The sequence below is a fragment of the Staphylococcus nepalensis genome, assembly GCF_002442935.1.
GTDB classification, from domain to species: domain Bacteria; phylum Bacillota; class Bacilli; order Staphylococcales; family Staphylococcaceae; genus Staphylococcus; species Staphylococcus nepalensis.
Genome location: NZ_CP017466.1, coordinates 1,211,103 through 1,268,773 on the forward strand (window position 1 = coordinate 1,211,103; position 57,671 = coordinate 1,268,773).

Consider the following 57,671-nt stretch of genomic DNA (forward strand, 5'->3'; position numbering starts at 1 on the left):
TGTCTGAAATACCCCTCTTATCGATTCCAATTAGTCGATGAGAGGGGTATTTATGGTTATTATAGTTATTCGATAGTAGTGTCGTTATAATTAATAGTAAGATGTCATTTGGCATGCGAACTAATTGGCTACCATCTATACATACGAATAATTGAAAATATAGAAAATCATAAATGATAATATGGAAATTTAAAAATTTTCATAAGAATTCTTTTACAAGAAAGATGTCATAAACAGATTTTTAGTTAATGAGAAGTAAGTACGTTATATAATTCTGCAAACTTTTTACCATCTTTTCTTGGGACTTGATCAAATATCCACGGCTCGCCATCTGACTCCACAATCGTTAGCCTAAACGGTGTTAAAGATAAACCAAATTTAACATTTTGGATTTCTTCAAAGGAAAACAAGCTTTTGATTTCATGATTTTCTAGAATACCGTTAGCTTTAAAAGTGATCTTATCATTATATAATGTCAAAATTCCTGGAATTATTTGAGCTTGAATAAACTTCATTGACGCATATGTAGAAATCAGTTTTGTTGAAGATGGATTGTTCAAAATGATGCCTCCTCAAATCCTTTTTAAACAATATATCATTATACATAACAAGAGACAATTCTATTTAGATTTGTATGTTTTAGACGTTATAAAAAGCGCAGAGAACGAAATCAAAGTAATTAAGATGATTTTGTTCTCTACTGTTCAAATAGTATGTTTTTATATCATTATCATTTTGAGTAACTTTATATAGGTGTGTTAGTTTTGCAGTTAAATTTATATGTTTAGCATTATCCATGTGTTTGATATCTAATAAAACTAAATCAGTATACGCTAATAAATACGTCAAGATGTTTATTAAAAGCCACTGTATCATTTGCTGTACCAGCTGATGTATCGATACATGTATGAATATCTTGTTCTTTTAATAACTAGAATAAAGTGGTTAAGAATTTTTATTTGCAATAATGGTTCGCCACCACTAACTGTAACGCCGCCTCCATATGCATCAAAGTATGGTTTGAATGGCGTTATCTCATTAACCATTTCATCTACGGTGACTTCTCTAGTGAAATTTTTTATGTCCAAGTATCTGGATTATGACTGTATAAACATCTAAGTAAACACCCTTGCGTGAATAAAATATATCGCAGTCCCAGGCCATCAACCGTGCCTAGACTTTCAATTGAACGTAAATGTGCTTTAACCATACGAATGCAACCCTTTGGTGGCATTCGTATGGTTTCTCAGTTTGGACACCGACAATAGTCTCTAAACCTTTATTTAGATAGCCGGCATCATGAACGATAATTGTTGATGGTACTTTTGTATCTATACCCCACATTCCACCGCGTTCACGCACTTCTCTTGATAATTGCATGACTTGATCCCAGAGTTTCATTGTTGCTTCAGTAGGACCTTCTAAAAATTGGTCACCACCTGCATATAATGTCTAATTTAGTTAGATATATTCTGTAACATTCACTTGGCACTTGCAGCGACCTTGTTTATAATTATATCATGCAGTTGATTTTGTGTAGTTTTTTTAACATGCGACTATCTCCATATTATATGTTAAATACTTCACAATAATTATATCATTTAGTTTGTTGAAAAAATTACAATATTTTTGAATAATTTTAATCTGAAATTGAAAGCTTTAGGAATCTGTATTGAAAAATAATGCACATATGGTGTAATTTAACCCTGTTATATAACAGAGGCAAAGCAAATAATAAAAAGAGATACTGAATTTTTGGGATCCATCAATTTAGCATCTCTTTCTTGATTATGAAAGGCATTGATTTATATTGAAGCTAACAGCGTTAAATGATTAAGTGAAAACAACCGTCTTATGATTTGCTGTTACGATGACCTTGTGTAATACATGATATTCTACAGCTTGTGCTAATACGCTAGATTCAACATGACGGCCAATTTTTCTTAAATCTTGTACGTTATAGCGATGATTAATACGTATTACATCTTGGTCAATAATAGGGCCTTCATCTAAATCAGAAGTGACATAATGACTTGTTGCGCCTACAAGTTTAACACCGCGATGCCATGCTTGTTTATAAGGATTTGCGCCTATAAATGAAGGCAAGAAAGAATGGTGTATATTAATAATCTGATTTGGATAATGATTGACAAAATGATCGGATAGAATCTGCATATATTTTGCTAATACAATAAGTTCTACATGATTTTCAGAACAAATTTTTAATATCTTATTTTCTACAACCTCTTTGTCTTCAGTGTTTGGTACGTAATAAAAAGGTATATTTAATGTCTCTGCAAATTGTCTGTTATTTTCGTGATTACTAACCACACAAACAATTTCTGCTGGTAGCTCATTTCTATTGACCCTCAATAGTATTTCATTAAAGGCATGATCTTCCTTTGAAACGAAAAGGCCAATTTTTGTTTTATGTTGGTTATCAAATAAATTATAATTTATTTGATGTTTAGTTAAAGTGTTTTCTAAATCATCTTTTAATGATTCTATTTTTTCAAATTCTAATCTCAAATATAATTGACCTTCAGCATTCTGTGAATCATCATATTCTGTAAAGTGATCTAAATGCAAAATATTAGATTGGTGTTGAGCAATTACATCTGTAATTAATGCAGTAATGCCCACTTTATCTGAACAGGTTGCGAGTAGTATATATTTATCTGTCATCTTTAAGCACCTCGATTTTTTAAGTAACCCAGATTATAATGAAAATTCTGAATAATGTAAATGAATTTTGTTAAAGAAAATTTTTAAGACGAAGTATATGTTAAAAAGAGAAAAATAAGATATAATTGTAAATAGTGTTTTTATATCAAAAGGGTAATAAGTAAAAAATATAATCACATTTCCTACTTATTATGCGCTTACAACTAAAGTGATATAAGTGTTTAAATTTATTATAGGATATAAGATTGATTATTTTGATAATTGCGCAAATAACAAAAAACAATGAAAATATCATTTCACTCTTTTATTTTTTTGAGAATTGTATTAAGATGTAATTTGTGTTTCAAGAAGCGTGTATTATTGCAATTTCTTGTGTCCGGATAAAATATTCTTTTATGAAAGGTAGATTAAAGTAATGGATAGACAAAGTTTTACAGATTTAATTCAAACAAAATTTAAAATGGTGCGTATTGAAGCGGGTTACACGCAAGATACAATGGCACAGACAATCGGTCTTTCAAAAAAGACATTAGTACAAATTGAAAAAGAGAGAGTATTGCCAAACTGGACAACATGCGTGTCAATTTGTGCATTGTTTAGAGATTCAGATGTACTAAATAGTACTTTTGGATGCGATCCATTAGAAATGGTTCAAACAATTTCCCGTAATCATTGTGCATACCCTAACCATTCTACAACGAGTGATATTTACTGGAGTACAGTTGATACTCGTAACGGATATATTTTACAAAGTAATAAAGTAAGTGATATCTACCGTGTGCTAAACCAAGAAACTCAACCTATATTTGGAACTTCTAAATTAAGAGAAGCGGAGACATATTTCGGTAGAGTATCTAAAGAAGAATTAATGCACGTATAAGTGAATCTATTTTGTGATAGGAGAATCATTATTTATATAATTATGTAACATGGTTTAATTGTATATGAATGGTTTAGTCACTAAAATTGATAAAAACTGGTACATCAATTGATTTTAGAATTATTTATTATATTTACAGTAGGGAACTAGAGATATTACCCACTTATTTTAAGTTTTTATAAACGATGTCTTCGTTTATAAAGGCTGATATAGTGCTTATACAAGCGTTTTAACGTTTATATCCTTTTTATAGTCATTCATAATGAGATGAAATAAAAAATTTTCAAAGTGGTGCTTTGTCCCACTCGGGAAATCAACAACTGTTCACTAAATTGCTTCGTACCAAGTTTAAAAAATATACAGCAACGCCAGAGCGATAAATTGGGATCAATAAAATTTTTGATTTCTAAATCGCTCTTTTTTATTTTTAAATTTAATATAAACAAAATGGAACTATAACTTAGTGTTTTAATGAAATAAATGGTTATGGACAATAAAATTTCATTTGAGAAATTAACGCATATGCTACACATATGTACTATTTATGTTATACAATATAAAAATGACTGATATATAATTACCTTCAGTTTTTAAACTAATTGTATATGAAGGAGAATGAACTATGCACGCTTTTTTAATAATTATATTTATGATGATTATTGGCGCATTGATAGGTGGAGTTACCAATATGATTGCGGTAAGGATGCTATTCCATCCATTTAAAACGTATTATATATTTAATAAACGTGTACCTTTTACGCCTGGGTTAATACCCAAGAGAAGGGGAGAAATAGCTGATAAAATAGGTCAAGTTATTGAAGAACATTTATTAACTGAAACATTAATTAAGTCAAAATTAAACGCACCGAAATCAAGAGAAGCTATCGAAGAATTATTTTTAAAACAAATACACAAATTAAAATATGATGGCGTAACAATCCAATCATTAGCTAAGCATTTTGATATTGATGCAGCTCAATTAACGAATAGCCAGATGGACACAGTTATATCTAATCAATTAAATCAATACTATAATGACCATAAGGAAACACCAATTAAACAAATAATTCCCGATGATATCGAATTAAACATGGACCAAAAAATAGAACTTGTACCCGATTTACTATTTGAACGTGCACGCATTTACTTAAAATCTGAAAAAGGTGCTTCAGATATATCATCAATGCTAGATACTTTTTTTAATGAAAAGGGAAAAATTGTTGGATTATTACAAATGTTTATGACGAAAGAAAGCATCGCAGATCGTATACAACACGAGTTGATTAGGCTCACAAATCATCCTAAAGCAAAAGCAATTGCAAAGCAGATTATTGACAATGAATATGAAACTTTTAAAACAAAAAAGTTAACTGAAATAGTAAATGAAGAACAATTTAATTCATTTAAGTCAACAGTCGTTGACTTAGTGATTAGTTATGCAAACATAAATAATAAAGTGAACCAACCCCTTCATCATTTAATGCCTGATTTTATTGTATTTTTAGAGAAAAAAGTTTCACAAACGCTTACAGACCTTATTATTGAAAAAGGTTCTAAATATATTTCTCCAATTATGAAAAAAATTAATCTTAGACAAATGGTAGAAGAACAAATCAATTCATTTGATCTAGCTTACATCGAAAGGTTAATTATTGATATCGCTAACAAAGAATTAAAATTAATTATGCTATTAGGATTTTTATTAGGTGGTATTATCGGTTTACTTCAAGGGGTAATTGCAATTTTTGTATAACATATTAAATTATGTTATTGTAATATCGATGTGGTTATAACACATATACAAATAAAGGAGTGAAGCACAGTGGCAGTAAATTTATACGATCATGCAAACCAATTAGAGCAAGCATTAAGAGAAAGTGATGAATACCAAGCTATCCAAAATGCTTACGCAAAAGTTAAAGAAAATCAAGAATCAAAGGATTTATTTGATGAGTTCCGTGAAACACAATTAAATTTCCAACAAAAACAAATGCAAGGTGAAGAAATCGGTGAAGAAGAGCTACAAAAAGCACAAGAACAGGCTCAAAAAATCGAAAACGATTCTAATATTTCAGAATTAATGGCCGCTGAGCAAAATATGAGCCAAGTATTCCAAGAAATCAACCAAATTATTGTTAAACCTTTAGATGAAATCTACGCTGATTAATATTTTTTAATCAGAAAATTAATTTGGGCGTGGGACAGAAATCCTCATATTTTATAGATTTTGTTGTTCTGCTTCTGGCATTAACGATAGATAAGCATTGAAACAAGCTTGATTAAGTGTGATTTCAATTCAACTAACTTTTGCCAATAATATATTCAAGGCTGAGGCATATATTTGTGCCTCAGCCTCTTTCGTTTTATCGACTGTGCAATAGACTCTGTGGTAAAATATAAAGATACAAGATATTGGCATGCATAGATTTTTAATCATGAGTTTGTTATCTCAAAATTAATACATAGTCTTACATGCATTTTATAATAAAACCTTTAAATAAAGGAGAACTTTAATGTATGGTTAAATTTATTCATTGTGCAGATTTACATTTAGATAGTCCATTTAAATCAAGAAGCTATTTAAGTCAATCAATATTTGAAGATATGCAAAAAAGTGCTTACGAAAGTTTTAAAAAAATAGTGGATTTAGCATTAAACGAAGAAGTAGATTTTATAGTTATTGCTGGTGATTTGTTTGATCACCATAACAGAACGCTACGTGCAGAAGTATTCCTGAAAGAACAATTTAACCGGTTAGCTAAAGAGCAAATCTTTGTTTATGTATGTCATGGTAATCATGATCCACTTTCCTCATCCATAGGTACTGAATGGCCGGAGAATGTTTCGATATTTTCCGAAAATGTGGAAACTTATCAAACGATTACTAAAAATGGCGAAGAAATTTATTTACATGGGTTTAGCTATCAAAATGAAGCTAGTTATGAAAATAAATTAGATGCTTACCCTTCAAGTCAAGGTCAAAAAGGTATTCATATTGGAATATTACATGGCACATATAGTAAAACGAATACAAATAATCGTTATACTGAATTTAGATTAGAAGATTTAAACAATAAACTCTATCACTATTGGGCACTCGGCCATATACATGAACGCCAGCAATTAAGTGATATGCCTCCAATCCATTATCCTGGTAATATACAAGGCCGTCATTTTAAAGAAACTGGAGAAAAAGGTTGTCTTTTAGTGGAGGGAGACGATTTAAATCTCAATGCTCAATTTGTATCAACACAATTTATTCGTTTTGAAAAAGCTGAAATAGATACTGATATGACTACGAAGCAAGGTTTGTTTGATGCCATACAAGATTTTAAATCACAAGTTAGAACAAAAGGCAAAGCGATTTATCAATTAGTGGTAAATGTGAATTCAGATGAAATTATTTCAGATCAAGACAAATTACAAGTACAAGAAATGATTAGTGATTACGAAGAAAACGAACACCATTTTGTATTTATAGAAGATTTAAAGATAAAAAATAAAGATGATAATAAAACAACGCTTGTAAAGGAATTTTCACCTGATTTAATTGATGACCATGCTGTTTATGAAGCGGCTATGAATGATTTGTATCTCAATCCAAAAGCTTCAAAATACCTAGAAAATTATGATAACTTTGATCGCCGTGAATTAATAGCGCGCGCTGAACTGTTATTAAAGTCAGATATGAGGGGTGAATAATGTGAAGATTAAATCATTAGAGATTTATGGTTATGGTAGATTTATTCAAAGAACCATTGAATTTGATGAGTATTTTACTGAAATTTATGGAGAAAATGAATCAGGTAAATCTACTATTCAAGCATTTATACATTCCATCCTGTTTGGTTTTCCAACAAAAAAAGAAAATGAACCGAGATTAGAGCCGCGCTTAGGTAATCAATATGGTGGCAAGCTTACGTTAATTCAAGAGGATGGTTCATTAGTTGAGGTTGAACGTGTAAAAGGTACAGCGACTGGGGATGTAAAAGTTTATCTGCCAAATGGCGCTATCAAAGATGAACACTGGTTGAAAAAAGCATTGAATTTTATTTCTAAACGTACATACCAAGGTATATTTTCATTTGATGTATTAGGCCTTCAAGATATCCATAAAAATATGGATGAAAAACAATTACAAAATTACTTATTACAAGCTGGTGCTTTAGGGTCTACAGAATTTACCAGTATGCGTGAAATTTTGAGCGATAAAAAAGAATTGTTGTATAAGAAAAATGGTCGTAATCCGATTATTAATCAACAATTAGAAGAATTGAAATCTTTGGAGCGTCAAATTCGTGAAGAAGAAGAAAAATTATCAACATATAAACGTCTCGTAGATGATAAAGATAAAGCTGATAGACGCTTAGAAAATATAAAACAAAATTTAAACCAATTATCAAAGATGCATGACCGCAAACAAAAGGAATTAGCCTTACACGAGCAAACACAAGAGTGGAAGGCACTAGAGAAACAGTTGAATATTGAACCAATTGTGTTTCCTGAACAAGGTATTGATCGATATGAATCTGCTAAAATTCAAACACAAAATTTAAAAAGAGATATCGGTTTAAGAGAAGAAAGGTTAACACATTTAAAAGACGAAAATGAAAAAATTAATGTGCCTAAACAAAATGATTTGGATGCCTTTAATCATATATATCAGCAAGAAAATGAAATTAAGCAAAAAGAATATGAATTGAAATCTATTAAAAAAGAAATTCAAGATAAAGAACGCGAACAAACAGGTTTGAAATCTAATATTGGTTGGCAAGAGGTGCATCATGAAGTAGATAGTTCAGAAGCGATGAAAAGTCATGTTAGTAACCAAATTAAGCATAAACAAGAACAAACAGCATTCATTCAACAATTAGAGCGTAATATTGAAGAAAATAAAATCGATAAAGAAACAAACCAAGCAGAGATGGATGCTTTAGAAACAGATATAGTTTCTGATGAAAATTATGAAAAGAAAAAGCAATATAATAACCGTGTTTTCGAATTACAGGAGAAAAATAATCTTTATCAAAAAATGAAAGAAGCATTTGATAAAGAACAACAAGAAAATGAACAGAAACAAAATATGTTCCGTTTGGCATTAATTATGTTGACAGTTATTGGTATTGGATTAACCATATTTTCATTTATTTCAGCTAATCTCATTTTTGGTATTGTGTTTGCAGTATTATCCGTTGTGTTTATTACTGGTATATTCCTGGTTAAATCTAAAGAAATAGGGCACAGTGAAACGTTCTCAAATGAAATCGAAGATTTACAACATCAAATTAATGATTTAGAAGCAAAGTATGATTTGGATTTTGACCTAGATGATCAACATAGAATACGTGAACAATTTCATAGTTCAATTAAAACGAAAGAGGCTTTAGCCAAAAAATCGGACTATTTAACTGCTACTTTAGAACAAGCACAAAAACAATATTCAAACGCACAAAATGCAATCAATCAGGTTAAATCTGATTTATACCTCTCGGATAAAATCTCAGATGAACTTATCATTGATAGTATTGCAACGATGAATAAAATAAAAGATTACGCCAATCATATTGCAGAACTTATTGAACAAAAATACCAATTACAACAAGATTTAGATGCATTTTATGCGCATGCAAAAGAAGTGACTCAAAATCAATTTACTTATTTTAATGAATTATCTTTATTCCATGATATAAATCAATGGTTGAAAGAAGAAACTAATAATTTAGAGAAATGGAATAGAAATAAAGAGCAAATTGATTTACTAGAGAGCGAATTAACTCAGCTGAATCATCGCTTAAATGAAAATAATAAGGTTATCACACAATTATTTGATTTTGTAAATGCATATGATGAAGAATCTTATTATAATCATCATGCTCAATATCAAGCATATCATCAACGATTAAATCGTTTTAATGATTTGACGAAATATCTAGAAAACCAAAATTACAATTACGATGTAAGTTCTAGATTGAGCCAAAAAACATTTGCTCAATTATCTGATGAAGACGAAGTATTAGAAACTCAAGTCAATGATTATAATGACCAATATTTAGAAATGCAGGCGGAAGTTAGTGATTTAAATGCTAAAATTACGGATATGGAAACAGATAAAACATTAGCGGATTTACGTCATAAGTTCTATATTCTTAAAAATAAATTGAATGATGAAGCGAAAGATTGGGCAAGTCTTAGCTACTTACAATCTTTAGTGAATGGTCACATTAAACAAATTAAAGATAAACGTTTACCACAAGTAATAAATGAAGCGACAGAGATCTTTGCACATTTAACAAATAGAAATTATGTACAAGTCACATATGCGAATGAAAATTTAATGGTAAAACAGGTAAACGGTCAAATGTATGAACCAATCGAATTAAGTCAATCTACTAAAGAAATACTATATATCGCATTGCGTTTAAGTTTAATTAAAACCTTAAAACCTTATTATCCATTCCCAATAATTATAGATGATGCCTTTGTACATTTTGACAAATCTAGAAAAGAAACAATGATGAACTATTTAAGACAAATGCCAAAAAGTTATCAAATTTTATTCTTTACATGTGTGAAAGATACAAGTGTGCCTTCAAAACAAATTATTACATTGAATAAACTCGAGGAAGGCGGTAAATAATGAGAAATGTAGAAAAATTAAACCCTGGAGATTCAGTTGATCACTATTTCTTGATTCATAAGGCGACACAAGGCGTGACAGCCCAAGGAAAAGATTATATGACCATATATTTACAAGATAAAAGTGGGGATATTGAAGCAAAATTATGGACAGCAACTAAAGAAGATATGCGTGTTTTAGAACCAGAAAAAATTGTGCATGTTATTGGTGATGTCATAAATTATCGTGGACGCAAACAAATGAAAATAAATAAAATTAAGTTAGCTTCAGAAGAAGAGGACTTAAAAATACACGATTTTGTTGATGGTGCGCCATTAACGCCAGATGAGATTAAAGAAGAAATATCGCATTATATGTTAGAAATTGAAAATGCTAATTTACAACGTATAACGCGTCATTTGTTACGTAAATACCAAAGTGAATTCTTCACATTTCCAGCAGCAAGTTCACATCACCATAACTTTTCAAGTGGTTTAAGCTACCATGTATTAACTATGTTGCGTGTTGCAAAATCTATTTGTGACATATATCCTCTTCTAAATCGTAGCTTATTATATAGTTCAATTATTTTACATGATTTGGGTAAAGTTAAAGAATTGAGTGGGCCAGTAGCGACAACATATACAGTAGAAGGTAATTTACTTGGTCATATATCAATTGCTAGTGATGAAGTAGCAGACGCAGCTAGAGAGTTAGATATAAACGGCGAGGAAGTATTGTTACTGCGACATATGATATTAGCTCATCATGGTAAAATGGAATTTGGATCACCGAAGCTACCTCATATGAAAGAAGCTGAAATATTATTCTTTATTGATAACATTGATGCTAAAATGAATATGTTTGAAAAAGCTTATAAGAAAACACCTAAAGGGCAATTCACTGAGCGTATCTTTGGGCTAGAAGGTAGACAATTTTACAATCCAACTTCTTTGGATTAGAACACAAGAAACTTAATACAGTATATAAGTGTTTGTGAAATAAGTATCTCAGATATTTTATAAAACGTATGGTTTTATGTAAACAAAGTAAAATCATACGTTTTTCTATTAGAAAATAGCGATTGGGTAGAATCATATAAAATGGCTTCTAGTGTCAATTTGAATGACAAACTAACACCAGATATAAGCATTACTATCTCAATAAGTTGTGAAGTCATTTCTTAAAGAAATTGAACTTATGGCTTCAATATACAAATGTTTAAGAAGTTAGTATGAGAGAATCTATAAGACTAGACTATATACTTCTAGACAAGCATGCACGTTTAAAATTAAGAAGTTTAAATATAAAAATGCACTTTCATTTTTGAAATGAAAGTGCATTTTTATGTTGAGCGGAGACACTGATAGCATCAACGCCTTGTTTGTATATTTTATTGTCCAACGGACATGCCAGCGCCACCTTGTTGCATAGCTTGTTGTTGCTGCTGTTGTTGTTGCTGTTGCTTAATTTTTTCTGGATCTAGAATTGAATCTTCAATTGCTTTTTTAATATCTCTATCTTTATAGTCTACTTTATATTCATCTAATAATTCTTTATAAGCATCTGTTAAAAGTTTAGGATCTTTTTGTACTTTTTGTTGAATTAATTGTGATTTGAGTTTACCTTTTTCTTCATCAAAATCGTCTTCTTTATCTGCTTTGATAACATGATAACCGTAATCTGTTTTCACTACTTTAGAAACGTCGCCTTCTTTAAGTTTAAAGAGCGCTTTTTCAAATTTTTCTTCCATTTGTCCTTTGATTACATATCCTAAACTACCATCTTTTTTAGCAGAAGATTTGTCCATAGATTCTTTTTTAGCGATTTCTCCAAATTTATCAGGGTTTTCGGATACTTGTTTTTGAAGTTTTTCAGCTTTTGCTTTAGCATCTTTGTCTGATAACCCTTCTTTATCGTCTTTATTTTCTTTGACTTTAATTAAAATATGAGATCCTTTTTTAGTATCTTCTTTGATCTCTTTATCAGAAATATTCACTTTATCATTTAATAAAGCTTTTTGGTAAGCTTGTAATTTTTTTTGTTCTTTATAGTCACTTAGAGACATTTTTTGTTGTTTTAACATACTTTCAAATTGGTCTTTGCCACCATATTGTTTTTGTTCTTTTTCAACTTCTTTATCAATGTCTTTTGTATCGACTTTATCTTTATACTTATCTGCTAACAATTTATTAAGTAATATAGAAAAAGATGAATTAGCTATTTGTTCGTCACCCATCTTATTCATGACATCTTCAACTTTCACGTCACCAGCCTTTGATGAGATGATTGTATCTTCTTTTGAATCTGTAGCACTATTACCACAAGCACCTAATAATAACGCACTAGCTGTAACAGGAATTATAACTTTTTTGAATGTTTTCATTATTGGGAACTCCTTTTGTAAGAATAACAACGTAAATATAACATATAATATTGTTTTCACCAATTAGAAACCTAATATATGGGACTTTAGTTGTAACCAAATGAGGCTTTACATTATTTGTATAGAAGAAAAGGTTAAAAATACAAATATAAATGATTTAAATAGGACTATGCTTTATCTAAATTGAAATTGTTAAGAGTGAGTAATTGATACAAGTATCATATTTAATTTTAATATTTGGCGCTCATATCAAAACACGAGGTTGGGCGTTAGTGGTACGTACCTCAACCTCGTTTAAGACGATTATTATATTGCGGTGTAACTTTATTTAAGATGTTGATACCTGTTTGATGTTCTTCTACATAAGCCCCTTCATTTGAAAATAGTATGATTTTAAAATAAAGAAAATCCAAAACGGAATATCCTAAATTTAGGGCAATTAAAAACATCAAGTAGTGCCCATATTGTGGAATTAACATACTAAAATAAGCGCATAAAGTTGTAATAAATAAGGCAGGTGTGATGAGGCCAAAACAAAAATAATATTTGTTGACTGGTGTGTTTATATAAACATTATAAAAAGGTATAGATTTATGTTTCACTAATTTATATTTTTTAAAAGACTTGCGGTAGGGGTATAAAAATAATAAATGTATTATTTTGTGTAATGGGTATAAAAGTACAACTAACATTAAAAATATTAAAAAATGTTTATCAGTTAATTTTGTGTCTGAAAAGAAGTATAAAATCTCATACGCAATTAAAAACGTAATAATTGTAGTAACAAAACTAAGAAAAGCAATTCTAGGAATGCCAAAACGGGCATTGATATCTATTTGGCGTGTACATAAATACATTACGCAATCATACTCCTTTTTAAATAACTTGAATATACTTCAGTATTATCTAACGTAATAGTTTACGCGTCAAGGCTATTTTAAATCTATATTTAAAGGGCTAGTGACATTATAAAAATATCAATTTAGGTTATTAAATACAGAAAGACTTGTGCATATATATCGATTATTTTATATTTAGAAATATAAGTTCTACATTTTTATACATGGGTAGCAAAGTTAAAATTTAGAGTGCTAATTGGCGGTGCTAAGTTGTAAACGAGCCATGTCAACGATTAAATAAAAAAGCTACAAACCGATTGTTTAAATGGGTTGTAGCTCATATATTTAAGTTATGATTTATCTTTTTCAAAACCGTTTGTAATTTCTTCGCCACGGTTTTGTAAATTTTCAATATGAGATTGTAATTTTTCAATATTAGGATTAATATCAGACTTAAAGTCACCAATCATTGTTTTTACTTCATCGCCAATCGTACTGCCAAACTCTGTACTTTCTGATTTGACTTGAGCGATATAATTTACGATATCGTTAACGCTTTGTTTAATTGTATTGATTTCTCTATCGAATTCAGATTCGGCACCTGTAGGTTTTGGTCCTTGAGTTATAGAGTGGTTTGAATTTTTTTTCTCACGATTCATTAATGCAACACCGAGTCCTGTTGCAACACCAGCACCAAGTCCTAATAATAATTGAGCTGTTTTCATAAAAATTCTCCTTATTTCTAAAATTTCTTAGCCATTAATAATTTTATTATACCCTTTATGATTGCAGATAAGCATAATTAATTAAATTGTGCTGCTATTTCTTGAGCGATTTTGGCTTTTTGGTCATCGTCAATATTTTCTTCATGTGTTTCCCATTTATATCCAAAACCATCAATATCATTTTCATATCTTGGTAATAAATGGAAGTGTAAATGGAACACGGATTGATCAGCAAATTCACCATTATTTTGAATGATATTTAAACCGTCCGGATTAAATGCTTTTTTGATAGCATTTGCTACTTTTGGTAAAGCTGTACCGATATGTTGCATTGTTTCACTATCTGTTTCAAAGATATTAGCAGATATTTTTTTAGGAACGAGTAGCGTATGACCTTTTGTTACTTGAGAAAGGTCTAAAAATGCATATACAAACTCATCTTCGTATACTTTATAACTTGGGATTTCACCATCGATAATTTTGCTAAAAATTGTTTCAGACATAAATCTTCACTCCTTGTAAGATCGTTAATAACTATTATAGCATTACTATATTATTTCCGTCATTTTTCACAGTAACTTTATGAACAACGATTGATTTTTGATACAATAATATTTGTGGAGGTGCCTTATGACAGTAAAAGTAGAACATTTGACAGGCGGTTATGGGAAAAGGCCTGTGATTAAAGATATAAATTTTGAATTACGAAAAGGAGAAATTGTAGGACTCATAGGTTTAAATGGTGCTGGAAAAAGCACTACAATTAAACATATGCTAGGTCTGTTAACGCCGATGGAAGGGCAGTTGACCATTTCTGGTATTGATATAAAACAAGATGTAGAATCCTATCGAAGAAAACTTTCGTATATCCCTGAGTCGCCAGTGATTTACGATGAATTAACATTACAAGAACACATTAATATGACAGCAATGGCATACAATATTAATAAAGAAGAAGCTATGAAAAGAGCGCGCCCATTGTTAAAAATATTTAGATTAGAAAATGAATTAGATATATTTCCAAGTCATTTTTCTAAAGGGATGAAACAGAAAGTGATGATTATTTGCGCTTTTATTGTGGACCCAGATTTGTATATTATTGATGAACCATTTTTAGGTTTAGACCCTTTGGGGATCCAATCTATGCTTGATTTAATGGTGGAGAAAAAAGAAGAAGAAAGAACTGTGTTAATGAGTACACATATATTAGCAACTGCAGAAAAATATTGTGACAGATTTTTAATTATGGATAAAGGCCAAATCGTTGCATTTGGGGATATAGACGAATTAAGAGACCAAACTGGTTTAAGTGGGAAAACTTTAGATGAAATATATATACATGTTACTCAAGGCGGCCAGCATTCATGAAACAGGGAGCTAAACAATTATTTAACCTAAGAAAAAAAGAAATTGCAAAAGAAAAAAGCTATTATAATAAGTTTATATTTAACGGTCATTTTTCTGTTTTTCTTGTTATATTATTAGGTGCGTTTATTCTAGGTTATGGCGATTGGTTAAAGTCAATTCCCAAACGTATAAATTATGCTTTGATTGCAAGTATAATTGTAGCCATTACGTCTATATTTCCTATTAGAACCTTATTAAAAGATGCTGATAAACTATTCTTGTTACCATTTGAAAAGCATATGTCTGAATACATGAAAAGCAGTTTAATATATAGCTATTTTTCACGTTTGCCATTACAAGTATTGATAATTATTATATTTTTCCCTTTATTTTATGTACTTAATAATCAAACGTTTGGATTTTATATCACATTTGCAATCCTTGCAATCATTTTTCCATTTTTAGGTTTGTTATTAAAATGGCAGTGGTATAAATTCCGACTTGAACGTTGGTCCTTGTTTACTGTGCTGTTTATTATATTTACATCAGGGTTTTATATTACGCTAGATGCTAAAAATATATCGAGTATACTATCAATCATTATACTCATTGCACTTATATTATTCATAAAATATTTAAATAAAAGTAATTTATTCCCTTGGGAGCGTATGGTGGCCATTGAACAACAACACCATATGAACTATTATAAATTTGTTAATATGTTTACTGATGTGAAGCAAATCGAAGAAAGAGCAGTAAGAAGAAGTTATTTAGACCCATTTTTACGGACACCGAAAAATAATAAGTTTAATGACAATTCTATGTATTTGTATTTATTTACACGGAGCTTTGCGAGAGGAAAAGATGCATTTAACATCATCTTGCGCTTGGTTATTATTGCTTTAATACTAATGATCTGGTTGCACCAAGTGATTGTGGTATTAATCATTGGTAGTTTATTCATGTATATTATTCTATTACAAATGGCTCAATTTTATACACAACAAGCTTATGGTTTATGGCCACAAGTATGGCCAGTTTCAGATAAAATGGTAATTAAAGGGTACGAACAGTTTTTAATGAGATTAATGTGTTTCATTGGCTTCGTATTTATAATCATATTTGCTATTGCTTTTCCACAGTATGGTTATTTTGGAGCAATCTACTTTTTAGTAGGTTGGTTAACGATTAGAAACGTAATTAAAAAATTAAAATATCAAGAAACATTACTAAGAGATTAAAAAAACGCTACTCAGTATTTTAGATTAATTCTAAAAGATGAGTAGCGTTTTTATTTTAATTAATAATCATCAATTGGGAATAAATATCTTTCAAAGTAGCTTGAATGCTGGCCACTTGAACCAAAGAATTGGCTCAATGCGAGCTTATCAAAGTTATTTTGAAACGTAGTGGATGCTTTGAAATCTTCGTAATCAGTACGACTTTCGAAACCAAAATAGATTTTGTAAGTTAAACCTTGGGTAGGTTTTAAAAAACGATAACTTCTATAACCAGCAAATTGATGGAAATCAGTTGTTACAGATTCCAGCTTTTTTTCTAATTGATAAGCATGATCTTCAGATGTAGGTATAAATATGACTGAATAGAAGTAATTTTCATCTAAGTTCCCTTCGGATTTAATGATGTCATATTCTAACGGATGTTTTAAAACAGTTTCACTTTCAGTTTCTTCTATAATAACTGAAGAATCAGAAGCAGAAAATTGTAATAAATTATGATCAGGATTATTAAGTCTAATCTGATTTAAATAACCGAACGTACCATAAGATGCGTAGATTTTCATAAGTTTTCCCCCTTGAATTGTTTAAGAAACTTTAAATAACTATTATAATTTACTATATATACTTCTAATATTTCAAATAAATATAAAATAGACTTTAACAGTATTATAATTGATTTCTGTTAGAAAACAATAGTCAAATAATTAAGTGGGCAAAACAACACAGTTTGTCTTTTTTATGACATTTCAATACATTGAAATACGAGAGATAAGTCGATATGGTAATATTAATAAGAATGATTATAATGTAGGAGGATTACAAGGTGCATAATAAAAATAATACTATCCTAGATATGATTAAGGGAAAGGAAGTTAATCACACGCCAGTGTGGTTTATGCGTCAAGCTGGTAGATCTCAGCCTGAATATAGAAAATTAAAAGAAAAGTATTCTTTATTTGAGATTACCCATCAACCAGAGTTATGTGCGTATGTTACACATTTACCAGTAGATAATTATAATACAGACGCAGCTGTTTTATATAAAGATATCATGACACCACTGCAACCAATAGGTGTAGATGTAGAAATCAAATCGGGGATAGGTCCAGTGATTCATAACACAATTAAAAATGTACAAGACGTTGAAAAATTAGGAACAATAGATCCTAAACGTGATGTGCCCTATGTGTTAGACACAATCAAGTTGTTAACTGAAGAAAAATTGAACGTCCCTCTAATTGGTTTTACAGGAGCACCTTTTACATTAGCGAGCTATATGATTGAAGGAGGACCATCTAAGAATTATAATTTTACAAAGGCGATGATGTATAGTGATGAAGCTACTTGGTTTGCACTAATGGATCATTTGGTTGAAATGTCTATTACTTATACGACTGCACAAATTGAAGCGGGCGCTGAAATTATACAAGTTTTTGATTCTTGGGTTGGCGCATTAAATGTACAAGATTATAGATATTATATAAAACCTGCAATGGAAAAATTAATTAAGGGTATTAAAGCAATATACGATGTACCAGTTATTTTGTTTGGTGTAGGTGCAAGTCACCTAGTTAACGAATGGAATGAGCTACCTATAGATGTACTAGGTTTAGATTGGAGATTATCTATTAAAGAGGCTGAAGATTTAAATATAACTAAAACTTTACAAGGTAATTTAGATCCTTCCTTGCTATTAGCACCTTGGGATGTTATAGAAAAACGATTAAAACCAATATTAGATCAAGGTATGGACCATGGCAAGCATATTTTCAATTTAGGTCATGGTGTTTTCCCACAAGTAAAACCAGAAACACTAAAAAGAATCACTACATTTGTTCATGACTATACACAAAGATAGTAAGACATAAAGAATAGCGAACAAGATTTACAATTAATTATGTCATCTACATCTAAAAATTATTATACAAAAGGATGATTTTAAATTGACAAAAACAGTAGGCCTATTAGTAATGGCTTATGGCACACCATATAAAGAAAGTGACATTGAAGCTTATTATACTGATATTAGACATGGTAAAAAGCCGACAGAAGCGGAATTACAAGATTTAAAAGATAGATATAAATTTATTGGTGGTTTATCACCACTTGCAGGTACTACCAATCGACAAGCTGAAGCTTTATGTGAGACGCTTAATCATAGTTATACTGATGTTGAATTTAAGTTATATATTGGTCTGAAACATATCCATCCATTTATCGAAGACGCTGTTAAAGCTATGAACGAAGATGGTATTGAAGAAGCGGTTACTGTAGTATTAGCCCCACACTATTCAAGTTTCTCAGTCGGATCTTATAACAAGCGTGCTAAAGAAGAAGCTGATCAATATGGCATCGCATTAACACATGTTGAACACTATTATCAACAGCCCAAATTTATCCAATATTGGACAGAAAAAATAAATGAAACATTAGCACAAATACCAGAAAATGAACATGCTGAAACAGTATTAGTTGTTTCAGCGCATAGTTTACCTAAAGGCCTGATTGAGCAAAATAATGACCCTTACCCTAATGAATTACACGATACTGCTGAATTATTAAAAGCTAAATCTAACATCATCCATGTTGCAGAAGGTTGGCAGTCGGAAGGTAACACCGGCACGCCTTGGTTAGGACCTGATGTTCAAGATTTAACACGAGCTTTATATGAAGATTATAATTATAAAAATTTCATTTATACGCCAGTAGGTTTTGTGTGTGAACATTTGGAAGTGCTTTATGATAACGATTATGAATGTAAAATCGTTTGTGATGAATTAGGTGTCAATTACTTCCGTCCAAAAATGCCTAATACAGATCCATTATTTATTGGCGCAATCGTTGATGAAATCAAAAATGTTTATTAAAGGAAGTGTGATTGATATTGACTAAGCGTATCGCAATCGTTGGAGCAGGGATAACAGGATTATCTAGTGCCTATTTTATTAAAAAAGCACGTCCAGATATAGAGGTTACTATATATGAAGCATCTAATAGAGTTGGTGGAAAAATTCAAACATATAGAACAGAAGGCTATACAATTGAATTAGGTCCAGAATCTTATTTGGGTCGTAAACAAATTATGACTGATATTGCTAAAGATATTGGTCTAGAAGAACAACTTGTTACAAATAAAACAGGCCAATCTTATATATATGCTAAAAATAAACTCTATCCCATCCCTGGTGGTTCAATCCTAGGCGTACCAACTGACATTAAACCATTTTTAAAAACAAAATTAATCTCGCCTTTAGGTAAAGTTAGAGCAAGTTTTGATTTATTTAAAAAACCTCTGCAAATAGATGGGGACATTTCAGTCGGCTCATTTTTTAGAGCACGTTTAGGTGATGAAATTTTAGAAAATTTAATAGAACCATTAATGGGTGGCATTTATGGTACCAATATCGATGATTTAAGCTTGATGACTACATTCCCTGAATTTAAAGAAAGAGAAGAACAATTTGGCAGTCTGATAAAGGGAATGAGATATGAAAAAGAACAACGAAAAAAACAACGTCAGTTATATCCAGGCGCACCTAAAGGCCAATTCAAACAATTTCGACATGGTTTAAGTTCATTTATAGAACATTTAAGAGATTATATTATCGAGCAAGGTGTGACGATTAAATATAATACTTCTGTTCAAGATATTGCAATCGAACAAAAGAAATATGTAATAAAAACTGAAAATGAAGCACATAGTTATGATAGTGTTCTTGTTACAACACCACATCAAAAATTCTTGGAATGGTTTGGAAATGACCCTGCGTTTGATTATTTTAAAAAAATGGATTCTACTACGGTGGCTACAGTTGTGTTTGCGTTTGATGAATCGAACATTATTAATAATTATGATGGTACAGGTTTCGTAATCGCACGTACAAGCGATACTAAGATTACCGCATGTACTTGGACAAGTAAGAAATGGCCATTTACTACACCAAAAGGTAAAGTATTGATTAGAGCATATGTAGGTAAGCCTGGTGATACAGTCGTTGATGATCATACAGATGAAGAAATCGTTAATATTGTCAAAAAAGATTTAAGTCAAATGATGACTTTTAAAGGCTCACCCGATTTTAGCATTGTTAATCGCTTGCCAAAAAGCATGCCCCAATTTCATATAGGGCATATTGAACAAATTAAATCAATACAATCACATATTATAAATAATTATCCGAGACTACGTATTACCGGTGCGTCATTTGAAGCCGTTGGTTTACCAGATTGTATTCAACAAGGTAAAGATGCAGTCAAAGAAATATTAAATGAAATTTAATTAAGTATTAAAATAGCCATTTCTACAGATAGGCGAATCTTCTAGTAGAAATGGCCTTTTTCTATAAATATGACAATGCAATCCTGTTTCAATTTATGAGATACTTAATTTTTAACGTTGACATAGTGTTATAGGTTTTAATACTGATATGTCGTAATTTTAGAAAAATGGGGGAGTCATTTATGACAGATATAATTATTGTACATTCAAAATTTGGTGATTCAACTAACCATTGGTATAAATGGTTAGCAAACAATTTAATATTAGAAGGTTATGATGTGACGCTTTTTAATGTACCTCAAGAAAAAAATGGGGATATAAGTAAATGGGTAAGTGAAATGAAAAAACAGATATATATTGATAAAAAGGATACTTATTTTGTGACACATGGGTTTGGAACAATTGCTTCACTCGAATTTATAGAAAGTTTAGAAATTAAAAAAATAGAAGGTTTATTTAGTATTTCTGGGTTTAAAGAAGATGCCCAAGAGATCGATGTCCCATTACAAATGCAGCATGAGACAATTAATTACGATAAAATTAAGGGAAAAGTAAATGCATTCTATGGCTTGTGTGCAAAAGACGATCAGCATGTTTCTTATAAAGAAACCAAACGTTTAATGGATGCATTAGACGGTAAATGTAAGATTACTGATTTTGGAGGTCATTTCCTAGAAGATGATGGTTTCACAACATTTACAATTTTACAAAGTAAAATGATGGGTATTATGAGTAAATAATCAAGCTTATCATATAAGCATTTATATGTTTAAGATAGGGGAGAGCGAGACATCAATAGTGTCTCGCTCTTAGGATTAAAGTTTCATATTAAGATAAAATTAATATATGTTTTTAACTTTTTTCTCAATAATTATGCAATTAAATAAAAGTTAAATGGCTCAATTATTGAGTATAGAAACAGAAGGTAACATCATTTAAAAAAGAAAAATGTATCATTAAGAAACTAAACTTAAAATATTATATTTATATGCCATTTTTACACAAAATACTTTATAGAAAGCATTGACGAAAATACTAAAACTTAATATACTATATAAGTATTCAGAAATGAGCAATGCACAAACGCCCATTATGGCATATAATTTTAAAAATATAATTAAAACAATGTAAATTAATTTTAAAAACATGTTGACTTTGTTAATAGTATTATGTTATATTAAATAGGTAGGCGTCATTAATAATATTAACGCGGGATGGAGCAGTTCGGTAGCTCGTCGGGCTCATAACCCGAAGGTCGGTGGTTCGAATCCGCCTCCCGCAATTACATACTTTGGTCTCGTAGTGTAGCGGTTAACACGCCTGCCTGTCACGCAGGAGATCGCGGGTTCGATTCCCGTCGAGACCGCCATTATTTCGCATTAAGGTTCAGTAGCTCAGTTGGTAGAGCAATGGATTGAAGCTCCATGTGTCGGCAGTTCGACTCTGTCCTGAACCATTTTATTTCTTTGGCGGTTGTGGCGAAGTGGTTAACGCATCGGATTGTGGTTCCGACATTCGTGGGTTCGATTCCCATCAACCGCCCCATAATCGTTAATAAGCGGGTGTAGTTTAATGGCAAAACCTCAGCCTTCCAAGCTGATGTTGTGGGTTCGATTCCCATCACCCGCTCCATTTAAATTGATCCACAGTAGCTCAGTGGTAGAGCTATCGGCTGTTAACCGATCGGTCGTAGGTTCGAGTCCTACCTGTGGAGCCATGGCCCCGTGGTCAAGCGGTTAAGACACCGCCCTTTCACGGCGGTAACACGGGTTCGAGTCCCGTCGGGGTCATACAAACAGAAGTGAAATATCGCTTCTGTTTTTTTAATTTCATATTGGAGAGTTGTCCGAGTTGGCCGAAGGAGCACGCCTGGAAAGTGTGTAGGCGCCACAAGCGTCTCGAGGGTTCGAATCCCTCACTCTCCGTTAATGACATAATTTGAGCTTTCCTGAGACACCGAAATCCTTGATACAATAGGATTTCGGTGTCTTTATTTTGTATCACTTAATATAATAAATACTACGCTCATTTCAAGATCAAAATTTTGAAATGAAATCTCTATATCACATGCGGCGCAAGGCTTTTAGTGCTTTAATTTCTGCTTGTTTTTAACTGTCTTTTAATAAATGACGAGATGTCGATAGGGGAGTAGTTATATCTGCATGCCCTAAACGTTTTGAAATATAATATATTGATATACCTTCATAAATTTACATGAACAGTGTGTATGATGTATGAAGTGCAATAGGGTAATGACCTAGCTTATTATTCAAATAAAAGCACTGTATTACGTTAAAAACTGCATTGTTTGTAATTAAGAATACGGTAGTCCTGTATATATATCCATCTAAATTAAATGGTCTGGTTTAATTATGGATATGAGTGCTGACAAGTTGGCTTTACAATCAACAGAAACAATTGATGTTATCAATTTAAAAGTTAGAAAAGAACTTATTGGCCCTTTAAGAAAAAAAGAAGGAATTTATCCTGCTTACCATATGGATAAATCTAATTGGATAACAATTAACTTAAAAGAGACGAATACGATGAATCAAATTAAAGATTTAATAGCAGAAAGTTATGAATTAACGACATGATTTTTGGTTTTTAGAAAAGTATTTTTATTTAGTATTCTAAACTAATTGAATAAAGAGAGTGTTATGATTTGTTTTTATTTATTAGCGCATGAATCAAATATTATTTTTCGTCAATTTTATTTGCAATCTATTCTAATTTGTCTCTAACTTTTTTAAGGTATGGCTCTCTGAAAATGTGAAATGAAACGGCGTATCTTTATTTGTTTTTGCGAATACTGTTATTAAGCCGTAGTAAAGACCTTTTTCAATTTCATAATTTAAAAATTTCATTTGTACATACCCCTTTATTAATTTTTAGGTGTTGAATAAAGGTTAAGTAATCACTTATTCAACAAACATAGAGTACAGGGTTTGGCCCACATACTATACTGTAATAGAATCAAATATAAACTCATTTCAAAAAGTGATATATTTAATATTCAATTTCTCGTAAAAAATGAAACATCTTAACTTTAAATAAGCATAACATCAAAAACTGCGGTGCACAACTTAAATTAGCGCAAATGGTTTTTAAAAATAAATAATAGGGGTTACTATTTTGAAAATGATATAGAAAAAAACTACTAATATCAAAAAATTAATGATGTTAGCAGTTTTTCCTACTTATTATACAATTTTCAATTTATAAATAGTTGAATTAATCATCTTGTTCATTATTTAACACTTTGCCATTTTTAGCATCTACAGTGATTTCATGTTTCGTATTATCTTTTTGTAGATCCATATCATAGACTAATTTACCTTCATCTTTAGCCAATGACCATTCTTTGATATCGCCGTCAAATTCTTTTTGTCCATTTTTAATGGCTTTTTTATAGTCAATGGCGTCATCATATTTGAAAGATTCGTTTTGATCAATTGAATCTTCATTTTCAGTTTCTTTGTTAATTACTTTCTTATCTTGATCTGCGATGATAACTTCGGATTCTTTACCTTCAGTTTGCTGCTCAATTTTATATGACCAATCACCGTTACTCTTTTCATATGAAATACCTTTTAAGTCTTGTCCATCATAGACTTCTTGGGCTTTCTTAACAGCGTCTTCTGGACTTGTTTTAATTTTATCTAACGCAATGACTTGCTCTGTACTTTCTTTACTTTGCTTATCATTTGAAGTTTCAGATTTTGAGCCGTTATCTTCTGAATTACTTGAGTCATTCCCGCATGAAGCCAGTAAAAGGCCAGATAAAGCCATAGTACCTATCACTTTTAATTTCATAAACCTCACTCCTAATATGTTTTACATTATAGAGTACCCATAGCTATATTAATTTAAACTATAAATAGGGAGTAATATAATTTGTTGCAAGTTGTTGCGAGTCTATATTTAACTTTTATAACTATTAACATTTTTTATGGGTTAAAACAAATTTTGAATCATATAAAGGTTTATGCTTGGTCACTGTTAAATCAGATTAAAAACGTTATAATAGTTAATGAGATGGAGGAATGACAAAGTGGAATTTTGGTTGAAAACACAAGCAAAACAAAATGGAGATAAAGTATTTATAGATGACGGAACAGTTCAAGTTACTTTTGCCTCCATGTATAAATATGCTTCACGATTGGCACAGCAGTTGAAAAAATTAGATAGAAGACGTATAGGTTTATACATTGAAAACAATATTGAATCAATTACATTGATAAATGCAATGTGGTTAGCAGGAATTGAAATTGCAATGTTAAACACACGTTTAACTAAAGATGAGATGCAAAACCAATTGTCGTCTATCGAAGTAGATACGGTCGTTGCTACCAGCCAAATCAATTTAAAAGCTATATCCGTAATTAAAATATCAACATTGCAACAAGGATGCAATGATATGACATATGAAAGCTTATTTGACATGAACCAAATCGCTTCGATTATGTTTACTTCTGGGACTACTGGTCCACAAAAAGCAGTCCCTCAAACATTTGATAACCATTACGCAAGTGCAATAGGCTGCAAAGAGAGTCTTGGTTTTGACCAAGAAACGAAATGGTTATCTGTTTTGCCGATTTATCATATTTCAGGATTAAGTGTTATTTTAAGAGCATTAATTGAAGGATTTACTGTTCGTATAGATACGAAATTTAATGCCCATACAATGTTAAATATTATACAAACAGAACTGCCAACGCATGTTTCATTAGTACCACAGACGCTTAAATGGTTGATGGATGAAGGGTTAAACCAACCTTACCATATTGAAAAAATATTGCTAGGCGGGGCAAAACTATCAAGTTCATTAATTGAAACAGCATTAGCTTCAAAACTACCTATTTATAATTCTTTTGGTATGACTGAAACATGTTCTCAATTTTTAACAGCATCACCTGAAATGTTATCCAAACGCTATGATACTGTAGGGAAGCCAAGTGCGAATGTAGCTGTCAAAATAAAAGACCCTAACGCTGAACGACATGGAGAATTATTAATTAGAGGCGCTAATGTAATGGATGGTTATTTATACCCTGAAAATTTATTAGACACATTTGAGAATGGTTATTTTAAAACAGGAGACATTGCTGAAATTGATAAAGATGGCTATGTTATGATTTATGATAGACGTAAAGATTTAATCATTAGCGGTGGTGAGAATATATATCCGTATCAATTAGAATCTGTGGCCAAAGATCATGAAGCAATTTTAGATGCAATGTGTATTGGTGTTGAAGATAATACATGGGGAGAAGTCCCTTATTTATACTATGTTTCTAACACTTCATTATCGTATGAAACGTTAATGAATCATTTCAAAGCACATGTAGCTAAATATAAGATTCCTAAATACTTTGAACAAGTAACTGAATTACCATATACTTCTACAGGGAAACTTCAAAGAAAACATATAGAAAAATAGGTGTGAATAATATATGAAAATATGCGAAATGAACCTTTATATTTGTAATAATCATTTCAAGCATTTAATTGTTACACCAAAGGTAAAATTGGAAAAACGTAAAGCGCTTATTATTGAATTTATAACAGATAGACAGGTGCGTTATTTTGGAGAATGCAATGCTTTTGAAACGGATTGGTATGATGATGAAACGATTGAAATTGCGCGTGAACAAGCAATTAAATGGTTTGAGTCTTTTAAAAATTATGAGTTCTATCATTTCGAAGAGATACAACATGCATTACAAAACCTAGAACAATTTCCAGCGACACGTAGTATGATTGTTATGGCATGTTACCAAGCATTTTATAAATTAGAAGCGTTTCACGTTTCTTATGGTGCAACTGTGAGTGGTGTAACTGATGAAAATGTTAGGAATTTAATTAACACGAAACCACAGCGAGTTAAAGTAAAATGGTCTGAAACTATTTTAAAAGATGTGAAACAGTTGCAACAGTTACCCTTTAAAACTGAAATTGTGGTAGATGCAAATGAATCAATTCAAGAGGATGAAGCTAAGAAATTAAAACTGCTTTCGGAAAATGACATCCTTTATATTGAAGAACCATTTAAAAATATTGAAAAAATAAAAAATTTTAAGTATGACGAAATACCGCCAATCGCTATTGATGAAAAAGCAACCTCTTTAGAAAAGATTTTGAACTATGTTAAAAATAATGACGTGGACGTTGTGGTATTAAAGCCATTTAGACTTGGTGGTATTGATAAAGTAATTCAAATTATTGATATATTAAGCGATAGAAATGTGAAATTTGTTATTGGTGGTATGTATGAGTATGGACTGAGTCGTTATTTTACTGCGTTGTTAGCTCAATATGCAACGTACCCGAGCGATATTACACCTCAAGGTTTTTATTTTGAAAATGATATTGTAGCGTGTTCAGGCATATTAAAAAGAGGTTCAATTTATTTTGAACCTCCTCATGTTAATAAGCTTGAATTAGATCAAATTGATTAATGTTTATGGGTTTTATCTTTTTTTAAAGGTACTGGATCAAACCCACCTTTATGGAGTGGATGGCATTTGGAAATACGTTTTATACCAAGCCAAGTGCCTTTAATTGGTCCATATACTTGTATTGCTTCTCTAGTATACTCTGAACACGTAGGATAGAAGCGACATGTAGCCGGAGTCATAGGTGAAATCAAGTGTTGATATATATGGATGAGTCCTAGAAACAGTTTTTTCATAAAATCTTTGCCTCCAACAATTTACATAGCATGGATAGTTTAACATATTTAAAGGGAGGTTGATGTGCGTGAAGTTTAAAGATAGAGAAAATGACGACGTTTTTTTATCATTTAAAGATGATAATGCTGTCCCAAACGGTGATCACGTTCTGGTCATCCCGGTTTATCACAATCAATTGCTTTTTACCAAACATAAAATAAGAGGGGTTGAATTTCCTGGAGGCAAAAGAGAAAAAGGGGAATCTAGCGAAGCAGCTTGTGAAAGAGAACTGTTTGAAGAGACAGGAGCGCTTATAAAAACTAAAGAGAAACATTATATTGCTCAATATCGTGTTGCAAGACAAAATGGTAAACCATTTACTAAAGATGTATTCATGGTTGACGTAGACAAATTACCGATACAAGAAGATTATTTAGAAACTGAAGGTCCACGCCTTTTTGATAGACTTTCAGATATTCCTGAACTAGACAAAAGTTATTTATTGAAAGATGCTGCTATCTTACAATGTTTAGAGAGAGTGATTGAACTTGGATTTTATCAATAAAAAAAGAATGCCAGTAGAGGTTCCTGAACATGTATTTGAAGAAGTTACTTACAAAGTAGATGGGATAAATGTAAGAGGCTTATTGATGACACCTCAAAAAAGTGTTGAAAGAATCGTTATTTATTTGCGTGGTGGCAAAGGCCAAGTTGGGAAAGTGAGAGCAGCTCGTTTAATGCAGTTTTCAGACCCAAACACGCTTGTATTCGGACCTTATTACAGAGGTAATAATGGAAGTGAAGGTAAAGATGAATTTTATGGGAGAGACCTAAATGACGTGGCAGTTGCAATTCGTATATTAAATATGATGTATCCTAAGGCGTATATTCATATGGTCGGTTTTTCTAGAGGGGGATTACAAGGATTGCTCACATACCAAGATTTACCTGTGTCGAGTTATATTATTTGGGGCGGCGTTTCCGATATTAAGCTAATGTATGAAGAACGTGTCGATTTACGAGGGATGTTAAAAAGAATGATAGGTCACCCTAGAAAAAATGAAATGGCATACAAAGAAAGAGATGCGGTTGTAACTATTCATGCGGATAGTCCGCCTATACTGATTGTGCATGGTGGAAAAGATGTTCAAGTTGGTATCCATCAAGCTTATTATTTAGAAAAACAATTAAAGCGTATTGGTACTTTTTTTAAGACATTTTATCAAATGGATGAGGGACACGTACCTAGACCATACGCAATGAAAGAAGCATTATCCACGGTTAAGCAATGGATGACTGATATTGAACGGCAAAACTTAAAAGCAGAATATAATAAATAAAAAGAGGCCGGGACATAAAGTTCTTGGACAAGTGAGAAAAGGCCATTTCTATTGAAATAATATAGAAATGGCCTTTTTCATTATTGTTTTGATTATAGTTAGCTCGTTGAGCTACTACTTTTCTTATATTAAGTGCCATTAATACAAAGCCCAGTTCGCTTTTGACTTTATTTGTGCCTCTAACCGACATTCGAGTGAAACCCAAAATAGCCTTCATAAACCCAAAAACAGGTTCTACATTCCATTTTTCTTTGATTGTAGATTTCTTTTGTTTCTGGTTTCGAAAGCTTTTGATTGATCTGGGCTTTGAAATATTCCCAGTTATAATTTCTCATTATTTTTTATTCGATTGTGAATTTGATTTCATACAATCGTTCTTCAGTGGACATTCTGAACAATCATCGCATTCATATAATTTAAAATCTCTCCTAAACCCATATTTATCATGGCGATAGGCATATCTTTTAAAACCAAGTCTTTTATGATTCGGGCAAATAAATTCATCATTGATTTCATCATATTCCCAATTGTGAGTATTAAAAATGTCACTTTTATATTTGTTAGTTTTATCTTTAATAAACATGCCATAAGTTATGAGCGGTGTTCGATTAAATTCATCTATAATTGCCATATAATTAGGTTCACTACCATAACCAGCATCAGCTACAATATATTCAGGTAAATGACCGTAGGTCTCTTTAATTAAAGTTAAAAAAGGAATCATTGTGCTTGTGTCTGTCGGATTTTGATACACATCATATGATAAAACAAATTGAGAATTTGTCGCTATTTGTAAATGATATCCTGGCTTAAGTTGTCCATTTTTTCATATGGTTTTCTTTCATTCTCATGAAAGTCGCATCATGGTCTGTCTTAGAATAACTATTTCTATCTTGGAGTATGGCTTTTTGTGTTTTATATTTATACTTTCGTTCTGAATAAGCAGCGAATTTCTTTTTATATCTTTTGATTTCAGTTCGCTTTTGACGTGTTTGCTTTCTTAACCGAGTAGATTTTTCATGTTCAATGTAATGATTTAAATCTTCGATTTCTTTATCCAAATGAGTACCAATTAAATCTATTTATTTTTGTGTTAATTCATGATCATTATCTTCTTTAATCTTAGGTATGATTTTGTCTTTCACTAATTCATGATATAGGGCTTTAGAATCTTCATTCATTTTTGATTCATAGTTTTGAATACTCTTTTTCCAAACAAATGTATATCTATTGGCATTAGCTTCCAGTTTTGTACCATCAATAAAAATAGTTTTATCATCTATAAGATTTTGTTTCAGACATTGGCTGTGAAATTGAATAAATAAAGGTTCTAATAAGGCGTCTACTTTAGGGTTTACTCTAAAACGATTAATTGCTTTATAAGAAGGTGTTTGATTTTGTGACAGCCACATCATTCGGATACGATCATTAAGCAGTTTTTCTATTTTACGACCAGAAAATACGGATTGTGTGTAGGCATATAGAATAATTTTCAACATCATTTTGGGATGATATGATGTAGCACCACGATGATGTTTGAATTCATCGAATTCATTTTCAGGTATTGTTTCAACGATTTCATTAACATGTCGTGACATATCATTTGTGGGGATAAGAACTGAAGTTTCCATTGGTAGTGTGTTGAGCCATGTTATAATCTTTATACATAAGGCACCTCGTTAATTTAGTTTAGTTGTGTTTATTAAATTATACGTAAGGGCCTTATTTTTTTAAAGTATTTTAATGTAAAATTACATATAAATGTGAGGTATTTTGGCGAGACTCTTGAGGGAATAGGACAAGCTGAAGACTACAGGCTGAAGCTGTCCCCTAAGAAAGCGAGCCAACAATACGAAGTATTGAATCAAAAGAAGCACTCAGATGAATTGAATTAAATCATCTGAGTACTATTTTTCTGGGATTTATGTCCCAGGGACTTTTAAATATGACACGATAGCGAGAAGCATACTGATATAACGTTTATTTAAATCCGCCATTTTCAGCTAAATCTGAAACTTCATCGCCGAATTTTTCAAAGTTATGTTTAAATCTATCAATTAAATCTTGTGCTTGTTCTCTATAAGCTTCTGGCTTACTCCATGCATTAATAGGATTAAGTAGCGTTTGTGGCACATCTTTAATTTCAACTGGTATATTTAAGCCAAACATATCATCTTTGATGTATTCCGAGTCTCTCAATTGGCCAGTGATAGCTTGTTCAACCATTTGTCTTGTGTAATTTAAACTAATACGACGTCCTGTCCCGTATTTACCACCAGTCCAACCAGTGTTGACCAAGTAAACGTCCACATCGTGTTTATCTATCAGATTACCAAGTAAATCAGCATATACTTTTGCGTGTAATGGTAAGAAAGGTGAACCAAAACAAGTTGAGAATGATGGTTCAGGTTCTGTTACACCGCGTTCAGTCCCTGCTAATTTAGCTGTAAAACCGCTTAAAAAATGATACATTGCTTGATCTTTATTTAATTTAGAAATAGGTGGTAAAACACCAAAAGCATCAGCAGTTAAGAAAATAATGGTATTAGGATGCGCTGCTTTAGAAGGTGTAACAATATTTTCTATGTGATTGATTGGATAAGCGGCTCTGGTATTTTCTGTGTAGTAGTTATCATCAAAGTCGATATCACCGTCTTCGTCTACAACCACATTTTCTAAAATAGTCCCGTATTTAATTGCGTCATAAATTTGTGGTTCTTTTTTATAAGAAAGATTAATAGCTTTGGCGTAACAACCACCTTCGATATTGAATATGCCATTTTCATTCCAACCATGTTCATCATCACCGATTAACTTTCGGTTGGCATCTGCAGAAAGTGTTGTTTTACCTGTACCTGATAAGCCGAAAAATAGCGCCACATCACCTTTTTCACCGACATTAGCTGAGCAGTGCATACTCATGATATCATCTTTTGGCAATAAGTAGTTCATAACTGAGAAAATACCCTTTTTCATTTCACCAGCATATTCAGTACCACCAATTAAAATAAGTTTGTGCTTAAAAGAAGTAATAATAAATGTTTCGGAATTTGTACCGTCTTGAGTTGGGTCTGCTTTGAAATGGGGCGCTGAAACAATAGTGAAATCTGATTTGATTTCTTCTGCTTCTTCTTTTGAATCTGGACGAATAAACATATTTTGTGCGAATAAGTTATGCCAAGCGAGTTCATTAACTACTGTTAGTTTGAGTTGTGAATCTTCATCACTACCTGCATAACCATTGAAAACGTACAATTCATCTCTTTCATTTAAGTAATTTAATACTTTTTCATATAAGTTTAAAAATGTCTCTTCGTCAATTGGTTGATTGATATTGCCCCAATCGATATCATCTCTGTAGGATGGTTCATTAACAATGAATTTATCTTTTGGTGAACGTCCAGTGTATTTGCCTGTTTTAGCGTTAATTGCACCTAGTTCAGTTAGTTCGCCTTCATTATTATCAAGAATTTTTTTATACAACTGTGTTGTAGATAGTTGAAATAATGAAGATTGCTTGTCCAAAATACTTTGGATTTTATTTGTGTAAGTGTATGTATCTACTGCCATACTAAATCCCTCCAACGCTATATTAAATGTAAGCCTTTACAATTAAAGAGTATAACACATATGATTTAATAGTCCACACCATTTTAAAAGGAATTTTAATTAATCCTAAATTGACAATGTTACTTAGTTTAGGTACTATAGTGATTAACGGATTCTCTTATCCTGAGTGGCGGAGGGACATGGACCCAATGAAGCCCAGCAACCTCTTCTTATAATGAAGAAAGGTGCCAAACCGTTTGCAGACAAATAGCGTCTGAACGATAAGAGCGAATGGACGTATAAAGGCCTTCTCTCTATTCATAATAGTGACGAAGGCTTTTTTTAATGAGCTCAATAAAAGAGAATTTTCGTAATTTAAAACTAAAGGAGCAAGTTAATTATGACTTATAATAGAAGGTTATTTACTTCAGAATCAGTTACAGAAGGGCACCCAGATAAGATTGCGGATCAAGTATCGGATGCAATTTTAGATGAAATTTTAAAAGATGATCCAAATGCAAGGGTCGCTTGTGAAACAACAGTAACAACAGGTATGGCATTAATTTCCGGGGAGATTTCAACGGCGACATATGTAGATATCCCTAAAGTGGTAAGAGAAACAATTAAAAATATTGGTTATACACGTGCGAAATTCGGTTATGATAGCCAAACAATGGCTATATTAACAGCTATTGACGAACAGTCACCTGATATTGCTCAAGGCGTGGATAATGCCTTAGAGTACCGAGATCATCTTACAGAAGAAGAGATTGAGGCCACAGGTGCAGGAGATCAAGGCTTAATGTTTGGTTACGCAACAAATGAAACTGATACTTATATGCCATTACCTATCTTTTTATCACATCAACTTGCTAAGCGATTATCAGATGTACGTAAAGATGAAATTTTAAAATATTTACGCCCTGATGGTAAAGTCCAAGTTACAGTTGAATATGACGAGCAAGACAAACCGCAACGTATAGATACGATCGTAGTTTCAGCACAACATGCTGAAAATATTACTTTGGAACAAATTCAGACTGATATCAAAGAACATGTTATTTATCCTACTGTCCCTGAAGGTTTAATTGATGAGCATACAAGATTTTATATCAATCCTACAGGGCGATTTGTAATTGGTGGACCACAGGGCGACGTAGGACTTACAGGCAGAAAAATTATCGTAGACACATATGGCGGTTACGCACGTCATGGTGGTGGTTGCTTTAGTGGGAAGGACCCTACAAAAGTAGATCGTTCAGCAACTTATGCTGCACGTTATGTAGCTAAAAATATAGTTGCAGCAGAACTTGCAGAAAAATGTGAAGTTCAACTTGCATATGCAATTGGTGTTGCAGAACCGGTTTCTATTGCGATTGATACTTTTGGAACAGGTAAAGTAAGTGAAGCAGAATTAGTGGAAGCGGTCAGAGCACACTTTGATTTAAGACCAGCGGGTATAATTAAAATGTTAGATTTAAAACATCCAATTTATAAACAAACTGCTGCCTATGGTCATTTTGGGCGTACAGATATACTTCTACCGTGGGAAAAACTAGATAAAGTTAATTTATTAAAAGATAGTGTGCAAGTATAGGTGAAAAGAACCTTGTTTTTTTAAGTTTACTATCGAATGATGAGCTCATATCTATTATAATTAAGTTACTGAACATATAAAGGAGCGTTGTTGTTATGAATTCATTTGGACCGATAGAAATTGGTTTAATCGTGGCAATTATCGTAGCAGTTATTTGTTTAATCCTATTTTTAGTAGCCTTGAAAAGTAAGAAAAAAGCACAGCAAACAATCGAGGAACAATATAAATCTAGAGAACAAAAACTTAGCGATGAACATGGCGAGGAGCTAGAAAAAGAAAGAATTGAGAATAAAAAGCAAGTAACTAAGCAAAAAGAAGAATATGAAGCCACAGTTAATTCTAAAAATCAAGAAATAGATGCTTTAAAATTATTCTCTAAAAATGAAAGTGAATATGTGACGGACATGCGATTAATTGGTATCCGTGAACGTTTAGTAAATGAAAAACGGATCCGTCCAGAAGACATGCATATAATGGCTAATATTTTCTTGCCAAAGAATAATTTTAGTGACGTTCGCCGTATTAGCCATTTAGTACTTACACGAACTGGTTTGTACATTATTGATTCACAATTATTAAAAGGTCATGTATTTAATGGAATTAATGCTACACAATTTAAAGAACAACCGATGATGGAACAAGTATTTGAAACGTTAGATCTTGACAAACAAACGCCGCAAACATTAGCGATGGATCAAAATGAGGATAAAGATACGTTATCATTTGTTAATTACACGAATTATTTAAATGAAGTTGAAAAACTTGCTGGTGATTTACAAACTGAATTGAATTTGAAATTCACTCCAACTTCAATCCTTTATTTTAATCCAAAGGAAGAAGGCGCAGTGACAATTTCAAATTACGCACAAAGTACAAATTCGAAAGTTCTAGTAGGACCAGAACAACTTGATGAGTACTTTAACAAGTTTGTTTTCCACGGCAGAATTCAATATAATGTTGAAGACTTGCAACGTGTTATGGAAGAAATAGAAATGTTTAATTAATAAAGTTATATAAATAAGCATCTGAATTTGAGTTTGAGTTATAAATAGCCATATTCAAAATAGAATGCATCTTCATTTTTGAATGGAGATGCATTTTTACATTTAACGCTACCTGATAACCTATGAGTATACCTCGAACTTTTTTGTTATTAATAAAAATTATAAATTACATTAATATATAGTTGCCGTTACAAATATTTATAAATTACATTTAAAAATATAGGCATTTTAATTTATTAGTTTGCCGATTTTGATTATTATAAAAGTTAGCTTAATAGAAGAGGGGTTTTTAAATTTGGAACATGTAACTTTTTATAATGGCAATGAAATGCCAATTATTGGTTTAGGTACATTTCGTGTAGAAAACAACGACGAGTGTAAAGCAGCAGTTAAACATGCTATTGAAAGTGGTTATAGACATATAGACACAGCTATGGTTTATGAGAACGAAGAAATGGTTGGCCAAGGTATAGCTGAGGGATTGGCTTCAACAGGATTGAATCGAAGTGACTTGTTTATCACATCTAAACTATGGCTTGCGGATTATGGTCGCGTTAACGTAGCAGATGCTTATGAGACTAGTTTAAATAAATTAGGGCTAGATTATTTAGATTTATATTTAATGCATTGGCCTGGTCTTGATGAAGCGTTAATGATTGATACATGGCAGGGTATGGAAGATTTATATAAAAACGATAAAGTTAAAAATATTGGTGTAAGTAATTTTAATACTGAACATCTTGAAGCGTTATTAGCACAAGTTTCGATTAAACCAGTCATCAATCAAATTGAATTCCATCCATACTTAACTCAGTCCCAATTGAGAAGATATTTGGAAGTGCAAAATATACAGGCTGAATCATGGTCTCCCTTAATGAACGCCCAAATTTTAGAAGACGCTACCGTTAAAGCAGTAGCTTCAGAAATTGGTAAAACGCCTGCGCAAGTCATTATAAGATGGAATGTTGAACACGGCGTAGTTGTAATTCCTAAATCTGTAACGCCATCAAGGATAGAAGAAAACTTAAACGTGTTTGATTTTGTATTAACAAAAGGACAAATTGAACGTTTAGACCAATTAAATGAAGATAAAAGAATTGGTCCAGACCCTTTAGAATTTAGCGGGAATTAAAAAATATATATTGGTATAATACTAAAGACCGTAAGCGAATGCTGACTAATAGCAAAGCTTACGGTCTTATTAATAAAAAATTATACTATTATATAACCTAATAAACATGCAATAAAAGCTACTACATATTGTATTAATGAATAGGTAATAAAATTAAGGATATTTTTTTCTGGTGTTAACATCTTAACTAATTCTGAAGAAAGCGTTGAAAAAGTAGTTAGCCCTCCAAGTATACCAACTACTAAAAATGAATCTACCCATGGAATATTGAGTGACATACCCATGATTAAACCAATAATAAAACTACCTAAGATATTTACAAAAGGTGTAGCTACAGGTAAAGTACTATTTATTTTGTTGGCAAACACGTTAGTAAGAAATCCTCGAATGACTGCACCAATACCGCCACCTAACATCACCAAAATAACTTGAGTCATGAGAAACGTGCCCCCAATCTTACGCCAATATAACAAACTAATACACCTAGTATATAGCTAACCAACGCATAGATAATTAGCATTGCGTAAGCTTGCTGGTGTAAAAATCCAATAAGTTCAAATTGGAAGGTAGAGAACGTTGTAAGGGCCCCTAGTAATCCAGTAGTAATACCCTTTTTAAGTTGAGGGTTGTTGTTAAAATATTGTATTGCCATGGTTCCTAGTAATCCCATTAAAAAAGCGCCCAAGATATTTGCGAGGAATGTCCCGGTCGGGAAACCATCAGTGTAGTTTAATATTGAAAAAGTATAGCGGATCAATGCACCAATAGCTCCTCCAACGAAAATATATACATATTGCACTATTATAACTTCCCTTCAAAAAATAAAACTACAAAAGTATTATAACTTTTGTAGTGAATATTAGAAAATAATACCAAAAGTGGAAAGTGAAGCAATAATATGAATCACTAACACAACTAATATGATATATGGTAAAGCTTTACTAGCTGGTCTAATCCAACCCGAATTTTCGTGTAAATGTTTTATGGATTTATCAGAAAATATAATTGAAATAATTAATATAATAGCATTGATAATACTACAAACAAAAATAAGTTTAACCATTGAATTAAAGTGCATATTTAGTAGAGGGTTTCTAGTATTAAAATAAAAACTAATAATAATTAAAATGCATGATAAATAAAAATAAAGTTTTGAGCGTGCCATAATAACCTCCTAGTGCAATTCATTTAGTAATAATATCATATATTAACTTAAATTTAACTAAATTTACAATAAGTAAAATAATTTAATATATAAATCAAGAGTTTGAAAGTTGTCACTATAGGGTTTACAACAACTGTAGCATTAATGTTTATTCTGAAAAATTTTTGATTATAAGCAGATAAATAGAATTTATTAAAAAAAGATGGTATAAATAAACTGTATGGTTATTGACCGTTATAAAAATAATTCTTTATAGAATTATTTATTTTAGTCAGGAGGAATTAGTAATGGCAAAATTAAATGTTGAAGTGTTTGCAGACGGTGCAGATATTGAAGAAATGAAAGCAGCTTATAAAAATAAACAAGTAGATGGTTTTACAACTAATCCAAGTTTAATGGCAAAAGCAGGTGTAACAGACTATAAAGCTTTCGCTGAAGAAGCTGTTCGTGAAATTCCTGATGCTTCTATCTCATTTGAAGTATTTGCTGATGATTTAGAAACTATGGCAAAAGAAGCTGAAATTTTAAAACAATATGGCAGTAACGTATTTGTTAAAATTCCAGTTGTGAACACAAAAGGTGAATCAACTATTTCTCTAATCAAAAAATTATCAGCAGAAAATGTTCGCTTAAACATCACTGCTGTTTACACTTTAGATCAAGTTAAAGAAATTACAGACGCTATAACAGAAGGTGTACCAACTTATGTATCAGTATTTGCTGGTCGTATTGCTGACACTGGCGTTGACCCAATCCCAATGATGAAAGAGGCTGCTGAAATAACGCACAGCAAAGCAGGGGTAAAATTATTATGGGCAAGTTGTCGTGAAGTCATCAATGTGATTCAAGCTGACGAAGTTGGCGCTGATATTATCACATGTCCTGCAGATGTTGTTAAAAAAGTAAACAATAATCTTGGCCGTGACATCAATGAACTATCAGTTGATACAGTTAAAGGATTTGCAAAAGACATCCAATCTTCAGGACTTTCAATTTTATAATAGACAGAACGAAACAGAAATTTATTTTCTAACAGGTTTCGTGATTTTATCTAGCAAGGGTGGCTAAGAAAAATGCCAGAACTGCAGCGCTTTTTAGCCCAGTCATCCATTGTTAACAATGAAGATGAGCCTAGGATATTAATTTATCCTAGGCTCTCATTTTCTATTAAATGGTATAATGCTTATTTTACTCAGCGATTAGCATCATTTACATTTAAAATTTGAATTTATATTAACGTATGGATTATATTAAAAATAATTTAAAATAAAAGGGTGAAACGAGGTCGTGCGTAACAGTGAAATTACAACAACCAAAGATAGCAATGAATTTAGATACAGGGTTATTAGATGATGTTTTTAAATATGATGGCGTCATTGAGAGGGCAGATATAACTGAATCTCAGTTAAGTAATGTTACATTAGATAAATTAATGATTTACAGTTCAGTAATTAAAAATTGTGATTTATCTCATTCACATTTTAATCGGGTAGACTTTACAGATGTTATTTTTGAAAATTGTGATTTGTCTAATGTAAAAATCGATTTTGGTTCAATACATAGAGTGATTTTCAAGGGTTGTCGTCTTACTGGTGTTCAATTTAAAAAGGTAAGTATTGGGCACGTCTGGTTCGAAGAAGTAAAAGCTGATTTTATAGGTTTTATCGATGCTAAAATTGATAGTTTTTTAACAAGTGACAGTTTTTTAGGTAGTGCGGTTTTTTATAATACAAAACTAAACGATATACAATTAGAAGGTGCTAATTTAGAAGATGCCTCATTTTACCAAACCCCACTTAAACACTGTGATATAAGCCAAGCATTTTTTAAATCCATACAAGTTAATAAAGAAGACTTGTTCGGATGTAAAGTTTCTAGAGAACAGGCACTACAATTTGCAATATTAATGGGCTTAGAAATTATCGACTAAAGTAGTTGAAAATACAAATTATTTTAGACGTATTTAGTTTTAAAAATATGAATAATATGATTGAAACCGTGAAATAAATAACTTATTCTTTATAAAGGTAGTATACGTTTAATATATTTAAGGAGAAACTTTTAATGAAGGCAAATATTTTTAAACAAAAAGTAAAAAAGCATTTATGGTTTTTAAATAAAAAAGAAAAACAACAACTAGACCAAGTATTATCAGAAGTTACGAAAATGGATCATGGTGAGGAACTTAATCGTCCAATCGCATTTTCAAATCAGTTTTTAAACAATTATATTTTTAAAGAAAAAGTAGCTCCATCATCTTATTTCTTTATGTTATTACTTGGCATTTTATTTACATATATCGTTTTATTAGGTGTATTCTTGTTTGCTTTACTATCAAGCTTATCATCAGTTCAATATTTTATTAAACCGGAAGTACAGTTATCTAGCACTGTAGTTATTTTAACGTTAGTTGGGTCAGTATTATTACTAATTATTAGTATCTACTTGATTCAAAAGGTGACTGGTTATTTTACGAAAAAATTATTAGAGTATAAACATAATAGGTCATTATAATTATATTTTATTGCATTAGGTGAGACAGTGTTATACTTTCTTGCCATTTTTTATATACAAATGTATATGGAACATCAACTATAATAAATGTTGCATTTTCAAAATAGATGATTGACTTATTATTGTGTGATTTAATCCCAACAATAGCATTTGCGTTGATATAGTATTGCAAAGGGGCGCGCTTAGCTTTAAGTGGGAATAAGGTTATATGTGAATTAATAAATATGGGGACCATTTTTCGGATTTTTAATATTTGCTTGGCTTCCTTAATTTGATGAGGGAGCGATAATCGATATGTGTCTAATAAATAGTGAACCGTTGGCATCATTGAAGTAGGATAGTTAAATTGATGTGTTGTATATTGGCCAATAGTCATAAGTTCATCACTAATAACTGTTTTAAGGTACAATAATTTTGATATTTGTGTCATTTTAGGCTCCTAATCTTATTTTGGTGAATAAAATTTATAATACTTTTTTTGAACTTTTTTTCGATAATTTTTTACTGTAGAAATGGAACAATTTAGCATACATGCTAACTCACTTTGCTTATAACCAGAAAGTTTTAATATCAGCCACTGTCTCTCTTTTTCCGTTAATTGCTGTAAAAAATGTTGATACATTAGATGGTTATTAGTAATATCAGTGTTGTTAGTTTGTTCATCTATTTGTTCTGTTAAATATAGGATGTTTGTTTTCTGATTTTGGCATCGGAAAAGGTCTATTAAATAGTAGTTTAAGCGGTTATAAAGGAATTGACCCAAAGAGTAAGTATGATGTGGTAAGTAATTTTGCGTTAACTCCCACATTTTGATAGTGAGTAATTGAGTATATTCTTCTCGATTATACTTAATACGGTATTTGTTTAGTAAAATAAAAATAATATGTTTGAATTGAAAATAGAGTTGTTCGAAAGGCATTATTGAGCTCCATTGTCATATATATATAACATTTATTTCCGGATAAGTTTATTTTATTGGAAAAGATAGTAATTTTCATTTGCTAAATATTGACAATAGGTGTTAAATAGAACTAATAAGATAGATAAAATTTAAGTTTTATAACATCCACGCGTATTCAACTTAAAGATATAACACTTTAGAGTTTTGTATTATCTTCGGACAATAAATCAGGAGGTTTATATGGATTACGCACATTTAAATTTAGAACATTTCTTTGCTAGACATAATGATTTAGATACGATTAAAGATAAATCGGATTTCGTTATGATTAATAATCTTACAAAAGAAATGATGTATCGTGACGGTGAGATAGAAGGTACAATTGATTTAAATCGCTATTATTATAAAAACAGATCGCAAGCAGTGAGTTTTATAATTATGGAATATAATAAAAGTCAAGAGTAATGAAATTAAAATTTCATTACTTTTTTTATGAATATGTAACAACAAACATATAAAATTGTACGTTCAACTATTTAGTGTTAGAATTTAATTTCAGATAGTCTTTTATAATCGTGTATATAATAAAGAGACTTAATATTTCTATTATTACCTATGAGGTGTGAACATGACGAAGCATAAGAAAGGCTCAATACTATCAGTTATTGGTTTATTGATAGTACTTGTAGTAGCTGCAGTCATTGTATTTTCAATGATTTCAGATCAAATCTTTTTTAAAGAAGTTAATCAACAAGAAAAAGTAGAGCAGCTCAATATTACTTTAGATAAAGCAGCAAAAAAACAAATAGATAACTACACAAGTCAACAAGTTTCAAGTAAAAACAATGATACTTGGAGAGATGCATCATCAACTGAAATTAAAGCAGCAATGAATAGTAGTAATTTTATTGAGAGTGATACTCAAAAGTATCAATTTTTGGAACTAGATAAGTATCAAGGTATTGATGAAAATAGAATAAAAAGAATGCTTATTGATAACCCTATACTTTTAGAGCATTCAGATGATTTTATAAAAGCAGCTAAAGAAAAACATGTTAATGAAGTATACTTAATTTCACATGCAATACTTGAAACTGGTTCAGCTAAGAGTGAATTATCTAGCGGCGTCGAGATTGACGGGAAGAAATATTATAATTTCTTTGGTGTAGGTGCTTTAGATGAGGATCCTGTGAAAACTGGTGCTGAATATGCGAAAAAACATGGTTGGGATACACCAGAAAAAGCAATTAGTGGAGGCGCTAATTTTATTCATGGCCATTTCTTATCTAACAAAGATCAAAACACTTTATATAGTATGCGCTGGAATCCAAAAAAACCTGGTGAACATCAATATGCTACAGATATTAAGTGGGCTGAAAGTAATGCAAGCTTAATGGCAGATTTCTATAAAGATATGAAAACAGAAGGTAAATACTATAAATATTTTGTCTACAAAGATGATAAAAAACATCAAGACACATAATCAATACATTGATAAATATAAAGAGATAGGATATAAATATCTCTAGCTAAAACAAAGAAAACGTCAATTTCTATTAAAATTATAGAAATTGACGTTTTCTTTGTTTTATGAAATGTTTTAACCTGTCGAGCCACGCTTTTTATATCTAATGCTAATGTATCTTGCGATTACAATTCAAGGCGTGGCCTCAGCGATGAAGTAAAGTTACATCGAAGTTTTAATATAAAATGAGCCCTCAAAAATTCAAACTAAAGAAATCTTTTTGAAGAAAAATTATAAGATTAATATCCAGTTTCTTATGATATCGAATATATGACTACTTACACATTGATAAATTTTGTTGTTACTTGAGTAGCGTTGGTTTATTCAGCTTTATTTTTATTGCCAAACAGTAAAAACAATAAGATTGTTGATATAATCACTTTTATAATCAATTTCATTTAATCACTTCCTAATCTTTGAAACCATAGTAACATTAAACTGCAGAATATACACAATATTTATCCATAATATTCAATCACTGTTTTAATTATCACTATCAAAATAATTGTTTTTTTCTAAGAATTCTTTGTCTATCATCGCTGGTGCCTTACCTTTGCCATCAGCTTCATAATTAAGCTTTTGCATTTGTTCTGTATTAATTTTATGGTCTAACTTATTGATTAATGCTTTAATCTGTAGACGTTTTTGTAATAATTCATTTGGTGCTACTGCACTTGCATCATATGGAGAAAAAATGTTTGTCATCCTTAAGCACTACTAAATCATATGCTGATATTTTGCCATCTGTTGTATAACCAAGTGCGACATCTAGTTTATTATTTTTTAAAGCGTCATATACAAGGCTGATTTGCATTGGCTTTAAATCGTTAAAACCAAATCCATAATGTGCTTTGAACGGAACATAACCATCGCCGCCTCGTTTAATCCACGTAGTATCTGTACCAACTTTGACTTGATCTTTTACTTTTTTAAACCTGAAATAGAACGTAAATTGTATTTCTTTGCGGTTTCTTTTGTGACTATAAATGCAAAGGTATTTTCAAAACCATAAGAATTAAAGAATCTTTGATTAAATTTTTGGTTGAACAGTTTTTGAGTAACAGATATTGCTCTATTTGTATCTGTAATGGGTTGCTGTTCCAGCACGCCAACCAAATCGGTTCCAGTATAGCGCGTACTTGAAATATTAGCATCCCCATGTATTAAGGCGTAATGCTAGATTGTGGCTGAGTCTACATTATTTATGATTGAAGCACTCATTGTGCTTTGCGTATCATGTTCAATTAAACCTTTGAGCATATAAGCCATGATTTGCGATTCACTCGTAGCTAAAGCGGAAATTTTAACAAAATTTTTAGATTTACCACCCGAGAGGCCGGGCAAATCACAACTTACTAATAATATTGTACTAGTTATTAATAGATAGATAATCCTTTTAAAATAGTTTGTTTTTAAACTCCTTATATCTTAAATAAGTTTTGATACAATATTTTAATGTTAACATAACTATTAATTTTGTATAATAATAACATAATTCATTAACATGTAATAAGCGTACAATCATTGATATACTAAATATAAATTAATAAAAGTAAGGGTGAATAAAATGCGTATAGCTATCATTGGCATGGGAACTGCAGGCGTTAGTTTATTAAAAGAATTAGTGAAATATGATGAGTTCGACCAAATGAAAGTAGATGTTTACGATAATCCTAAAAATATGGGGCAAGGTATACCATTTCAAAATGACAGCGATCAATTGCTTATCAATTTGCCGGCTAAACAAATGTCTCTCAACTTGAAAAATGAACGCGAATTCTATGAATGGTATCAACAACAATCTATATTTAAATTTTCCAATCCAGAATATTTACCTAGATTTATATTTGGCCATTATATGAAAGACTATTTAGAAACATATCATAAACAATATAAAAATATTCAAATGATTAAAAAAGAAGTTTTAGAAGTGTTTATAGATGCAGATATAGGCGAGACAAATATAAAATATGTCGTCTGTACATCTGAAAAACCAGATTGCCAACAACAATACGATATTGTATTTTTAACAGTTGGTACGTTATCGTATCATGATCCTTATCAATTAAAAGGAACGCCGGGATACATACAAACGCCATACCCGACTTATGACACATTGAACGAAGTTGATAGCACAGACAGAATAGCTATTATTGGTACGGGGCTAGCAAGTTTAGATGTTATTCGATTTGTAACTGCGCATCACCCAAATTTACCTATTTCCGTGACTAGCCGAAAAGGTCATTTACCTAGTGTAAGAGGCGATATGCCAGAAATTCAGTTTAAATACGTTACACCTGAAAACTTTAATAAAATCAAAAAAGAAAACTTGGGGAATGTGCCTTTAGAAGATGCTTTAACATTATTTAGAAAAGACTGTACGTATTATGATATTCCAGTAGAAAAATTAGTTCATAGAAGAAAAGGCGACCCTATTGCGGATTTAACATATGATTTAGAACACAAAGAAATATTGGGTAAATTTCAAAGCATTCTTGAATTAGCAAAAGAAAATCTCAATTGGATATGGAATAGTTTTAGTAGAGACGATCAAAAAACTTTTTTACGAAATTACCAATCTATATTAAAAGAGAATTCTAACCCAATGCCTCCACGTACAGCAAGATTAATTATAAACCATATTCAAAACGGACAAATTGAAATAAAAAAAGGGCTAGAAGATGTAAAACATGATGGCCAGCATTTCTGGTTTAAGTATGAAGATGATTTCAAAGCGATTGATAAATTTGATGTTGTAATCAATGCAACGGGTTCAAAATCACATTTGTCAGAGTTAGATAATGATGATCAATTGATTCTAAACTTAGAAAATAGACAAGTTGTTCAGGCACACCCATTAGGCGGCATACAGATTATTCCTGAAACAAATCAAATTATAAGCCCACGGTATGGTACTTTAAAAAACATGTTCGCTTTAGGTCAATTGACAAATGGGATTAATCAATCTCGTAACGGCGTAACAATGATTGTAAAACAAGCTGTTAGTGTGGTAGAAAATTTATTAAACCGCGATCAAAATAAGTGCTAGTCTAAATAATATATGAACTGAAACCTATCTTTACTATTTATATAAATATGTTTAGCAAACACTTGATCATATACATGTGACCTTACTAAATAGTTTGTATTGGTTATTTTAATTATAATACGTAAAAGTAATTTGGCTTTTTAACAGATTAATATTTAAGTAAACACATAAAAGTTTTAATTAGTTTATTAATGATGTTTAACGTTTAGTTGTTTTAATTTTTTATAAAAAATTTCTTGAAAATCTTGTTGTCACAAGGAATTGAAGTGTTTTCAACAGATAAACAAAACCGACTTAAGTAATAAGAATTGTTTTTTACCATAAAATATAGTACGATAACGTTGTAGCTTTAAAAAGTTACTTGACTCAATCATCAATTACAATTTCATAAATGTTCTTTCGGGGCAGGGTGAAATTCCCAACCGGCAGTAAATAAAGCCTGCGACCTGCATTTGTTTTTACAAATGTGGCTGATCTAGTGAGAATCTAGAGCCGACAGTATAGTCTGGATGGGAGAAAGAATGGAGTATAACAAACAGCACTGCTTAGAGTGTTTATTTAGTGTACATTTTTCTATCATTTGGAAAAGTGTATTTAATGTTAAACAAATCATGTTATATCGAAATATATCCCACACCTGAAAACCATTTCAGGTGTTTTTTATTATTTAGAGGTGATTATTATGAGTCAATATTTAAATTATGCAATTCAATTGGCAAAAATGGTAGACGGTCAAACAGGAATAAATCCGCCTGTTGGTGCTGTTGTAGTTAATCAAGGTAGAATCGTTGGCATAGGTGCCCATTTACAAAAAGGTGATAAACATGCTGAAGTTCAAGCTTTGGACATGGCAAACGAAACAGCTGCAGGTGGCACAATCTATATATCTTTAGAGCCCTGCTCTCATTATGGTTCAACGCCACCATGCGTTAATAAAATTATAGATTTTGGTATTAAACAAGTAGTCTATGCTGTTAAAGATACAACTTTGACATCTAGAGGTGATGAAATCTTACAACATGCTGGAGTCAAAGTGGAATTTCGTCATAAACCTGAAGCAGAAGCCTTATATAAAGACTTTTTTATAACTAAAAGACAAGGTATTCCGGAAGTTACAGTGAAAGTATCTTGTAGTTTAGATGGTAAACAAGCTACTGATAAAGGTGAAAGTAAATGGATTACAAATAAATCAGTCAAAAATGATGTGTTTATGCTTAGACATAAACATGACGCTGTGATAACAGGAACTGGCACATTAAATGCTGATAACCCTCAATATACTACCAGAATAGAAGAAGGTAAGCATCCTATCCGTATTATACTTTCAAAATCAGGTCGAATTGACTTTGATTTAGATATGTTTAACCAATCTAATGTGCCTATTTGGATTTATACAGAACAAGAAAAATTAAAATCAGATATTGAACATGTAGAAGTCATTCATTGTTCAAACTGTTCTCTTGAAAACATTTTAAAAGATTTATATCAAAAAGGGATTGGGCGTGTCTTAGTTGAAGCCGGCCCTACGATTACTTCTGAATTTCTTCAATCTAATTATACGAATGAACTTATCTTATATTATGCCCCGAAAATGATAGGTGGTTCTGGTGATTATCAATTTTTTAAAACAGAAAATGTATTTAATTTATCAGAGGCACCACAATTTGAAATTGTAAATTCTCAAGTGCTTGAGCAAAACATTAAATTAGAATTGCGAAAGAAGTGAATTAATATGTTTACTGGCATTGTGGAAGAAATAGGTACGATTAAAAAAATGACAACCCAGCAATCAATTGTTAATTTAACCATTGATTGTCAGACAATTTTATCTGATATGCATATTGGCGATTCAATCAGTGTGAATGGTGTTTGTTTAACAGTAGTATGTTTTGATAACCAAACATTTTCAGTACAGGTGATTAAAGGCACTGAGAATAAAACATATTTAAACCGGTTGAATCAATCCGACGAAGTGAATTTAGAACGAGCGATGAGTGGTCAAGGAAGATTTGGTGGTCACTTTGTGCTTGGTCACACAGATGAAGTAGCTAAAATCACTAGAATACAGAACTCAGATAATTCTAAAATTGTAACAATTAAACCATCTAAATCCATTATAAATCAAATGGTACAACAAGGTTCTATCACTATAGATGGTGTGAGTTTGACTGTTTTCCAGTTGAAAGAGTCAGAATTTGATATTCACCTTATACCGGAAACAAGAAAATCCACTATATTAAATCAAAAACGTGTTGGTGATCCAGTTCACATAGAAACGGATATGTTATTTAAATATGTAGAAAAAATAGTTGGAAATAATGATTCAGGTTTGAGTTCTGAAAAACTAAAATCTTTTGGGTTCTAGGAGGGGTAATATGCAATTAGATAGTATAGAAAAAGCATTAAAAGCGCTTAAAAATGGCGAAAGTATCATAGTGGTCGATGATGAAAATAGAGAGAATGAAGGAGATTTAGTAGCCATAACAGAATGGATGTATGAGAACACGGTAAATTTTATGGCTAAATATGGCAGAGGACTTATTTGCGCGCCCATAAGTAAAAAAATAGCGCAAGACTTAGAGCTTAATCCAATGGTTAACCATAACTCAGATATTTATGGTACTCAATTTACAGTCAGTATTGATCACATCGATACAACAACTGGTATTAGTGCCGATGAAAGAATGCTTACAGCTAAAGCTTTAATTGATGAGCAAACTAAAGCTAATGATTTTAACAGACCAGGGCATTTATTTCCGCTCATTGCTCAAGATAATGGTGTGTTAGCTAGACGTGGTCATACAGAAGCATCTGTTGATTTAGCTCTTTTAACGGGAGCGAAACCGGCAGCACTCATTTGTGAAATAATGAATGAGGACGGTTCAATGGCTAAAGGAGACGATTTAGAAGCATTTAAAAACAAGCATCAGCTTGTAATGATATCTATTGAAGACTTAGAAAATTACAGAAAAAATACTGATGCGCCGCTTGAAGCTAAAGCTAAAGTACAACTACCTACAGATTACGGTAACTTTGATATGTATGGATTTTCAACTCAAAACAATGAAGAAGAAATAGTAGCCATTGTTAGTGGTGAAATCAAAGAAACCGAAAATGTACGTATCCATTCTGCTTGTTTGACTGGAGATATCTTTCACAGTCAAAGATGTGATTGTGGAGAGCAACTTGCTGCCTCAATGGAATATATTAGTGAAAATGGTGGTATCATTTTATATTTACCCCAAGAAGGCAGAGGCATTGGTTTAATTAATAAATTAAAAGCTTATGAATTGATAGAGCAGGGATATGATACAGTTTCTGCGAATATTGCTTTAGGTTTTGAAGAGGATTTAAGAGATTACCAAAATGCTGCAAAAATCTTAAAGTATTTAGGTGTAAAACGCGTTAATTTATTAAGTAATAACCCTAAAAAATTCGGTAGTTTAGAAAATTATGGCATCGATATTGCCAAAAGAATTGATTTGATAGTTCCTACAAATAAATATAACCAAGATTATATGAAAACAAAAAAAGAAAAAATGGGTCATTTAATATAGGAGGCAAAAAAATGAATTTTGAAGGTAAATTAATAGGATCAAATTTAAAAGTAGCAATTGTAGTAAGTAGATTTAATGATTTCATCACGAATCGTTTGTTAGATGGTGCAAAAGATACCTTAATAAGACACGAAGTTTCGGCTGGAAATATTGATGTGGCATATGTACCAGGTGCTTTTGAAATTCCATTAGTGGCTAAAAAGTTAGCTCAAAAAGGTGAATATGATGCAGTAATCACTTTAGGATGTGTAATCAGAGGATCAACTTCTCACTATGATTACGTGTGTAATGAAGTAGCAAAAGGCGTGTCAAAAGCAAATGATGTAACAGATACACCAGTAATATTTGGAATATTAACGACTGAGAATATTGAACAAGCTGTAGAACGTGCTGGTACTAAAGCTGGAAACAAAGGTTCTGAAGCGGCAGTAAGTGCAATCGAAATGGCTAATTTATTAAGCGAAATATAATCAGCATTAGCATACTTCTATAGTAATAGCGTTTACTAAGACTTCTTATTATGGAACGATATCCCATAAGTTAAGATGAATTTAATTTATAATATAAAAAATGGTGAAAAACTTTTTGAATTTTAAATCCTTTTGTTGTTTTTCATAGGCAAATGTAATGATAATAATATTTAGAACCGAGAGATTTGCTGTTAATACTAAATGAGAGCCTGAGACATAAATGTTTCTGGCTCTCATGCTTGTTAAGCGGCATAAATCATTTTTTTAATACTTTATATATTAATGCACTAGATACGCCAATAGCTGTTAACAAACTGGCTACAAAGCCTGTTTTTTTCAATATTTCAGGTTTCATTAATTCTAAAAACATTAGATTTAAGTTTTGTGGACGTTCTGCTAATCTTCTCATAAAGTAGCTGAACCAATCATCACCATACGGAACATATATACAAAAATGATTTCCTTCACGTGCAAGTAATCCTGCTAAATCTGATCGGAAACCGTACAACATTTGAAATTCGTATTTATCTTTTTCAATATTATTATCTTTAATAAACTGTTTAATATGTGTGATTATTTTATCATCGTGTGTAGCAATAGAAGTGACATTATTAGCGTTTAATAATCTTTTTTTAATTAAACGTATGTAATTTTCGTCAATGTCTTCTTTAGTTTGGTAAGCAATATTTTCATTTTCTTTATATGCACCTTTTACCATACGTAAACGCAGTTCTGGGTATTTATCGATAAGTGCATCTGCTTTATATAAATAAGCTTGAATAACTGTACCTACGTTTTTAAATTCACCTTTTAGTCGATCTAACACTTGAGTAATATCAAATAAGCTATCGTATTTCTCAGTGTCTATATTAATATGCATATTACCAAATTCATTTGCTTTTAGTAATATTTCGCGTAAATTACGATAAGCAAGGTCAATATCAAACTCCGAACCGAGTTGGCTTAGTTTAATAGACATGTGACCATCTAAGCTGTGGTTGTATATTGCATACATCACTTCTAATATTTGGTCTTTGGCCTGTATCGCTTCGCCTTCATTTAAAACAAATTCTCCAAGACAATCCACAGTAACAGTGATTCCTTTGTTATTTAAACGTTCAATTGTGTCTACTAAGTCAGTAATCGTATTTCCAGCAACGACTTTTTTAGCCCCAAACATAGGACCTATTTCCTTAGCTGTTTTATTTAAAAAGGGATTATTAGATAACCCTATAAAAAAATTTTTCACAATTGGCATATTAATTCCTCCCATCCTGCTAATAGCTATGCTTTCAATAATAGTGTAGCATGAATCTAATAGTAATGAAATCGTTTACAATAAAATTTATTATGCTTAATATCACAGACTACACTATCGGATGACTGATTGATATAGTTATAATATTTATTTTTAAAAAAACAATGAACTTAAGACAACATAATTTATGCGTTTAAAATGGCAAACGTGCATCATATTTTGATACAATATATTTAATGAAATTATTGGAGAAGGGGAAGTATGGAATATGTGGAAATGGGAAACTGAAAATGAAGCTAAGGGTGTCATTGTAATTGCCCATAACATGCTCGAACATACAGGAAGATATGCGTATGTAATAACAATGCTACGTAGAAATGGCCATCACGTTATCATGGGTGATTTACCTGGGCAAGGTCAAACTACGCGTTCTAATAAAGGACAAATAGAAAATTTCGAAGTATATCACGAACATGTACTAGAATGGATTAGAATAGCAAATGAATATAAACTTCCAACTTATTTTTTAGGTGTAGGACTTGGCGGACTTATTATTTTAAACTTACTAGAAAAAGTGGAAGTACCTATTGAAGGATTGATGCTTATTTCACCATTGCTGGAATTCAAAAAAAATAATAAAACTAGAAAAGATAAGATATTATCTAATGTAGGTAAATTAACTAAAGACACAAGATTCAAAGTAGGCATAACCGTTGAAGATTTAACACGTAACGATGAGGTAATCGAAGAAGCAAAAGAAGATCAACTCATGTTACAAAAAGTGACATATCATTGGTATAAACAAATCATCGAAATCATGAAAGAAACAGTAACACACTTAAAAGATATTAAGCCACTTCCTGTATTATTAATGTATGGGCTCGAAGACAAAGTGTCTGATATTCCAACTATGCATTTGGTGAAAGATAATATTGAAACTGAAGAATTATATTTTAAAGCTTGGAAGGGTTTATATCATGAAATACATAATGAACCTGAAAGAGACGAAGTAATGCGATATATTTTAGCATTTCTTAATAACAGTACAAGTAATATTGGCTTTATCGTCCATGATGAACACGAGCTTTCATAGAGTGGGAAATTAAAGTGTAAGCAATACAAAGCATGGACGCCATCGTTTTGAAAGACGCTTCTTATAAGAAAACAATAGATGTCAGTAAAAACTTGCAGTATTAATTATAATTAGATATACGATGTAGCATCTTTAACTAGGAGCGAGTCTACGAAACCAAATTTTGGTTTTGTCTCGCTCTTTCTCATTTATAAAACGAGGAAGAAGAAACGGAAATTTTGTGAAATAAATCACAATAAACGATTGCTCTTTAGCGAAGAAAGTGTTATATTTAAATTGTGAAATAAATCACAATAAGCGATGATTTACTTTAAATATAAGGAGAGTCATAATATGAAATACAGTAAAGGAAATAAAGTGGTATTAATAGGTGATGGTGCAGTTGGTTCTAGTTATGCGTTTGCATTAGTTTCCCAAGGAATAGCAGATGAATTAGTCATCATTGATTTAGATGAAACAAAAGTACACGGTGATGTTGCAGATTTAAATCACAGTGCACCTTATGGGGGCTCACCTATAAAGATAAAAGCAGGATCTTACAAAGATTGTAGCAACGCAGATTTAATTGTTATTACCGCGGGTGCTGCTCAAAAACCAGGAGAAACACGATTAGATTTAGTGGAAAAAAATACAAGAATATTTAAAGAAATTGTTTCGACTATTATGCAAACAGGATTTAATGGTATTTTTCTAATAGCTACAAATCCAGTAGATGTATTATCATATGTAACGCAAAAAGTATCAGGCTTGCCAAAAGCGCAAGTTATTGGTTCAGGTACAATATTGGATACTGCGCGTTTTAAATATGAACTCGCAAGAGAATTTAATGTATCTCCTTGGAGCGTTGATGCACAAATTATCGGAGAACATGGTGATTCAGAATTGGCTGTGTGGTCACAGGCTAATATTGCAGGCCAATCATTATATGACATTTTAAAAGATAACCCAGACAAACAACATAGAATAGATGAAATATTTATAAATACACGTGATGCAGCATATGACATTATTAAAGCGAAAGGCGCTACTTATTATGGTATCGCTATGGGGTTAATTCGTATTACACAAGCCATTTTAAAAAATCAAAATGTGGTTCTCCCCGTTTCCAGTTATCTAAATGGTGAATATGGCCAAAATGATGTATACATTGGTGTACCAACATTAATCAATAGAAATGGTGCGGTAAAAGTTTATGAAACACAATTAAATAGTAGCGAAAGTAAATTGTTTGAAAATTCTGCCATAATTTTGAAAGAAATGCAAAATAAAATCAACCAACTAATTGCATAATTCATAATTTAATTTTAAACTGTATATAAGATTAATTTTATTGAAAATATCAAAATTTTTTCTGACAGTAATAAATTTTGTAACGAATGATTTTTTTGATGAATTAATTTTACATGTTTAACTTAATATTATGATTGGGGGATATTTCTATGGGGAAGACAATTACTGACATGGTAGATAGTGTCCTTAGATTGGAACATGTACTAAATGATATTGATGATATCTTTGAAAAAGTACAGAAACAATATAAAATGTCGAAAGAAGAAATATTAATTCTTTTAACATTATGGCAAGAAGGATCAATGACTTTAAAGGAAATGGATGATTTTGTACAAATTAAATCTTATAAACGTACAAGAACGTATAACGATTTAGTGGAAAAAGAATGGATCATTAAAGAAAGACCAGTTAATGATGAACGTACAGTAATTATTCATTTCAATGAAGATTTAGAAGCTCAAAGGGAAGCGCTTTTAGATTACTTTAAAGAAGAAATTGATGAAAAATCGTCATCTATTCAATCAAGTCTTAAATCTATCTTAGATTTATAGGGAATAATTAAAGTCTGGAAAACTGTTATTAACCTCAAAAAGTATGGGTATCAACGACTCATACTTAACATAAAAGTACACCTCTATTTCAAAAAGAGGTGTACTTTTATTATGTGTATTATTTTAAATTTCCTAGATAGTTATATGAGGAAAATAGATGGTGTTCTTGTTTTTCTCGTAGAAGTAAGTGAAGATGAAATACGTTTGATATCAAATTAAAATAGCGATGAAGTCATTTAGAGATAAACATGCTTCGTTACATAGATGCTCTGGTAAGCTATTCTAAAATTGTTTTGCGATGGTATCACTTAGACAAATACGTTTCCTGTTCTATATGTTTTTATTTAAATAGTACGTTATCTTTTTTCAATAGCACAAATAAATGGTGGATGATTTTGTTGATTAATAAACTGATACTGCAATATATGTGCTTTATTTTGGTCAAAATGTTGAAGGTAGTTTAATAATGCATCACGTTCTGTTTTACCTTCCTCATGTCCATGGTAAATAACTAAAACGATAATGCCTTCGGGCGCTAATATATCAAATATCGAATTGATAGCAGCTAAGGTACTGTTAGGATTTGTAACGATGGATTTATCTCCTTTAGGTAAATATCCTAAGTTGAAAATAGCTGCGTCAATATGTCCACGTTCCTCTCTTGGAATATATTGTTTTATATTGGCATGGCTATCATGAATTAAATGGACATGTCTAAATGTTTTAGTTTTAGTTTTAGTGTTTTGTATTGCAATGTCCTGAATGTCAAAACCATACACTTTACCATCTGGTACTTGTTGTGCCAAAAATTCAGTATCATTACCATTACCACAAGTAGCATCAATAACAATGCTGTCCGCAGATACATGTTGTTGGATGAGTGTTTTAGAAAATGGTAAAATACGCTCTATTTTCATGATTTGATAATACTTTCATAGTTTTTTCCTTGATAGGAATTTCTTCTAGCTAATTCATCATCGATTTCGTTAAGTACTTCCCATTTGTTAACACTCCACATAGGGCCAACCATTAAATCTATTGGGCCGTCACCAGTGATTCGGTGTACAATCATTTCTTTTGGTAAAATTTCTAGTTGATCGCAAACTAAATTTGTATAGTCGTCTTGTGACATAAATTCAAGCATACCTTTTTCATATTGTTTTACCATTGGAGTACCTTTAAGTAGGTGTAACAAATGTATTTTAATACCTTGAACATCCATTTGTGCAACTTCTTTAGCAGTTTCCATCATCATGTCATAATCTTCTTCAGGCAGCCCATTAATAATATGTGTACACACATTGATGTTATGCTTACGTAGTTTTGCAACACCTTCGTAGTAAGTTTCCATATCATGCGCACGATTAATTAAGTCAGAAGTTTTTTGGTGAACTGTTTGTAGACCTAATTCTACCCACAAATATGTACGTTCATTTAATTCGGCTAAATATTCTACTACATCATCTGGTAAACAGTCTGGGCGTGTTCCTATAGATAAACCTACAACACCAGGTTCTTTTAATGCCGTTTCGTATTTTTCTCGCAAAACTTCTACTGGCGCATGTGTATTTGTAAAAGCTTGAAAATAAGCAATATATTGTCCTTCGTGCCATTTTTCATGCATTCTATCTTTGATTTGTTGAAATTGAACATCTATAGGGTCGACACGGTTACCAGCAAAATCGCCGCTTCCTGCTGCTGAGCAAAATGTACAACCGCCATGAGCAACTGTGCCATCTCTATTCGGACAATCAAATCCTCCATCAATTGCAACTTTGAAGATTTTTTGGCCAAATTTATTTTTTAAATGATAATTCCAAGTATGATATCGTTTGTTTTCGAATGCGTAAGGGAAAAATTGTCCCATATAACATTTTCCTTTCTAAATTCGTTCTAGTTAAAGATTTTAACATATTTTAATGATATAGTGTTTAGAGTAAAAATAGAAATTTAAAATAAGAAAGGAGCTTACGGTTATGAACATGCCAAAATCAGTGTGGTGGTTGGTAATTGGAATGGCATTAAATATCACGGGCTCAAGTTTTTTATGGCCATTAAATACAATTTATATGAATGAGGTATTAGATAAAAGTTTAACAATGGCTGGTTTAGTCTTAATGATTAATTCATTTGGAATGGTGATTGGCAACCTACTCGGAGGTAACCTTTTTGATAAATTAGGCGGCTACCCCACAATTATGATAGGTACTGTTATTTGTTTAAGTAGTACAACGTTATTAAATTTTTTCCATGGATGGCCATGGTATGCTGTTTGGTTAGTTTGTCTTGGGTTTGGCGGCGGAATGATTATTCCTGCTATTTATGCATTAGCAGGTGCGATATGGCCAAAAGGCGGAAGGCAAACTTTTAATGCCATTTATTTAGCACAAAATTTAGGCGTAGCCATTGGTGCAGCTTCCGGTGGCTTTGTTGCTGAATTAAGTTTTAATTATATTTTTATAGCTAATTTATTAATGTATATTGCATTTGCTATAGTCGCTGTAAGTCAGTTTAATATCAAATTAGACGTTAAAGTAAAATCAAATGATGCAATGAGTTTATTATCTAAAGCGTATAGACCTCAGTTTATTGCATTATCTTTAATATGTGTCATGTTTAGTATTTGTTGGATTGCTTACATCCAATGGGAAAGTACAATAGCTTCATTTACCCAAGTGCTTAATATCTCAATGAGTCAATACAGTCTCTTGTGGACAGTCAATGGTATCATGATATTAGTTGCACAACCGTTAATTATTCCCATTATCAGATTATTGAAAGGTAATTTAAAACATCAAATGTATGTGGGTATAGGTATTTTTATTATCTCTTTCTTTGTGACTAGTTTTGCTGAACAATTTTCTGTATTTATGGTAGGTATGATTATATTAACGTTGGGCGAAATGTTTGTATGGCCAGCAGTACCTACGATTGCTAACCAATTAGCGCCTAAAGGTAAAGAGGGTTCATTCCAAGGCTACGTGAATTCTGCAGCGACTGTAGGTAAGGCATTTGGGCCACTGATTGGTGGTGTAGTTGTTGACATGTTTAATATGCAAGTTATGTTTTTAAGTATGATTTCGCTATTGGCCATTGCTTTAATATTTTTAACTTTCTATGATCGACAACTACCCAAAGATATTTAATTTGATGTTAAGCTTAATATATAGTCCAATTTATGGTTTATGATTAAGTTTGAAAATCTAACACATATGATTTGAAAGCATTTGTGTATAAACAATGGAGAGTATATTAATTATATTTTTATACTTGAAATAAAAGGCTGTATCAAATATCATTAGAAGAGTATAGGAGTAGTAACTTTAAAGCTTTCCCACAGAGAGCTAGGGTGTGGTGAAACCTAGTGTAAAGCCTTAAGTGAACTTACCGTGACTTGAAATGAATTAATGACATCTCTTACTATTAATTAAAATGAGCGCACATTTTGTGAAACAGGGTGGTACCGCGGTGAAAATCGTCCCTATTAAATAATAGTTTGAGGTGTCTTTTATTATTGAATAGGAGGAAATGTTGTGAATTACAATCATAATGAAATTGAAAAAAAATGGCAGGATTATTGGGAAGAATATAAAACATTTAAAACAGAAGATAATTTAGGCCAAAAAAAGTTTTATGCACTTGATATGTTCCCTTACCCGTCTGGGGCCGGGCTTCATGTAGGTCACCCGGAAGGTTACACAGCCACAGATATTATTTCTAGGTATAAGCGTATGCAAGGATATAATGTATTACACCCTATGGGGTGGGATGCTTTTGGTTTGCCTGCTGAACAATATGCGTTAGACACTGGAAATGACCCTCGTGAGTTCACTAAACAAAACATTGAAACATTTAAACGCCAAATTAAAGAATTAGGTTTCAGTTATGATTGGGATAGAGAAGTCAATACGACAGACCCAGAATACTATAAATGGACACAATGGATATTTATTCAATTATATAACAAAGGACTTGCTTATGTAGATGAAGTTGCGGTGAACTGG

At 31.4% G+C, this 57,671-nt stretch carries 57 protein-coding genes, 8 tRNA genes, 4 pseudogenes, 2 riboswitches and 1 other annotated feature (1 of these 72 only partly in view); of the genes and pseudogenes, 44 read left to right on the forward strand and 25 right to left on the reverse strand.

The annotated features are described in order from the left end of the window. Positions 1 to 245: 245 nt before the first annotated feature. The 4 genes and pseudogenes from BJG89_RS05705 to purU all read right to left on the reverse strand — a co-directional run bounded on the left by BJG89_RS05705 (position 246) and on the right by purU (position 2,685). A complete protein-coding gene (locus tag BJG89_RS05705; protein ID WP_229719001.1) occupies positions 246 to 560 on the reverse strand; it encodes a hypothetical protein in 315 nt (104 codons plus the stop codon). Positions 561 to 762: 202 nt separating this feature from the next. Beyond that, positions 763 to 1,210: pseudogene (locus BJG89_RS05710) on the reverse strand (4Fe-4S cluster-binding domain-containing protein); the annotation flags it as partial. A 23-nt stretch (positions 1,211 to 1,233) separates the two neighbouring features. Then, positions 1,234 to 1,452 (reverse strand): annotated as a pseudogene (locus tag BJG89_RS14560) (hypothetical protein); the annotation flags it as partial. Between the two features lie 381 nt (positions 1,453 to 1,833). Continuing rightward, a complete protein-coding gene (purU, locus tag BJG89_RS05715) occupies positions 1,834 to 2,685 on the reverse strand; it encodes a formyltetrahydrofolate deformylase (RefSeq protein ID WP_096809007.1) in 852 nt (283 codons plus the stop codon). Positions 2,686 to 3,100: 415 nt separating this feature from the next. On the opposite strand from purU, the gene xdrA reads away from it, so the two are divergent. The 6 genes from xdrA to yhaM all read left to right on the forward strand — a co-directional run bounded on the left by xdrA (position 3,101) and on the right by yhaM (position 11,143). Beyond that, positions 3,101 to 3,565: an XRE family transcriptional regulator XdrA gene (gene xdrA, locus BJG89_RS05720; protein ID WP_096809009.1), complete on the forward strand. Its 465-nt coding sequence runs from the start codon at positions 3,101 to 3,103 to the stop codon at positions 3,563 to 3,565. 622 nt (positions 3,566 to 4,187) lie between these two features. Further along, complete coding sequence (locus tag BJG89_RS05725) at positions 4,188 to 5,318, forward strand: DUF445 domain-containing protein (RefSeq protein ID WP_096809011.1); 1,131 nt, start codon at positions 4,188 to 4,190, stop codon at positions 5,316 to 5,318. A gap of 69 nt (positions 5,319 to 5,387) precedes the next feature. Continuing rightward, positions 5,388 to 5,732, forward strand: coding sequence for a YlbF/YmcA family competence regulator (locus tag BJG89_RS05730; RefSeq protein WP_017723169.1), 345 nt, complete (start codon positions 5,388 to 5,390; stop codon positions 5,730 to 5,732). A 350-nt stretch (positions 5,733 to 6,082) separates the two neighbouring features. Beyond that, positions 6,083 to 7,267: a metallophosphoesterase family protein gene (locus BJG89_RS05735; protein ID WP_096809013.1), complete on the forward strand. Its 1,185-nt coding sequence runs from the start codon at positions 6,083 to 6,085 to the stop codon at positions 7,265 to 7,267. Between the two features lies 1 nt (position 7,268). Next, positions 7,269 to 10,202, forward strand: coding sequence for an ATP-binding protein (locus BJG89_RS05740; protein WP_096809014.1), 2,934 nt, complete (start codon positions 7,269 to 7,271; stop codon positions 10,200 to 10,202). Further along, a complete protein-coding gene (gene yhaM / locus BJG89_RS05745; RefSeq protein WP_096809016.1) occupies positions 10,202 to 11,143 on the forward strand; it encodes a 3'-5' exoribonuclease YhaM in 942 nt (313 codons plus the stop codon). The genes BJG89_RS05740 and yhaM overlap by 1 nt, the downstream gene beginning before the upstream one ends. Positions 11,144 to 11,574: 431 nt before the next feature. Here yhaM and prsA read toward each other — a convergent pair whose 3' ends face one another. From prsA to BJG89_RS05765, 4 genes are all read right to left on the reverse strand, one after another. Beyond that, positions 11,575 to 12,567, reverse strand: a complete 993-nt coding sequence (gene prsA / locus BJG89_RS05750; protein WP_096809018.1) for a peptidylprolyl isomerase PrsA — start codon at positions 12,565 to 12,567, stop codon at positions 11,575 to 11,577. 284 nt (positions 12,568 to 12,851) lie between these two features. Then, the gene (locus BJG89_RS05755) at positions 12,852 to 13,424 is read right to left on the reverse strand and encodes a DUF3267 domain-containing protein (protein ID WP_096809020.1); all 573 of its coding nucleotides are present in this window, start codon (positions 13,422 to 13,424) and stop codon (positions 12,852 to 12,854) included. Positions 13,425 to 13,756: 332 nt separating this feature from the next. Then, entirely contained in the window at positions 13,757 to 14,131 is a 375-nt protein-coding gene (locus BJG89_RS05760) for a YtxH domain-containing protein (RefSeq protein ID WP_096809022.1), read from the reverse strand. Positions 14,132 to 14,208: 77 nt separating this feature from the next. Next, the gene (locus tag BJG89_RS05765) at positions 14,209 to 14,634 is read right to left on the reverse strand and encodes an HIT family protein (RefSeq protein WP_096809024.1); all 426 of its coding nucleotides are present in this window, start codon (positions 14,632 to 14,634) and stop codon (positions 14,209 to 14,211) included. Between the two features lie 127 nt (positions 14,635 to 14,761). On the opposite strand from BJG89_RS05765, the gene ecsA reads away from it, so the two are divergent. Together ecsA and ecsB are read left to right on the forward strand one after the other, a co-directional pair. Then, a complete protein-coding gene (gene ecsA / locus BJG89_RS05770; RefSeq protein ID WP_096809026.1) occupies positions 14,762 to 15,499 on the forward strand; it encodes an ABC transporter ATP-binding protein EcsA in 738 nt (245 codons plus the stop codon). After that, complete coding sequence (ecsB, locus tag BJG89_RS05775) at positions 15,496 to 16,719, forward strand: ABC transporter permease EcsB (RefSeq protein ID WP_096809028.1); 1,224 nt, start codon at positions 15,496 to 15,498, stop codon at positions 16,717 to 16,719. The genes ecsA and ecsB overlap by 4 nt, the downstream gene beginning before the upstream one ends. Before the next feature lie 59 nt (positions 16,720 to 16,778). On the opposite strand, the gene BJG89_RS05780 is transcribed toward ecsB, so the two are convergent. After that, entirely contained in the window at positions 16,779 to 17,282 is a 504-nt protein-coding gene (locus BJG89_RS05780) for a signal transduction protein TRAP (protein ID WP_096809030.1), read from the reverse strand. A 260-nt stretch (positions 17,283 to 17,542) separates the two neighbouring features. Between BJG89_RS05780 and hemE the strand changes: the two genes are divergently transcribed. From hemE to BJG89_RS05845, 13 genes are all read left to right on the forward strand, one after another. Next, positions 17,543 to 18,577 (forward strand): uroporphyrinogen decarboxylase, encoded by a 1,035-nt coding sequence (hemE, locus tag BJG89_RS05785; RefSeq protein ID WP_096809032.1) that lies wholly within the window; start codon positions 17,543 to 17,545, stop codon positions 18,575 to 18,577. Between the two features lie 85 nt (positions 18,578 to 18,662). Further along, entirely contained in the window at positions 18,663 to 19,586 is a 924-nt protein-coding gene (hemH, locus tag BJG89_RS05790) for a ferrochelatase (protein ID WP_096809034.1), read from the forward strand. A gap of 17 nt (positions 19,587 to 19,603) precedes the next feature. Further along, the gene (hemY, locus tag BJG89_RS05795) at positions 19,604 to 20,998 is read left to right on the forward strand and encodes a protoporphyrinogen oxidase (RefSeq protein WP_096809037.1); all 1,395 of its coding nucleotides are present in this window, start codon (positions 19,604 to 19,606) and stop codon (positions 20,996 to 20,998) included. A gap of 182 nt (positions 20,999 to 21,180) precedes the next feature. Beyond that, entirely contained in the window at positions 21,181 to 21,738 is a 558-nt protein-coding gene (locus tag BJG89_RS05800) for an alpha/beta hydrolase (RefSeq protein WP_096809039.1), read from the forward strand. Between the two features lie 468 nt (positions 21,739 to 22,206). Beyond that, a tRNA-Met gene (locus BJG89_RS05805) sits at positions 22,207 to 22,280 on the forward strand. An 11-nt stretch (positions 22,281 to 22,291) separates the two neighbouring features. Beyond that, positions 22,292 to 22,367, forward strand: a tRNA-Asp gene (locus BJG89_RS05810). 14 nt (positions 22,368 to 22,381) lie between these two features. Continuing rightward, positions 22,382 to 22,454 (forward strand) — tRNA-Phe (locus BJG89_RS05815). A gap of 13 nt (positions 22,455 to 22,467) precedes the next feature. Continuing rightward, positions 22,468 to 22,543 (forward strand) — tRNA-His (locus tag BJG89_RS05820). Between the two features lie 13 nt (positions 22,544 to 22,556). After that, positions 22,557 to 22,630 (forward strand) — tRNA-Gly (locus BJG89_RS05825). Positions 22,631 to 22,640: 10 nt separating this feature from the next. Then, a tRNA-Asn gene (locus BJG89_RS05830) sits at positions 22,641 to 22,715 on the forward strand. A 1-nt stretch (position 22,716) separates the two neighbouring features. Then, positions 22,717 to 22,788, forward strand: a tRNA-Glu gene (locus BJG89_RS05835). Positions 22,789 to 22,834: 46 nt separating this feature from the next. Beyond that, positions 22,835 to 22,923: transfer RNA gene (locus tag BJG89_RS05840), tRNA-Ser, on the forward strand. A gap of 468 nt (positions 22,924 to 23,391) precedes the next feature. Continuing rightward, positions 23,392 to 23,595, forward strand: a complete 204-nt coding sequence (locus tag BJG89_RS05845; RefSeq protein WP_232164834.1) for an MmcQ/YjbR family DNA-binding protein — start codon at positions 23,392 to 23,394, stop codon at positions 23,593 to 23,595. Between the two features lie 132 nt (positions 23,596 to 23,727). On the opposite strand, the gene BJG89_RS14565 is transcribed toward BJG89_RS05845, so the two are convergent. Together BJG89_RS14565 and BJG89_RS05850 are read right to left on the reverse strand one after the other, a co-directional pair. Next, positions 23,728 to 23,865 (reverse strand): hypothetical protein, encoded by a 138-nt coding sequence (locus BJG89_RS14565; RefSeq protein ID WP_198401693.1) that lies wholly within the window; start codon positions 23,863 to 23,865, stop codon positions 23,728 to 23,730. 367 nt (positions 23,866 to 24,232) lie between these two features. Continuing rightward, positions 24,233 to 24,814: a PepSY domain-containing protein gene (locus BJG89_RS05850; protein ID WP_096809043.1), complete on the reverse strand. Its 582-nt coding sequence runs from the start codon at positions 24,812 to 24,814 to the stop codon at positions 24,233 to 24,235. 238 nt (positions 24,815 to 25,052) lie between these two features. On the opposite strand from BJG89_RS05850, the gene menE reads away from it, so the two are divergent. Beyond that, positions 25,053 to 26,441: an o-succinylbenzoate--CoA ligase gene (menE, locus tag BJG89_RS05855; RefSeq protein WP_096809045.1), complete on the forward strand. Its 1,389-nt coding sequence runs from the start codon at positions 25,053 to 25,055 to the stop codon at positions 26,439 to 26,441. Positions 26,442 to 26,454: 13 nt separating this feature from the next. After that, positions 26,455 to 27,459 carry an o-succinylbenzoate synthase gene (menC, locus tag BJG89_RS05860; protein WP_096809047.1) on the forward strand — a complete coding sequence of 335 codons (1,005 nt, stop codon included), beginning with the start codon at positions 26,455 to 26,457 and terminating at the stop codon, positions 27,457 to 27,459. Here menC and yidD read toward each other — a convergent pair. After that, positions 27,456 to 27,692: a membrane protein insertion efficiency factor YidD gene (yidD, locus tag BJG89_RS05865; protein WP_096809049.1), complete on the reverse strand. Its 237-nt coding sequence runs from the start codon at positions 27,690 to 27,692 to the stop codon at positions 27,456 to 27,458. The genes menC and yidD overlap by 4 nt on opposite strands. Positions 27,693 to 27,754: 62 nt before the next feature. Between yidD and ytkD the strand changes: the two genes are divergently transcribed. Together ytkD and BJG89_RS05875 are read left to right on the forward strand one after the other, a co-directional pair. Beyond that, the gene (ytkD, locus tag BJG89_RS05870) at positions 27,755 to 28,237 is read left to right on the forward strand and encodes an RNA deprotection pyrophosphohydrolase (RefSeq protein WP_096809051.1); all 483 of its coding nucleotides are present in this window, start codon (positions 27,755 to 27,757) and stop codon (positions 28,235 to 28,237) included. Further along, a complete protein-coding gene (locus BJG89_RS05875) occupies positions 28,221 to 29,012 on the forward strand; it encodes an alpha/beta hydrolase family protein (protein WP_186330049.1) in 792 nt (263 codons plus the stop codon). The genes ytkD and BJG89_RS05875 overlap by 17 nt, the downstream gene beginning before the upstream one ends. Here the strand turns inward: BJG89_RS05875 and BJG89_RS14765 are convergent. The 4 genes and pseudogenes from BJG89_RS14765 to pckA all read right to left on the reverse strand — a co-directional run bounded on the left by BJG89_RS14765 (position 28,954) and on the right by pckA (position 32,582). Next, positions 28,954 to 29,802 (reverse strand): annotated as a pseudogene (locus BJG89_RS14765) (transposase). The gene BJG89_RS05875 and the pseudogene BJG89_RS14765 overlap by 59 nt on opposite strands. A 19-nt stretch (positions 29,803 to 29,821) precedes the next feature. Continuing rightward, the gene (locus BJG89_RS14770; protein ID WP_232514217.1) at positions 29,822 to 30,073 is read right to left on the reverse strand and encodes a hypothetical protein; all 252 of its coding nucleotides are present in this window, start codon (positions 30,071 to 30,073) and stop codon (positions 29,822 to 29,824) included. Positions 30,074 to 30,094: 21 nt separating this feature from the next. Next, on the reverse strand, positions 30,095 to 30,643 hold the full coding sequence (locus BJG89_RS14775) for a transposase (RefSeq protein WP_232514218.1): 549 nt from the start codon (positions 30,641 to 30,643) through the stop codon (positions 30,095 to 30,097). 349 nt (positions 30,644 to 30,992) lie between these two features. After that, entirely contained in the window at positions 30,993 to 32,582 is a 1,590-nt protein-coding gene (gene pckA / locus BJG89_RS05885; RefSeq protein ID WP_096809053.1) for a phosphoenolpyruvate carboxykinase (ATP), read from the reverse strand. Between the two features lie 154 nt (positions 32,583 to 32,736). Further along, a riboswitch (SAM riboswitch) is annotated at positions 32,737 to 32,849 on the forward strand. Between the two features lie 112 nt (positions 32,850 to 32,961). Between pckA and metK the strand changes: the two genes are divergently transcribed. The 3 genes from metK to BJG89_RS05900 all read left to right on the forward strand — a co-directional run bounded on the left by metK (position 32,962) and on the right by BJG89_RS05900 (position 36,294). Continuing rightward, the gene (gene metK, locus BJG89_RS05890; protein WP_096809055.1) at positions 32,962 to 34,158 is read left to right on the forward strand and encodes a methionine adenosyltransferase; all 1,197 of its coding nucleotides are present in this window, start codon (positions 32,962 to 32,964) and stop codon (positions 34,156 to 34,158) included. A 95-nt stretch (positions 34,159 to 34,253) separates the two neighbouring features. Next, positions 34,254 to 35,162: a nuclease-related domain-containing protein gene (locus BJG89_RS05895; protein ID WP_096809057.1), complete on the forward strand. Its 909-nt coding sequence runs from the start codon at positions 34,254 to 34,256 to the stop codon at positions 35,160 to 35,162. A gap of 295 nt (positions 35,163 to 35,457) precedes the next feature. Next, a complete protein-coding gene (locus tag BJG89_RS05900) occupies positions 35,458 to 36,294 on the forward strand; it encodes an aldo/keto reductase (RefSeq protein WP_096809059.1) in 837 nt (278 codons plus the stop codon). An 80-nt stretch (positions 36,295 to 36,374) separates the two neighbouring features. Here the strand turns inward: BJG89_RS05900 and BJG89_RS05905 are convergent, their stop codons facing one another. Genes BJG89_RS05905 through BJG89_RS05915 form a run of 3 tightly spaced genes read right to left on the reverse strand, consistent with a single transcriptional unit; the run spans position 36,375 to position 37,459 of the window. Continuing rightward, a complete protein-coding gene (locus BJG89_RS05905; protein WP_096809060.1) occupies positions 36,375 to 36,731 on the reverse strand; it encodes a fluoride efflux transporter FluC in 357 nt (118 codons plus the stop codon). Beyond that, entirely contained in the window at positions 36,728 to 37,093 is a 366-nt protein-coding gene (crcB, locus tag BJG89_RS05910) for a fluoride efflux transporter CrcB (protein WP_096809062.1), read from the reverse strand. Before crcB ends, BJG89_RS05905 begins: the two co-directional genes overlap by 4 nt. A 60-nt stretch (positions 37,094 to 37,153) precedes the next feature. After that, positions 37,154 to 37,459 carry a hypothetical protein gene (locus BJG89_RS05915; protein ID WP_096809063.1) on the reverse strand — a complete coding sequence of 102 codons (306 nt, stop codon included), beginning with the start codon at positions 37,457 to 37,459 and terminating at the stop codon, positions 37,154 to 37,156. A gap of 287 nt (positions 37,460 to 37,746) precedes the next feature. Between BJG89_RS05915 and BJG89_RS05920 the strand changes: the two genes are divergently transcribed. The 4 genes from BJG89_RS05920 to BJG89_RS05930 all read left to right on the forward strand — a co-directional run bounded on the left by BJG89_RS05920 (position 37,747) and on the right by BJG89_RS05930 (position 39,973). Then, positions 37,747 to 38,460: a transaldolase gene (locus tag BJG89_RS05920; protein WP_096809065.1), complete on the forward strand. Its 714-nt coding sequence runs from the start codon at positions 37,747 to 37,749 to the stop codon at positions 38,458 to 38,460. A 72-nt stretch (positions 38,461 to 38,532) separates the two neighbouring features. Then, complete coding sequence (locus BJG89_RS14780; protein WP_159085238.1) at positions 38,533 to 38,685, forward strand: hypothetical protein; 153 nt, start codon at positions 38,533 to 38,535, stop codon at positions 38,683 to 38,685. Between the two features lie 71 nt (positions 38,686 to 38,756). Then, the gene (locus BJG89_RS05925) at positions 38,757 to 39,389 is read left to right on the forward strand and encodes a pentapeptide repeat-containing protein (protein ID WP_096809067.1); all 633 of its coding nucleotides are present in this window, start codon (positions 38,757 to 38,759) and stop codon (positions 39,387 to 39,389) included. Between the two features lie 134 nt (positions 39,390 to 39,523). After that, positions 39,524 to 39,973, forward strand: a complete 450-nt coding sequence (locus BJG89_RS05930) for a hypothetical protein (protein WP_096809068.1) — start codon at positions 39,524 to 39,526, stop codon at positions 39,971 to 39,973. A gap of 7 nt (positions 39,974 to 39,980) precedes the next feature. On the opposite strand, the gene BJG89_RS05935 is transcribed toward BJG89_RS05930, so the two are convergent. Continuing rightward, positions 39,981 to 40,403, reverse strand: a complete 423-nt coding sequence (locus tag BJG89_RS05935; protein ID WP_096809071.1) for a competence protein ComK — start codon at positions 40,401 to 40,403, stop codon at positions 39,981 to 39,983. A gap of 15 nt (positions 40,404 to 40,418) precedes the next feature. Beyond that, the gene (locus BJG89_RS05940; RefSeq protein WP_096809072.1) at positions 40,419 to 40,892 is read right to left on the reverse strand and encodes a sigma-70 family RNA polymerase sigma factor; all 474 of its coding nucleotides are present in this window, start codon (positions 40,890 to 40,892) and stop codon (positions 40,419 to 40,421) included. A 222-nt stretch (positions 40,893 to 41,114) separates the two neighbouring features. Between BJG89_RS05940 and BJG89_RS05945 the strand changes: the two genes are divergently transcribed. Further along, positions 41,115 to 41,339 carry a hypothetical protein gene (locus BJG89_RS05945; RefSeq protein ID WP_096809074.1) on the forward strand — a complete coding sequence of 75 codons (225 nt, stop codon included), beginning with the start codon at positions 41,115 to 41,117 and terminating at the stop codon, positions 41,337 to 41,339. A gap of 163 nt (positions 41,340 to 41,502) precedes the next feature. Continuing rightward, positions 41,503 to 42,357: a peptidoglycan release complex glucosaminidase SagB gene (gene sagB, locus BJG89_RS05950; protein ID WP_096809076.1), complete on the forward strand. Its 855-nt coding sequence runs from the start codon at positions 41,503 to 41,505 to the stop codon at positions 42,355 to 42,357. A gap of 525 nt (positions 42,358 to 42,882) precedes the next feature. Here sagB and BJG89_RS05955 read toward each other — a convergent pair. Beyond that, a pseudogene (locus tag BJG89_RS05955) lies at positions 42,883 to 43,824 on the reverse strand (glycine betaine ABC transporter substrate-binding protein). 142 nt (positions 43,825 to 43,966) lie between these two features. On the opposite strand from BJG89_RS05955, the gene BJG89_RS05960 reads away from it, so the two are divergent. The 5 genes from BJG89_RS05960 to ribH all read left to right on the forward strand — a co-directional run bounded on the left by BJG89_RS05960 (position 43,967) and on the right by ribH (position 49,475). After that, the gene (locus BJG89_RS05960) at positions 43,967 to 45,448 is read left to right on the forward strand and encodes an FAD/NAD(P)-binding protein (RefSeq protein ID WP_096809078.1); all 1,482 of its coding nucleotides are present in this window, start codon (positions 43,967 to 43,969) and stop codon (positions 45,446 to 45,448) included. Positions 45,449 to 45,839: 391 nt separating this feature from the next. After that, positions 45,840 to 45,973: riboswitch (FMN riboswitch) on the forward strand. Positions 45,974 to 46,130: 157 nt separating this feature from the next. After that, on the forward strand, positions 46,131 to 47,174 hold the full coding sequence (gene ribD, locus BJG89_RS05965; RefSeq protein ID WP_096809080.1) for a bifunctional diaminohydroxyphosphoribosylaminopyrimidine deaminase/5-amino-6-(5-phosphoribosylamino)uracil reductase RibD: 1,044 nt from the start codon (positions 46,131 to 46,133) through the stop codon (positions 47,172 to 47,174). Between the two features lie 6 nt (positions 47,175 to 47,180). Next, positions 47,181 to 47,813: a riboflavin synthase gene (locus BJG89_RS05970; protein ID WP_096809082.1), complete on the forward strand. Its 633-nt coding sequence runs from the start codon at positions 47,181 to 47,183 to the stop codon at positions 47,811 to 47,813. Between the two features lie 10 nt (positions 47,814 to 47,823). After that, positions 47,824 to 49,005, forward strand: coding sequence for a GTP cyclohydrolase II (ribA, locus tag BJG89_RS05975; RefSeq protein WP_096809084.1), 1,182 nt, complete (start codon positions 47,824 to 47,826; stop codon positions 49,003 to 49,005). An 11-nt stretch (positions 49,006 to 49,016) separates the two neighbouring features. Further along, entirely contained in the window at positions 49,017 to 49,475 is a 459-nt protein-coding gene (gene ribH / locus BJG89_RS05980) for a 6,7-dimethyl-8-ribityllumazine synthase (protein WP_096809086.1), read from the forward strand. 256 nt (positions 49,476 to 49,731) lie between these two features. Here the strand turns inward: ribH and BJG89_RS05985 are convergent, their stop codons facing one another. Then, positions 49,732 to 50,733 (reverse strand): proline dehydrogenase family protein, encoded by a 1,002-nt coding sequence (locus BJG89_RS05985; protein WP_096809088.1) that lies wholly within the window; start codon positions 50,731 to 50,733, stop codon positions 49,732 to 49,734. A 268-nt stretch (positions 50,734 to 51,001) separates the two neighbouring features. Between BJG89_RS05985 and BJG89_RS05990 the strand changes: the two genes are divergently transcribed. The 3 genes from BJG89_RS05990 to BJG89_RS06000 all read left to right on the forward strand — a co-directional run bounded on the left by BJG89_RS05990 (position 51,002) and on the right by BJG89_RS06000 (position 53,667). Further along, complete coding sequence (locus BJG89_RS05990) at positions 51,002 to 51,826, forward strand: alpha/beta fold hydrolase (RefSeq protein WP_096809090.1); 825 nt, start codon at positions 51,002 to 51,004, stop codon at positions 51,824 to 51,826. Between the two features lie 333 nt (positions 51,827 to 52,159). Continuing rightward, positions 52,160 to 53,116: an L-lactate dehydrogenase gene (locus BJG89_RS05995; protein WP_096809092.1), complete on the forward strand. Its 957-nt coding sequence runs from the start codon at positions 52,160 to 52,162 to the stop codon at positions 53,114 to 53,116. Positions 53,117 to 53,265: 149 nt separating this feature from the next. Then, a complete protein-coding gene (locus BJG89_RS06000) occupies positions 53,266 to 53,667 on the forward strand; it encodes a transcriptional regulator, SarA/Rot family (RefSeq protein WP_096809094.1) in 402 nt (133 codons plus the stop codon). 356 nt (positions 53,668 to 54,023) lie between these two features. Here BJG89_RS06000 and mnmM read toward each other — a convergent pair whose 3' ends face one another. Together mnmM and mnmL are read right to left on the reverse strand one after the other, a co-directional pair. Beyond that, entirely contained in the window at positions 54,024 to 54,584 is a 561-nt protein-coding gene (gene mnmM, locus BJG89_RS06005; protein ID WP_096809097.1) for a tRNA 5-(aminomethyl)-2-thiouridylate-methyltransferase MnmM, read from the reverse strand. Then, positions 54,581 to 55,534, reverse strand: coding sequence for a tRNA modification radical SAM protein MnmL/YtqA (mnmL, locus tag BJG89_RS06010; protein WP_096809098.1), 954 nt, complete (start codon positions 55,532 to 55,534; stop codon positions 54,581 to 54,583). Before mnmL ends, mnmM begins: the two co-directional genes overlap by 4 nt. A 109-nt stretch (positions 55,535 to 55,643) precedes the next feature. Here mnmL and BJG89_RS06015 point away from each other — a divergent pair, with 109 nt between their 5' ends. Together BJG89_RS06015 and leuS are read left to right on the forward strand one after the other, a co-directional pair. Next, positions 55,644 to 56,813 carry an MDR family MFS transporter gene (locus BJG89_RS06015; protein ID WP_096809100.1) on the forward strand — a complete coding sequence of 390 codons (1,170 nt, stop codon included), beginning with the start codon at positions 55,644 to 55,646 and terminating at the stop codon, positions 56,811 to 56,813. Positions 56,814 to 56,967: 154 nt separating this feature from the next. Continuing rightward, positions 56,968 to 57,153: a binding site (T-box leader), on the forward strand. Between the two features lie 47 nt (positions 57,154 to 57,200). Then, positions 57,201 to 57,671, forward strand: partial view of a leucine--tRNA ligase gene (gene leuS, locus BJG89_RS06020; RefSeq protein ID WP_096809102.1) — the 5' end (the start) only. 1,944 nt of this gene lie beyond the right edge of the window; the window shows 471 of its 2,415 coding nt (coding positions 1–471); its start codon is at positions 57,201 to 57,203; its stop codon lies beyond the right edge, outside the window.

Coding starts and splice junctions, on each gene's coding strand:
- ytkD (WP_096809051.1), top strand. CDS start 27,755: ATGTGCGTGAAGTTTAAAGATAGAGAAAATGACGACGTTTTTTTATCA.
- sagB (WP_096809076.1), top strand. CDS start 41,503: ATGACGAAGCATAAGAAAGGCTCAATACTATCAGTTATTGGTTTATTG.
- ecsA (WP_096809026.1), top strand. CDS start 14,762: ATGACAGTAAAAGTAGAACATTTGACAGGCGGTTATGGGAAAAGGCCT.
- BJG89_RS05780 (WP_096809030.1), bottom strand. CDS start 17,282: ATGAAAATCTACGCATCTTATGGTACGTTCGGTTATTTAAATCAGATT.
- mnmM (WP_096809097.1), bottom strand. CDS start 54,584: ATGAAAATAGAGCGTATTTTACCATTTTCTAAAACACTCATCCAACAA.
- pckA (WP_096809053.1), bottom strand. CDS start 32,582: ATGGCAGTAGATACATACACTTACACAAATAAAATCCAAAGTATTTTG.
- ribA (WP_096809084.1), top strand. CDS start 47,824: ATGCAATTAGATAGTATAGAAAAAGCATTAAAAGCGCTTAAAAATGGC.
- BJG89_RS05935 (WP_096809071.1), bottom strand. CDS start 40,403: ATGACACAAATATCAAAATTATTGTACCTTAAAACAGTTATTAGTGAT.
- BJG89_RS14775 (WP_232514218.1), bottom strand. CDS start 30,643: ATGGAAACTTCAGTTCTTATCCCCACAAATGATATGTCACGACATGTT.
- BJG89_RS05895 (WP_096809057.1), top strand. CDS start 34,254: ATGAATTCATTTGGACCGATAGAAATTGGTTTAATCGTGGCAATTATC.
- BJG89_RS05755 (WP_096809020.1), bottom strand. CDS start 13,424: ATGTATTTATGTACACGCCAAATAGATATCAATGCCCGTTTTGGCATT.
- BJG89_RS05765 (WP_096809024.1), bottom strand. CDS start 14,634: ATGTCTGAAACAATTTTTAGCAAAATTATCGATGGTGAAATCCCAAGT.
- ecsB (WP_096809028.1), top strand. CDS start 15,496: ATGAAACAGGGAGCTAAACAATTATTTAACCTAAGAAAAAAAGAAATT.
- BJG89_RS14565 (WP_198401693.1), bottom strand. CDS start 23,865: ATGAAATTTTTAAATTATGAAATTGAAAAAGGTCTTTACTACGGCTTA.
- BJG89_RS05960 (WP_096809078.1), top strand. CDS start 43,967: ATGCGTATAGCTATCATTGGCATGGGAACTGCAGGCGTTAGTTTATTA.
- mnmL (WP_096809098.1), bottom strand. CDS start 55,534: ATGGGACAATTTTTCCCTTACGCATTCGAAAACAAACGATATCATACT.
- purU (WP_096809007.1), bottom strand. CDS start 2,685: ATGACAGATAAATATATACTACTCGCAACCTGTTCAGATAAAGTGGGC.
- BJG89_RS06015 (WP_096809100.1), top strand. CDS start 55,644: ATGAACATGCCAAAATCAGTGTGGTGGTTGGTAATTGGAATGGCATTA.
- BJG89_RS05985 (WP_096809088.1), bottom strand. CDS start 50,733: ATGCCAATTGTGAAAAATTTTTTTATAGGGTTATCTAATAATCCCTTT.
- BJG89_RS05995 (WP_096809092.1), top strand. CDS start 52,160: ATGAAATACAGTAAAGGAAATAAAGTGGTATTAATAGGTGATGGTGCA.
- BJG89_RS05850 (WP_096809043.1), bottom strand. CDS start 24,814: ATGAAATTAAAAGTGATAGGTACTATGGCTTTATCTGGCCTTTTACTG.
- BJG89_RS06000 (WP_096809094.1), top strand. CDS start 53,266: ATGGGGAAGACAATTACTGACATGGTAGATAGTGTCCTTAGATTGGAA.
- BJG89_RS05930 (WP_096809068.1), top strand. CDS start 39,524: ATGAAGGCAAATATTTTTAAACAAAAAGTAAAAAAGCATTTATGGTTT.
- metK (WP_096809055.1), top strand. CDS start 32,962: ATGACTTATAATAGAAGGTTATTTACTTCAGAATCAGTTACAGAAGGG.
- BJG89_RS05905 (WP_096809060.1), bottom strand. CDS start 36,731: ATGACTCAAGTTATTTTGGTGATGTTAGGTGGCGGTATTGGTGCAGTC.
- BJG89_RS05915 (WP_096809063.1), bottom strand. CDS start 37,459: ATGGCACGCTCAAAACTTTATTTTTATTTATCATGCATTTTAATTATT.
- ribH (WP_096809086.1), top strand. CDS start 49,017: ATGAATTTTGAAGGTAAATTAATAGGATCAAATTTAAAAGTAGCAATT.
- BJG89_RS05970 (WP_096809082.1), top strand. CDS start 47,181: ATGTTTACTGGCATTGTGGAAGAAATAGGTACGATTAAAAAAATGACA.
- prsA (WP_096809018.1), bottom strand. CDS start 12,567: ATGAAAACATTCAAAAAAGTTATAATTCCTGTTACAGCTAGTGCGTTA.
- BJG89_RS05990 (WP_096809090.1), top strand. CDS start 51,002: ATGTGGAAATGGGAAACTGAAAATGAAGCTAAGGGTGTCATTGTAATT.
- BJG89_RS05760 (WP_096809022.1), bottom strand. CDS start 14,131: ATGAAAACAGCTCAATTATTATTAGGACTTGGTGCTGGTGTTGCAACA.
- BJG89_RS05945 (WP_096809074.1), top strand. CDS start 41,115: ATGGATTACGCACATTTAAATTTAGAACATTTCTTTGCTAGACATAAT.
- ribD (WP_096809080.1), top strand. CDS start 46,131: ATGAGTCAATATTTAAATTATGCAATTCAATTGGCAAAAATGGTAGAC.
- yhaM (WP_096809016.1), top strand. CDS start 10,202: ATGAGAAATGTAGAAAAATTAAACCCTGGAGATTCAGTTGATCACTAT.
- BJG89_RS05725 (WP_096809011.1), top strand. CDS start 4,188: ATGCACGCTTTTTTAATAATTATATTTATGATGATTATTGGCGCATTG.
- xdrA (WP_096809009.1), top strand. CDS start 3,101: ATGGATAGACAAAGTTTTACAGATTTAATTCAAACAAAATTTAAAATG.
- BJG89_RS05800 (WP_096809039.1), top strand. CDS start 21,181: ATGACAGATATAATTATTGTACATTCAAAATTTGGTGATTCAACTAAC.
- menC (WP_096809047.1), top strand. CDS start 26,455: ATGAAAATATGCGAAATGAACCTTTATATTTGTAATAATCATTTCAAG.
- yidD (WP_096809049.1), bottom strand. CDS start 27,692: ATGAAAAAACTGTTTCTAGGACTCATCCATATATATCAACACTTGATT.
- BJG89_RS05920 (WP_096809065.1), top strand. CDS start 37,747: ATGGCAAAATTAAATGTTGAAGTGTTTGCAGACGGTGCAGATATTGAA.
- BJG89_RS05735 (WP_096809013.1), top strand. CDS start 6,083: ATGGTTAAATTTATTCATTGTGCAGATTTACATTTAGATAGTCCATTT.
- BJG89_RS05940 (WP_096809072.1), bottom strand. CDS start 40,892: ATGCCTTTCGAACAACTCTATTTTCAATTCAAACATATTATTTTTATT.
- BJG89_RS14780 (WP_159085238.1), top strand. CDS start 38,533: ATGCCAGAACTGCAGCGCTTTTTAGCCCAGTCATCCATTGTTAACAAT.